The sequence below is a fragment of the Streptomyces caeni genome, assembly GCF_042678285.1.
GTDB classification, from domain to species: Bacteria; Actinomycetota; Actinomycetes; order Streptomycetales; family Streptomycetaceae; genus Streptomyces; species Streptomyces caeni.
In genome coordinates, this window is the sequence record NZ_JBHUDX010000022.1 from 67,711 (window position 1) to 125,048 (window position 57,338).

Below are 57,338 nucleotides of genomic sequence, written 5' to 3' on the forward strand. Positions count from 1 at the left end.
GGCAGCGGCACCCCGTCCACCCGCAGCAACCGTGACGGTCCGGCGCGCAGCAGCCACGGCGGCAGCAGGGACAGCGGGTCCAGATACGTCTCCCCGCTGCGCAGCCCCCAGTGCAGGCACGGTCCGCTGCAGTGGGCGCCCGTCGGCTCCAGCAGGCCCAGGACCTCGCCCGGCCCGACCTCCTCGCCCGGGCGCACCGAGGCGCGGACGGGCTCGTACGTCGTCCGCAGTGGTGGATCGCCCGTCCCCGCCAGGTCGACGACGACCACGCCCCGCCCCGCCACCCGGCCGGCGAAGGCCACCCGGCCCGCGGCGACCGCCCGCACCGGATCGCCGGGGGCCGCCGCGAGGTCCACGCCCCGGTGACCCGGGCCGTACGGGGTGGCCGGCGGCTCCCAGCCCCGTACGACCAGGGGGTGAACGCCCACCGGCCAGACGCGGGCGACGGCCGGCACCGCATTGCTGGGTGCCGGCACGGCGGCCGGGGGCGGCGGCCGGCCCGCGGGCGCGCCGGCCCGGGCCACCGGGGCCGGCACGACCGGGAGGACCAGCAGCAGCGCGGGCCATGTCCACGCACATCGTTTCGCTCGCATGCGAGAACCGTCCCGCATGTCGAGCGATCATGGCGGAATCTGTGGACAACTGCCGGGTTGTGGACAGCGGCGTCACCCGCCACCCCGCCGGTCCCGTACACTTCTTGTGGCGATCCGGGTCACCGGGTCGACTTCGCACGCCCCGACACCAGGCCCTCACGAGGCCGGTGTCAGCGCTCCTCGGTCCTTTGCGGCACGGCGCACGCGGGCGTCAGGCGCGAGTGCCATCCGGCACTCGCGGCACAACCGAGAAAACTCAAGGAGAACGGCCATGGCCGTCGTCACGATGCGGGAGCTGCTGGAGAGCGGCGTCCACTTCGGTCACCAGACCCGTCGCTGGAACCCGAAGATGAAGCGCTTCATCTTCACCGAGCGCAACGGCATCTACATCATCGACCTGCTCCAGTCGCTGTCGTACATCGACCGCGCCTACGAGTTCGTCAAGGAGACCGTCGCCCACGGCGGTACGGTCATGTTCGTCGGCACGAAGAAGCAGGCGCAGGAGGCCATCGCCGAGCAGGCCACCCGCGTCGGCATGCCGTACGTCAACCAGCGCTGGCTGGGCGGCATGCTCACCAACTTCTCGACCGTGTACAAGCGTCTGCAGCGGCTGAAGGAACTCGAGCAGATCGACTTCGAGGATGTCGCGTCCTCCGGTCTGACCAAGAAGGAGCTCCTGGTCCTCTCCCGTGAGAAGGCCAAGCTGGAGAAGACCCTCGGCGGTATCCGCGAGATGCAGAAGGTGCCGAGCGCCGTCTGGATCGTGGACACCAAGAAGGAGCACATCGCGGTCGGCGAGGCCCGGAAGCTGAACATCCCGGTCGTCGCCATCCTCGACACCAACTGCGACCCCGACGAGGTCGACTACAAGATCCCGGGCAACGACGACGCGATCCGCTCCGTCACCCTGCTCACCCGTGTGATCGCCGACGCCGTCGCCGAGGGCCTCATCGCCCGCTCCGGCGTCGCGGCCGAGGGCAAGGGCGAGAAGGCCGCGGGCGAGCCGCTCGCCGAGTGGGAGCGCGACCTGCTCGAGGGCGAGAAGAAGGCCGCCGAGGCCGAGACCGCAGCCCCGGCTGCCGCGGCTCCGGCCGCGGAGGCCCCGGCCGCGGAGGCCCCGGCCGCGGAGGCCCCGGCCGCCGAGGGCGAGCAGGGCTGACCCTCGGGCCGTTCGGCTGACGTGGGGGCGGGTGGCACCGACGGCGCCACCCGCCGTTCACCCGCAGCCCCTAGATCTTCGTAGCCCGTAGATCTTTGGCGGCCGTCCGCTCACCTCGCGGCGGCCGCCGACTTCGAGACTTCGAACTCCGAGAAGAGATTCACAGAATCATGGCGAACTACACCGCCGCCGACGTCAAGAAGCTCCGTGAGCTCACCGGCGCCGGCATGATGGACTGCAAGAAGGCGCTGGACGAGGCCGAGGGCAACGTCGACAAGGCCGTCGAGGCGCTCCGGATCAAAGGCCAGAAGGGCGTCGCCAAGCGCGAGGGCCGCTCCGCCGAGAACGGCGCCGTGGTCTCCATCATCGCCGACGACAACTCCTCCGGCGTCCTCGTCGAGCTGAAGTGCGAGACCGACTTCGTCGCCAAGGGCGAGAAGTTCCAGGCCGCGGCCCAGGCCATCGCCGAGCACGTCGCCAAGACCTCCCCGGCCGACCTGGAAGCCCTGCTCGCCTCCGAGATCGAGCCCGGCAAGACCGTCCAGGCGTTCGTCGACGAGGCCAACGCCAACCTCGGCGAGAAGATCGTCCTGGACCGCTTCGCGCAGTTCGCGGACGGCTATGTGACGGCGTACATGCACCGCACCATGCCCGACCTGCCGCCGCAGATCGGTGTCCTGGTCGAGTTCGACAAGCCGAACGCCGAGGTCGCCAAGGGCGTCGCCCAGCACATCGCCGCCTTCGCGCCGAAGTACCTCTCCAAGGAGGACGTGCCGGCCGAGGTCGTCGAGGCCGAGCGCCGTATCGCCGAGGAGACGACCCGCGCCGAGGGCAAGCCCGAGGCCGCCCTCCCGAAGATCGTCGAGGGCCGGCTCAACGGCTTCTTCAAGGACGCCACGCTGCTCGGCCAGCCGTACGCGCTCGACAACAAGAAGTCCGTCCAGAAGGTCCTGGACGAGGCGGGTGTCACCCTGAAGCGCTTCACGCGCATCAAGGTCGGCATCTGAGTCCGTACCGCGATCGACGCGCGACCCCGATAGGGTCGACAGCAGTCGTCCGTGCTGTTCGCGCAGGCCGTCCCGCACACCGGTGCGGCGGGCGACAGCAGATATGACGAGGAGGCCATTGCCGCGCATGGGATGCGAACCACGCCCCACCGGCAATGGCCTTCTTCGTATGTGCACCACGAGGAGATCTCCATGACCACCAAGGCCCAGAAGAGCGACGACGGCAAAGTACGCGGCCGGTTTCTGCTGAAGCTGTCCGGAGAGGCCTTCTCCGGTGGCGGGGGCCTGGGCGTCGACCCCGATGTGGTGCACGCCATCGCCCGTGAGATCGCGGCCGTGGTGCGCGACGGCGCCCAGATCGCGGTCGTCATCGGCGGTGGCAACTTCTTCCGCGGCGCCGAACTCCAGCAGCGTGGTATGGACCGGGCCCGCTCCGACTACATGGGCATGCTCGGCACGGTCATGAACTGCCTCGCCCTCCAGGACTTCCTGGAGAGGGAGGGCATCGACAGCCGGGTGCAGACCGCCATCACCATGGGCCAGGTCGCCGAGCCCTACATCCCGCTGCGGGCCGTGCGCCACATGGAGAAGGGCCGCGTGGTGATCTTCGGCGCCGGTATGGGCATGCCGTACTTCTCGACCGACACGACCGCCGCCCAGCGGGCGCTGGAGATCGACGCCGAGGCGCTGCTCATGGGCAAGAACGGCGTGGACGGGGTCTACGACTCCGATCCGAAGACCAACCCGGACGCGGTCAAGTTCGACTCCCTCGGCTACGGCGAGGTCATCACCCGTGACCTCAAGGTCGCCGATGCCACCGCGATCACCCTGTGCCGTGACAACAAGCTGCCGATCCTCGTCTTCGAACTGCTGGCGGAAGGCAATATCGCCCGCGCCGTCAGGGGTGAGAAGATCGGCACACTCGTGGGTGACCAAGGAGGCCGGGACTGACCGGGGCCGACCTGCCCGGGGTGAACTCCGCGAGGGGTGAACTCCGTCCGGGCGACGGGCCCTGACCGGAGGATGGACAATGTCCTGCCGGTCCGGAACCGTGCAGGAAGAAGACGCGACGCAGCCGGCCGCCGCCCACGGATGCCGGGCCTACTCAAGACACGCAGGAGCAAGTGGTGATCGAAGAGACCCTCCTCGAGGCCGAGGAGAAGATGGAGAAGGCCGTCGTGGTCGCCAAGGAGGACTTCGCCGCGATCCGCACCGGTCGTGCGCACCCGGCGATGTTCAACAAGATCGTGGCCGACTACTACGGAGCACCGACCCCGATCAACCAGCTGGCCTCGTTCTCGGTACCGGAGCCGCGCATGGCCGTGGTGACGCCGTTCGACAAGAGCGCGCTGCGCAACATCGAGCAGGCGATCCGCGACTCGGATCTGGGTGTCAACCCGAGCAACGACGGCAACATCATCCGCGTGGTGTTCCCCGAACTCACCGAGGAGCGCCGCCGTGAGTACATCAAGGTCGCCAAGGGCAAGGGCGAGGACGCCAAGGTCTCGATCCGCTCCGTCCGCCGCAAGGCCAAGGACGCCATCGACAAGCTGATCAAGGACGGAGAGGTCGGCGAGGACGAGGGCCGCCGTGCTGAGAAGGAACTCGACGACACCACCGCGAAGTACGTCGCCCAGGTGGACGAGCTCCTCAAGCACAAGGAAGCGGAGCTGCTCGAGGTCTGATGAACGACTCTTCCTGGGGGGCGCCGCCACAGGCCGGGTACTGGGCGCCCACCGACCAGGGGCCCGTACCGGGCGCCGGCCCGGCGGGCCCCGCGTACGATGCGCATGACGCGCAGCAGACGCGCCCCATGCCCATCGTGCCCGACGTAGCCGCACACGGCGGAGACCAGGATGACGACCGGGGGGCCGCTCGGCTGAGCGGCCCCTTGTTCCGCGACGAGACGCCGCAGGCGCCGCACCCCCGGGCGGCGTCGCAGAATCCGGAGCCCATGCCCGACGCCCCCAAGCCGGCGCCCGCACCGCAGAAGAAGAGCGCGGGCCGTGACCTGGGCGCCGCCATAGGAGTCGGCGTCGGGCTCGGCGTCGTGATCGTCGCGTCGTTGTTCATCGTCAAGGCCGTGTTCGTCGGCGTCATAGCGGTCGCCGTCGTGGTGGGCCTGTGGGAGCTGACGAAGCGGCTGGAGGAGCGCAAGGAGGTCAGGGCGCCGCTCGTGCCGCTGGTGGTCGGCGGTGCGGCGATGGTCGTCGCGGGCTATATGCGGGGGGCCGAGGGCGCCTGGACGGCGATGGCCCTCACCGCGCTCGCGGTCCTCGTCTGGCGTATGACGGAGCCGCCGGACGGCTATCTCAGGGATGTCACGGCCGGTGTCTTCGCGGCCTTCTATGTGCCGTTCCTTGCCACGTTCGTCGCCCTGCTGCTGACGGCGCAGGACGGGCCGCAGCGCGTCCTGACGTTCCTGCTGCTGACGGTCGTCAGCGACACGGGCGCGTATGCGGTCGGCTGGCGCTTCGGCACGCACAAGCTCGCCCCGCGGATCAGCCCCGGCAAGACCCGCGAGGGACTGATCGGGGCGGTCGCCTTCGCCATGGTGGCGGGGGCGCTGTGCATGCAGTTCCTGATCGACGGCGGCTCATGGTGGCAGGGTCTGGTCCTGGGCCTCGCGGTCGCGGCCAGCGCCACACTGGGCGACCTGGGCGAATCCATGATCAAGCGGGACCTGGGCATCAAGGACATGGGCACGCTGCTGCCGGGGCACGGCGGCATCATGGACCGGCTGGACTCGCTGCTGCCGACGGCCCCCGTGGTGTGGCTGCTGATGGTGCTCTTCGTCGGAACCGGCTGACCCGCCGGGCCGGCCGGTCCGGTCGGTTTGTCCTGCGCACGTCCGCCAGGCCCTCGGCACGCGAGCTGGAACGGACCGGGGACGGGGGGCGCCGGACGGCCACCATGGCCACGTCGTCGGTGAGCCGGGCGCCCACGTACTCGCGCAGGTCGTCGTGCACGGCGGCGAGCAGGGCGTCCGGCGCCAGGGCGGTCCAGCGCGTCAGCCTGTCCTCGAGCGGATAGAAGACGCCGTCCGGGCCACGGGCCTCGCTCACGCCGTCGGTGTAGAGCAGCAGGGTGGCGCCCGGAGGGAAGTCGACCGTGTCCAGCGGCACCTCCCCACGGATGAGGTCGCCGAGGCCCAGCGGTGGCACCGCCACCGTCGGATCCAGGACGGTGACGTTCCCCTCGTGGACGAGCAGGGGCGGCGGGTGTCCCAGGTTCGCCAGGCGGAGGGGGCCGGTGTCCGGCAGGTCCAGCACGACCGCAGTGACGAACGCCTCCTCCTCGAACGGGCCGTTCAGGGGCGGGCTCCCCCCGGCCGCCGCGGCGGACAGCTCCTGGATGTCCTGCCGGAAGGCTGCCTCCAGCTCGTGCACCAACTCCGGCACCGTGTTGCCCCGGCGGACCGACTGCCGGAAGGTGTTCAGCACACAGCTGACCATCTCCAGCGAGGCCAGCCCCTTGCCCTGCGCGTCGCCGAGCAGGATCCTCGCAGAGGTCCCGCCGCGGGCGAAGGCGTACAGATCCCCGCCGATGGCGGCCTCCTCGTCCGCCGCCAGGTACAGGGAGGCGACGTCGAAGCGGCCGACCCGGTGCGGCAGCGGATGCAGCAGTACCCGCTGGGTCACCTCGGCCACCCAGCGGGACCGGGCCAGCTGCCGCTCCTTGCGCAGCCGTGCGGCGCTGGCGGCCAGCGCCGCCGCACTGACCAGCACGATGGTGGCGATCTGCACCGGGACGAAGTACGACACCCCCAGCTGCTGGCCCACCACGTCGGCCATCCACACACACGGCAGCGTCACCGCGATCACGATCAGCACGCCGACAGGAGTGCAGAAGACGGCCGCGAGGGCGGGCGCCGCCACCATCAGGGAACCGAAACGGATGGCGGGTGGCGTCAGCACGTCCACGACCAGCAGGATCACCGGCAGGAGCGACACCAGCAGCCCGACGGTCACGGGGTGGCACCGGATACCGGCGCGCGACACCCGGCCGACGAGGTCCGGCACCCCGATCACCTCCACGTGCACGCCCTGGCGACCCCGGCTGCCCTGGCGTCGGCCCTGCCGTGCGGCTTTTACCACAATATGCCCGGTAGTGGGTCGGGAGCACCAGCGTGCGTGTCTGCGACACTGGGAGGACCATGCCCAAGCCCGGAGAACTGACCTTCACCGCGCCGCGCGGAGCCAAGAAGCCGCCGCGGCATCTCGCCGATCTCACGCCCGCCGAGCGCAAGGAGGCGGTCGCCGCGATCGGTGAGAAGCCCTTCCGCGCCAAGCAGCTCGCGCAGCACTACTTCGCGCGCTACGCGCACGACCCCGCGCAGTGGACCGACATCCCGGCCTCCTCCCGTGCCAGGCTCCAGGAGGCGCTGCTGCCGGAGCTGATGACGGTCGTACGGCATCTGTCCACCGACCGGGGCACGACCCGAAAGACGCTGTGGCGGCTGTTCGACGGCACGCTCGTCGAGTCCGTGCTGATGCGCTACCCCGACCGGGTCACCATGTGCATCAGCTCGCAGGCGGGCTGCGGCATGAACTGCCCCTTCTGCGCCACGGGGCAGGCCGGCCTCGACCGCAACCTGTCCACCGCCGAGATCGTGCACCAGATCGTGGACGGTATGCGGGCGCTGCGGGACGGCGAGATCCCGGGCGGTCCGGCGCGGCTGTCCAACATCGTCTTCATGGGCATGGGCGAGCCCCTCGCCAACTACCGGCGTGTCATCGGCGCCGTCCGCACCCTCACCGACCCTGCGCCGGACGGGCTCGGGCTCTCACAGCGCGGGATCACCGTGTCGACGGTCGGACTGGTGCCGGCCATCCACCGCTTCGCCGACGAGGGCCTCAAGTGCCGTCTCGCCATCTCCCTGCACGCCCCGGACGACGAGCTGCGCGACACCCTCGTCCCCGTCAACACGCGGTGGAAGGTGCGCGAGGTGCTGGACGCCGGGCTGGAGTACACCGCCAGGTCCGGGCGGCGGCTGTCCATCGAGTACGCGCTGATCCGGGACATCAACGACCAGGCGTGGCGCGGCGATCTGCTCGGCCGGCTGCTCAAGGGCAAGCCCGTGCACGTCAATCTGATCCCGCTGAACCCCACGCCCGGCTCCCGGTGGACCGCCTCGCGGCCCGCGGACGAGAAGGCGTTCGTCGAGGCGATCGCCGCCCATGGGGTGCCGGTGACCGTCCGGGACACCCGGGGCCAGGAGATCGACGGAGCGTGCGGGCAGCTGGCGGCCGGCGAGCGGTAGGGCGGTAGTCTGACCCCCGTAAGCACATCTTCATATTCCGACAGGGGAGCGCCACAGCGCTGAGAGTGCGGGAACGACCGCAGACCCTCTGAACCTCGCCCAGGTCATTCTGGGTAGGAAGTTCGGTCTCCATTCAGGCTGTTGCGCCCTGCCCGGGTTCCCTTCCGTGTTCCCGGGCGGGGCCGCGTCTCTTCCTGGTCACCTCCAGGAGGAATGTCAGTGAGCATCATCGGCAGGCAGTTCGCGGTTGTCGTCGTCGGGCTGGGCATGGTCACGCTGTCCGCGTGCGGCTCGTCCGGCACCGTCGGCGGCAGCGGCGGCGACTCCAAGACCGTGACCCTCGTCAGTCACGACTCGTGGGCCGCCTCCAAGAGCGTCATCTCGGCCTTCGAGAAGGAATCCGGCTACCGCGTCAGGGTCCTCAAGGACGGCGACGCCGGCCAGGCCGTCAACAAGGCGATCCTCACCAAGGACAACCCGCAGGGCGACGTCTTCTTCGGCGTCGACAACACCCTGCTGTCGCGGGCGCTCGACAACGGGCTGTTCCAGCCCTACCGGGCCAAGGGCCTCGACCGGGTCGGCACGCAGTACCAGCTCGACGGGGACAAGCACCGGGTCACGCCGGTCGACTTCGGCGACATCTGCGTCAACTACGACAAGAAGTACTTCGCCGACCACAGGCTGACCCCACCCGCCTCCTTCGACGACCTCACCAAGCCCGCGTACCGGAACCTGCTCGTCACCGAGAACGCCGCCACGTCCTCGCCCGGCCTCGGCTTCCTGCTCGGTACCGCCGCCCGGTACGGCGACCAGGGCTGGCCGGCGTACTGGAAGAAGCTCAAGGCCAACGGCGTGAAGGTGGTCAACGGCTGGGAGCAGGCGTACAACCAGGAGTTCTCGGGATCCGCCGGCGGCAGGAAGGCGGGCGGCGACCGGCCGCTCGTCGTCTCGTACGCCTCCTCCCCGCCCGCCGAGGTCGTCTACGCCCAGCCGCGCCCCAAGACGGCACCGACGGGAGTCGCCACCGGAACCTGCTTCCGGCAGATCGAGTTCGCGGGCCTGCTGAGCAACGCGCACAACACCAAGGGCGGCAAGGCGTTCATCGACTTCCTGATCGGCACGAGGTTCCAGCAGGACATGCCGCTCAACATGTTCGTGTACCCGGTGGTGCAGGGTGCCGCGGTGCCCGCCGAGTTCACCGCTTACGGGCCCGCGGCGAAGAACCCCGAGACCATGGCCCCGGCCGAGGTCGCCGCCCACCGCGACCAGTGGGTCAAGGCGTGGACGTCGCTCGTACTGAAGTAGCCCCGAAGCGGCGGGGGAGCGCGGCGCGGCTGGGGCTCACGGCCCTGCCCGTCGCGTTCTTCGCGGTCTTCTTCGCCTACCCCGTCGCCGCGATCGTCGCCCGCGGTCTGCGCGTCGACGGTGTGTGGCTCCCCGGCGCCGTCGTGGACGTCCTCGCGCAGCCGGGCATGCGGCACGTGCTGTGGTTCACCACCTGGCAGGCGCTCGCCTCGACCGTCCTCACGCTTCTCGTCGCGCTCCCCGGCGCCTACGTCTTCGCCCGCTTCCACTTCCCGGGCAAGGAGGTGCTGCGCGCCGCCGTCACCGTCCCGTTCGTGCTGCCGACCGTCGTCGTCGGCACGGCCTTCCTGGCGCTCGTCGGCCGCGGCGGACTCCTCGACGACCTGTGGGGAATCCGGCTCGACACGACCGTATGGGCCATTCTGCTCGCCCATGTCTTCTTCAACTACGCGGTCGTCGTCCGCACGGTCGGCGGGCTGTGGGCGCAGCTCGACCCGCGCCAGGAGGAGGCCGCCCGTGTCCTCGGCGCTTCCCGGTTCGCTGCCTGGCGGCAGGTGACCCTGCCCGCGCTGGGCCCCGCCGTGGCCGCCGCAGCGCTGATGGTGTTCCTGTTCACCTTCACCTCGTTCGGCGTGGTGCAGATCCTCGGCGGCCCCTCCTTCTCCACGCTCGAGGTCGAGATCTACCGCCAGACCTCGGAGATCTTCGACCTGTCCACGGCCGCCGTGCTCACGCTCGTCCAGTTCGCGGCGGTGGGCGCGGTCCTCGTCGTGCACGCGTGGACCGTGCGCCGCCGGGAGAGTGCGCTGCGGCTGGTCGACGCCTCCCGCACGGCGCGCAGGCCGCGCGGGGCGGGCCAGTGGACGCTGCTCGCCTCGGTCCTCGTCACCATGAGCGTGCTGCTGGTGCTGCCGCCGGCCGTCCTCGTCCTGCGCTCGCTCGACGCCCCCGGTCTCGGGTACTACCGGGCGCTGACCCGCACGGACGGCGGCACCTTCCTCGTCCCGCCCGTCGACGCGGTCGGCACCTCGCTGCGGTACGCCGTCGCCGCCACGCTCATCGCCGTGCTGATCGGGGGCCTGTCCGCCGCGGCCCTCGCCCGCAGGGACGCCGGGCGTCTGGTCCGCGGCCTCGACGCGCTGCTGATGCTGCCGCTCGGCGTGTCCGCCGTCACCGTCGGCTTCGGGTTCCTGATCGCCCTCGACCGGCCGCCACTGGACCTGCGCGGTTCATGGATCCTGGTACCGCTCGCGCAGGCGCTGGTGGGAGCCCCCTTCGTCGTACGCACCATGCTGCCGGTACTGCGGGCCGTGGACGAGCGGCTGCGGGAGGCGGCGGCCGTGCTCGGGGCGTCGCCGTGGCAGGTGTGGCGGGAGGTCGACCTGCCGATCGTGCGACGGGCGCTGCTGATCGCGGCGGGGTTCGCGTTCGCCGTGTCACTGGGCGAGTTCGGGGCGACCGTCTTCATCGCGCGGCCCGGCGCCCCGACCCTGCCGGTGGCGGTGGCGCGTCTGCTCGCCCGGCCGGGTGATCTCAACTACGGCCAGGCCATGGCCCTCTCGACGATCCTGATGGTGGTGTGCGCGATGGCGCTGCTGGTCCTGGAACGGCTGCGCACGGACCGGGCGGGGGAGTGGTGACGATGCTCAGTCTCGACAGGGCGAGCGTGCGCTTCGCGGGGCGCGCCGTCCTCGACGGGGTCGGCCTCGACGTCGCCGAGCACGAGGTGGTGTGTGTGCTCGGGCCGAGCGGCAGCGGCAAGTCGACGCTGCTGCGGACGGTGGCCGGACTGCAGCCCCTCGACGAGGGACGGGTGATCCTGGACGGCCGGTCCCTGGACGGGGTGCCCGCGCACCGGCGCGGTGTCGGGCTGATGTTCCAGGACCACCAGCTGTTCCCGCAGCGCGATGTGGGTGGCAACGTCGCCTTCGGGCTCCGTATGCACGGCATGGCGCGCGCCGAACGGGACGCGCGCGTCGGCGAGCTGCTGCGCCTGGTCGGGCTGCCGGGGGCCGCGCGCAGGGCCGTCGCCTCGCTCTCCGGCGGCGAACAGCAGCGCGTCGCGCTCGCCCGCGCCCTCGCGCCCCGGCCGCGGCTGCTCATGCTGGACGAGCCGCTGGGCCAGCTCGACCGGTCGCTGCGAGAACGCCTGGTCGTCGAACTGCGCGATCTGTTCGGGCGGCTGGGCACCACGGTGCTGGCCGTCACCCACGACCAGGGCGAGGCGTTCGCGCTCGCCGACCGGGTCGTCGTGATGCGCGACGGACGGATCGCCCAGTCCGGCACGCCCCTTGAGGTGTGGCAGCGGCCCGCGGACGAGTTCGTGGCGCGGTTCCTCGGCTTCGACAACGTGGTACCGGCGACTGTCTCCGGTCAGGCGGCGGACACGCCGTGGGGCAAGCTCCCGGTTCCGGAGGGCTCCCCGCAGGGGCCGGGCACGCTGCTGGTCAGGCCCGCCGGCGTACGACTGGTGGACGCCGCCGAGGGCCTGCGCTGCACCGTGGCCACACGCACCTTCCGCGGCACCCATGTCACCGTGCGCCTGCTGCCCCGTCAGGCGCCGGATCTGGAGGCGGCGTGCGCCCTGCGGGAGGCGCCCGAGGCCGGGGACGAGGTCGGGGTGGTGTTCGAGGCGGCCGAGATCGTCGTGCTCCCACCCGGCGGAACCGGGTGACCCGGCACAACGGCCCGCCCCGGTCAGGGGCGGGCCGTTGTGCTGCAGCGAACCGATGGGGCGTCAGTCGGCCTTCGCGGCGCCGCGACGGCGCATGCCGAAGAACACCGCGCCACCGCCGATGACGACCAGGCCGCCGGCGATTCCGGCGATCAGGGGCGTGCTGGAGCTCGCGCCGGTCTCGGCCAGGTTGGAGCTGCCGGCCGCGGGCGAGGGGGAGTTGTCCCCGGTGGTGGCGGGGGCCGTGCTGCCGGACGCCGACGGCGTCGCGGACGACGACGGAGTCTCCGACGGCTTCGGGGTCACCGTTGCCGACGGGGTGGTCTCGCTCTTGCACGCCTCGGACGGCGTGGTCAGGCCCGACTTGATGTCCTCGTCGACGATGTTGCCGGCCTTGATGTGGACGCGGTACTGCGCGTTCGGCGCCCAGTCCTCGGAGAACGTGACGGTGGCGCCCTCGCGGGTGCCGGTGACGGTCTGCTCGCCGACCTTCTTGGCGTCCGCGCCGTTCGACTCCAGGTAGACCGACACGGTCGCCTCCTTGCCGGAGGCGTCCTTGTCGGTGACGGTGATGACGCCCTTCCCGTTGCCGTCGCAGGACGCGGCGGCCGAGAAGTCACGGATGTTGCAGGCGAGGGCGTTGCCGGCGGCACCGAGGGCGAGCGCGGCGGTGGCGGAGGCGATGCCGAGAATGCGCACCGAACGTGCGGTGCGGGAAGATATGGTCACGATTGCCCTTCACGGGATGCGCAACTGCGGGGGGTGTCGGGACCGTTGCTGCAGCAACAACGCAACAGCGTCCCCAGGAGAATCACAGGTCTATAAGCGTCGGCTAAGTGCTGTCAACGCCGATGTCCGGCATGACGGTCGCCTTTGCCTTCTCATTAACCGTGCCCGCGTTTGAACGCTTTCCGGACGTGCCCTCAACCCCTCGCTGCCGCCGCGCCGTTCACCCGGGCGGGCTCAGCCCTGGACAGCCGCGGGATCCATCCACACGACCTCCCAGGTGTGGCCGTCCAGGTCGTCGAACGCGCGGCCGTACATATGGCCGTGGTCCGTCGCCTCCCGGCTGCTCGTGCCGCCCGCCGCGATCGCCTTGCCGACCAGTTCGTCGACCTTCTCACGGCTCTCGGCGCTCAGACAGACCAGCACCTCACTGGTTTTGGTGGCGTCCGCGATCTCCTTGGCCGTGAAGTCGGCGTAGTGCTGCCGGCTCAGCAGCATCGCGACGATCGTGTCGCTGATGACGACACAGGCGCAGTCGTCCGTGGTGAACTGCGGGTTGAGCGAGTAGCCCAGCTCCGTGAAGAACTTCTTCGAGGCGTCGACATCGGCGACCGGAAGGTTCACGAAGATCATCTGCTGGTACATGAGCGGTCTCTCCCAGGATGTGACGGGTCGTACGCGGATGCCGTACGCAGGGATGGACCGCGCGGCGCCGCGGAACTCATCGGCGGGCGCGAGAACTTCTTTCGGCCGCCGGATCCCCGGTCTCTCCGCGGGAGCGGTCAGCCCGCGATCGGCACGGCCGCCAGCTCGGCGACCACCCAGGTCAGGGGGGCGAACGCCGCGACGAGCACGCCCGCGCGCAGCAGCGCCGCGGTGCGCAGCACCGTCGTCGGCGCCCCGAGCCGTACCAGAGCCGCGACCGTGTCGGCGCGCGCCTGCCGCGCCTCGACGGCCGCCGTGGCCAGCGTGGCGAGCGCGCAGCCCGTCACGAGCACCGCGCCCAGCGTGGTGAGCGGCCCGAAGGACGGGCGCGCGCCGGCGTACACCGACATCGCGTAGGTCCCCGACGCCACGGCGCACACCACGCCGAGCGGCCGCCCGATCCGCCGCGCGTCCTCCTGCAGGCCGCGCCCGGCCAGCAGGCGCAGCGCACCGGGACGCACCGCCTGCAGCAGCCCGCCGCACAGATAGACGACCGCGGGCGCGGCCAGGGCCAGCCCCAGCGCGGTCAGCGCCCAGCCCGCCGACACCCCCACCTGTCCGCTCAGGAGCCCGCCGGACAGCCGGGGGGCCGGATTCGGACGGCTCGCGCGCGTCTGCACGGCGAGCCCGGCGGCCAGCGTGGCCACGCCCCAGGGCAGGCCGCCCGGAGCGGGCCGGGACACGGCCGTCGGATCCGGTACCCGTACCCCGTCCGGGCCGGTGGGCGCTGCGTCCGGGGTGCGGTCACCGTCGGGGGCGGGCCGCGCTTCGGCGCGCCGCCCGGCCGGGCGCGGCCGTCCGTGCCCGGGGCGCAGGACCAGGGCGACGGCCGCGGACGCCGCCATCGGCACCAGCGCGAGCAGCGTGAGCGCCGCGGGCAGCGGCAGCGGGCGGTCCGCGGCGAGGAAATCCGCTCGGGCACCGTCGAACGGCATGCCCCGCAGATCGCCCCGCAGATGCAGGAAGACCAGCAGCGCCAGCAGGGAGCCGAGCAGCGTCGACAGGGCCGTGGTCACCGCGGAGAAGACCATCAGCCGGGCCGGTCCGAGACCGATCGCCGCGAGGCCGGAGCGCGGACGGGTGCCCGGATCGGTACGGGCGACCGCGACCGCGAAGTACACCGTGGCGGCCAGGGGCGCGGCGCACCAGGCCAGTCGCAGCGCCGAGCCGCCCGGCGCCTCGGGGTGCCCCATCGCGTACCCGAGCGTGCACAGCAGCAGGAAGCCCGTGCCCGCCGAGGCCGCTGCGACCAGGAGCCGGCGGAGCTGGACGAGGGGGTGGGCCCCCCGGGCTAGGCGGAGAGCGAGCACGCGGCCCGGCCTTCCGCTTCGGCCACCGGGGGCAGGTGCACGGTGGTGACGCGCCGTCCGTCGAGCAGGGACACCGTGCGGTCGGCCAGGGCCGCCTCCTGCGCGTGGTGCGTGGCGAGGACGACCGTGATGCCGTGCGAGCGGGCCGCAGTGGTGAGGGTGCGCAGCACCTGTGCCCCCTCGCCCTGGTGCAGGGCGGCGGTGGGCTCGTCCGCGAAGAGCACGGTCGGGCAGGCGGCGAGCGCCCGCGCGACGGCGATCCGCTGGCGCTCGGCCTGGACGAGCCGGTGCGGGCGGGTGCGGGCGCGCTCGCCGATGTCGAGGCGCTCCAGCCACTCCATCGCGGCGGCCTTGGCCCGCCGGCGGCTCGTGCCGCGCAGCATCAGCGGAAGGGCGGCGTTCTCCCAGGCGTTCAGCCCGGGCACGAGCACGGGCGTCGTGTCGATCCAGCCGAAGCGGTCGCGCCGCAGTCGTTCGCGGGCCGACGGGCTCAAGGTGTGCACCGGTGTGCTGTTGAACCAGACCTCGCCCTCCTGGGCCGGGAGCAGCCCGGCGAGGCACTGCAGAAGAGTCGTCTTGCCGCTGCCACGGGGGCCCGTGACGGCCAGGATCTCACTCTCGCGCACCTCCAGAGAGACGCCGCAGAGAGCGGGTGAGCCGTTGTGCTGGAAGTGCAGGGCGCGTGCCCAGAGCACGTCGTTGTCCGGCGGGGCCACCATCGCGTACACCTCGGTTCGGTTCCGTCGGCCCGTGCGGTCCCCGTGCGGGGGAGCCGTTCGGGGCACGAAGGCAGGGCCGATCACTCACTGTCACGCTAGGCAGCGAGCGCCGTGAGCCCGGACAGCGAACGGCCCCGGACCGCCGTTTCTCACTCGAACGGTCGGCACGGGGCCGTTTCTGATCATCCGGAAGGCAGACCGGAACCGCCGGCGCCCGCCGTCCGGCGCCGCAGGGCCTGCCGGCTCAGAGCTTCGTCCACGCCTCCGTCAGCGTCGCGCGCAGGATCGACTCGATCTCGTCGAACGTCCGCTGGTCGGAGATCAGCGGCGGGGCGAGCTGGACGACCGGGTCGCCGCGGTCGTCGGCACGGCAGTACAGGCCGTTGTCGAACAGGGCCTTGGAGAGGAAGCCGTACAGGACGCGCTCGGTCTCCTCCTCGTTGAAGGTCTCCTTGGTCGCCTTGTCCTTGACCAGCTCGATGCCGTAGAAGAAGCCGTTGCCGCGGACGTCGCCGACGATCGGCAGGTCGTGCAGCTTCTGCAGGGTGGCGAAGAACGCGGACTCGTTGTCGAGCACGTGCTGGTTGAGGCCCTCGCGCTCGAAGATGTCGAGGTTCGCGAGACCCACCGCGGCGGACACCGGGTGGCCGCCGAAGGTGTAGCCGTGCAGGAAGGTGTTGTCGCCCTGGTAGAAGGGCTCTGCCAGGCGGTCGGAGACGATGCACGCGCCGATCGGGGAGTAGCCCGACGTCATGCCCTTGGCACAGGTGATCATGTCCGGGACGTAGTCGAACTTGTCGCAGGCGAACATCGTGCCCAGACGGCCGAAGGCGCAGATGACCTCGTCCGACACGAGCAGCACGTCGTGCCGGTCGCAGATCTCGCGCACCCGCTGGAAGTAGCCGGGCGGCGGCGGGAAGCAGCCGCCCGCGTTCTGCACCGGCTCCAGGAAGACCGCGGCCACGGTGTCCGGGCCCTCGAAGAGGATCTGCTGCTCGATCTGGTCGGCGGCCCAGCGGCCGAACGCCTCCGGGTCGTCGCCGAAGACCGGGGCGCGGTAGATGTTGGTGTTCGGGACCTTGTGGGCGCCCGGCACCAGGGGCTCGAAGGGGGCCTTCAGGGCCGGCAGGCCGGTGATGGACAGGGCGCCCTGCGGGGTGCCGTGGTAGGCGACCGCGCGGGATATGACCTTGTGCTTGGTGGGCTTGCCGACCAGCTTGAAGTACTGCTTGGCGAGCTTCCAGGCGGTCTCGACCGCCTCACCGCCGCCGGTGGTGAAGAAGACCTTGTTCAGATCGCCCGGCGCATAGCCGGCGAGGCGCTCCGCCAGCTCGACGGCCTTGGGGTGGGCGTAGGACCACACGGGGAAGAACGCCAGCTCCTGCGCCTGCTTCAACGCCGTCTCGGCCAGCTCGGTGCGGCCGTGGCCCACCTGGGTCACGAACAGACCGGACAGACCGTCGATGTAGCGCTTGCCCTTGTCGTCGTAGATGGAGACGCCCTCGCCCCGGACGATGGTGGGAACGGGCGCGTTCTCGTACGAGGACATGCGGGTGAAGTGCATCCACAGGTGGTCGTACGCGGTCTTGCTGAGGTCGTTGGTACTCACGGCTATCGGGTTCCCCACATGTAGGTCTGCTTCTTGAGCTTGAGATAGACGAAGCTCTCGGTGGAGCGCACTCCGGGGAGGGCCCGGATGCCTTTGCTGATGACGTCCAGCAGGTGGTCGTCGTCCTCGCAGACGATCTCCACCATCAGGTCGAACGAGCCTGCGGTCATCACCACGTACTCGCATTCGGACATGGCGGCCAGCGCGTCGGCGACCGGCTCCACCTCGCCCTCGACGTTGATGCCGACCATCGCCTGCCGGCGGAAGCCCACGGTGAGCGGGTCGGTGACGGCGACGATCTGCATCACGCCCTGGTCGAGCAGTTTCTGGACGCGCTGGCGCACGGCCGCCTCGGAGAGGCCGACCGCCTTGCCGATCGCGGCGTACGGCCGGCGGCCGTCCTCCTGGAGCTGCTCGACGATGGCGAGGGAGACGGCGTCCAACTGGGGGGTGCCGCCGTTCCTGGACTCGCGGGAGTCCTTCTGGTCTGCACTTCGACTGGCCACGACCTCACTGTGCACGACGTCTCGGCAGTTTCGCAAGGCTCGATCGATGAAATTCGTTGTATCTGTACGCGAACCCTGCGGATTTCGCAGCTTCAATGCGAGCGGGGGTGTTGAAAACGTGGGGCCACACACTAGGGTGGGTGTCTCAGCGATTGGACACCCGAAACTGAGCTTGGAGGGCCCGCAGTGAGCACCGAGCTGCGTCGTCTGCGCAACTACATCGACGGCGACTTCCGTGACGCCGCCGACGGACGGACCACCGAGGTGGTCAACCCCGCGACCGGCGAGGCGTACGCGACCGCGCCGCTGTCCGGGCAGGCGGACGTCGACGCCGCGATGGCGGCCGCCGCTGCGGCCTTTCCGGCCTGGCGGAACACCACGCCCGCCGAGCGCCAGAAGGCCCTCCTCAAGATCGCCGACGCGTTCGAGGACCGGGCCGAGGAGCTGATCGCGGCCGAGGTCGAGAACACGGGCAAGCCGGCCGGGCTGACCCGGTCGGAGGAGATCCCGCCGATGGTCGACCAGATCCGTTTCTTCGCGGGCGCGGCCCGCATGCTCGAGGGCCGTTCGGCCGGCGAGTACATGGAGGGGATGACCTCCATGATCCGCCGCGAGCCCGTGGGCGTCTGCGCCCAGGTGGCGCCGTGGAACTACCCGATGATGATGGCGGTGTGGAAGTTCGCCCCGGCGATCGCGGCGGGCAACACGGTCGTCCTGAAGCCGTCGGACACCACGCCGGCGTCCACGGTCCTGATCGCCGACATCATCGGCTCGATCCTGCCCAAGGGCGTCTTCAACGTCATCTGCGGTGACCGCGAGACGGGCCGCATGATGGTCGAGCACCCGACCCCGGCGATGGCCTCCATCACCGGCTCGGTCCGGGCCGGCATGCAGGTCGCCGAGTCCGCCTCCAAGGACGTCAAGCGCGTCCACCTGGAGCTGGGCGGCAAGGCGCCGGTCGTCGTCTTCGAGGACACCGACATCGCCAAGGCCGTCGAGGACATCTCGGTGGCCGGCTTCTTCAACGCGGGCCAGGACTGCACGGCCGCCTGCCGGGTCCTGGTCCACGAGTCCATCCACGACGAGTTCGTGGCCGCGCTCGCCAAGGCCGCCACCGAGACGAAGACCGGTCTGCCGGACGACGAGGACGTGCTGTACGGGCCGCTCAACAACCCGAACCAGCTGGCGCAGGTCTCCGGCTTCATCGAGCGCCTGCCCGCGCACGCCAAGGTCGAGGCCGGTGGCCACCGGGTCGGCGACAAGGGCTACTTCTACGCGCCGACCGTCGTCTCGGGCCTCAGGCAGGACGACGAGATCATCCAGAACGAGGTCTTCGGGCCGGTCATCACCGTCCAGCCCTTCACGGACGAGGCACAGGCCATCGAGTACGCGAACGGAGTCGAGTACGCCCTCGCCTCCTCGGTGTGGACGAAGGACCACGCGCGCGCCATGCGCCTGTCCAAGGCCCTCGACTTCGGCTGCGTGTGGATCAACACGCACATCCCGCTGGTGGCGGAGATGCCGCACGGCGGGTTCAAGCAGTCCGGCTACGGCAAGGACCTGTCGGCGTACGGCTTCGAGGACTACACGCGGGTCAAGCACGTGATGACGTCGCTGGACGCGTAGGCGCCAGTCCGTCACGAACGCGGCCCCGGGCGGGAGTTCCCGTCCGGGGCCGAGCTGTTCGGTCGCGCGGGGCGGACCCCTTCGCCGTGAGCGTGACAGCGGGACGTCCGGCCGACAGGGCGTCGGGCTCTTGCGGACCGGCTCGACGCGCTGTCGGTTGTCCGTGCACAGACACGCGCGGCATGCATGCCGGCATGCCCCGGACTCCGAAGACGCCCACCCCTTTCGTCGTTCCCTGCTGCGCGTCCTCGGCTCGGCAGCGGTACCGGGCGTGCTCGCCGGCTGTGGCGTGCCCGCCGCTTACGTGGCACCCGGCGACCGGGCCGGCACCGATCCGTCGGCCCACGACAAGCGGTTGACCTGGGCCAGCTGTCCTCTGTACATCGGCACGGGCGACGAGAACCCGAATCGCCGTCCGACCCTGGAAGCGTTCGAGAAGCGCACCGGCATCGAGGTCGACCACATCGAGGAGATCAACGACAACGACGAGTTCTTCGGCAAGAGCAGCCCGGCTCTGCTGAACCATCAGCGGCCCGGCCTCGATCTGGTCGTCGTCAGTGACTGGATGTGCGCGCGCTTCGTCCGCCTGGGCTGGGTACAGAGGATGGACCGTCCCGGCAGCCGAACGTGACGGGGTACCTCGATCCGCTGCTGCGCTCGCCCGCCTTCGACCGGCGCCGACGCCTCCCCGCCCGTCCTGGCCTACGCCCGCCGCAGGCGCGGCGGCCGGAACAGCGCTCCCTGTGCCTACCGGGAGGGGATCGCCGAGAACATCGACCTGCCCGACGGCTCGTTCGACCCCTCCGTCACCAGCCTGATGCTGCATCACCTGCCCGAGGCCGCACGGCCCGCGGCGCTGCGCGAGATGTGCCGCGTCCTGCGGCCGGGCGGACGGCTCCTGGTCGTCGAGTTCCGGCCGCCGGCGAGCGGGCTCGGCCGGCGCCTGGTGCACGGGGGAGTGGGCCACGCCATGGCCCACAACCGGGTCGACCTGCTGGACGGGCTCGTCCGCGACGCGGGCTTCGAGGTGCGGGGCGGCGGTGACGTGAGGCCCTGGCTGTGACCTATGTGCAGGCTGTGCGCTCCGCGGAGCAGGGTGCCGCGAAGCACGGCTGACATCGCGGAGCGTGACCGATCGCATACGATGCGTGTGTGACGGGTGCGCGGATGGGGGCACGGAACCCCGGGCGACCGGGCCGTACCGGCCTGCTCCTGGGCCTCGTCGTGCTGATCACCGCCCATCTCGCGGGCGCCGTCCATTCCTCCTCCTTCACCGGGCTGCCCATGACCGCCGTCGTCGCCGGCTGTTCTGGGGCCGGCGGGGACACCGATCACGGGCTCACATCGGTGCCAGGGCACGACCACAAGGCCGACGGGCACATCGATCACGCGGCGGACCGGCCCCGGGACGCAGTCCACGGCGCGGTCGCGGGATCCGGCGACGAGCCTCCTGCCGCGCCGTCGCCGACCGCGGGGCCCGGGGAGGCGTACGCCGCCCGGGCCCGCCCGCCCGACACCCTCCTCCCCGTGCCGCACGGCTCCGGGACCTTCGCGCTCCACTGCGTCTGGCGTCAGTAGGCGCCGCCCGCACGCTCCGGCCCCGCCCGTACCGGGTGGCCGGGGCGTGCGGGCGTGCCCGCCGACCCACGACGACCGCACCCGCCCGTACCGGACGTGGTGCGAAGGAGACGTACCCCCATGCACCTCTCCCTGCTCGAACCTCTGGGGAGGCACGCCCCGCTCCCCGTGATCGCCCGCCGTCCCGCCCAGCTCGTCGGCAACACCCCGATCCTGTGGATCGACGAACCCTTCGCCCCGCCTGGCCGTGGCTTCCACGCCAAGCTGGAAGGCGCCAACCCCGGCGGCATCAAGGACCGCCCCGGCCTGCACATGGTCGCCGAGGCACGGCAGCGCGGCGACCTCGCGCCGGGCGCGCCCGTCGTGGAGTCCTCCAGCGGCACCCTCGGACTCGGGCTCGCCCTGGCCGGGCTGACATACGGTCACCCGGTCACCGTCGTCACCGACCCCGGCATGGAGCCCTCCGTGGTGCGCCTGCTCACCGCCCTCGGTGCTCGCGTCGACCAGGTCGCGGCCCCGCATCCGGAGGGCGGCTGGCAGGAGGCCCGCCGCGCACGTGTGGCCGAGTGGCTCAGCCGCACTCCGGGCGCGTACTGCCCGGATCAGTACCACAACCCCGACAACGCGGCCGCCTACCGGCCCCTCGCCGCCGAACTCGTCGCCCAGCTCGGACGCGTCGACGTCCTGGTGGCGGCCGTCGGCACCGGCGGCCACTCGGCCGGTGTCGCGGCCGGACTGCGTGAGTCGCTCCCCGGGCTGAGGCTCATCGGGGTGGACGCGGTCGGCTCGGCCATCTTCGGGCAGCCCGCCGGGCCCCGGCTGATGCGTGGGCTCGGCTCCAGCATCCACCCCGGGAACGTGGACTACGCCGCCTTCGCCGAGGTCCACTGGGTGGCTCCGGCCGAGGCGGTGTGGGCGTGCCGCCGGCTGGCCCGGCATCATTACGCGTCCGGCGGCTGGAGCGTCGGAGCGGTCGCGCTCGTGGCCGGGTGGGCCGCCCGTACCATGCCTGCCGGCACCCGGATCGTCGCGGTCTTCCCCGACGGCCCGCACCGCTACCTGGAGACCGTCTACAACGACGCCTGGTGCCGCGAGCACGGGTTCCTCGGCCGTGTACCGGCGGAGGAACCCGACGAGATCGCCGAGCCCGACGCTCGCGTGGTCACCTCCTGGACCCGGTGCGGCCGGGTCCGTGATCCGCTGGGCCGCGACCTGGCGGAGGCGGGCGCCCGATGAGGGGCCTGCGGGCCCAGGTGGCCTCCTTCGACCGGCCGGTACGGCTGTTGATGGCCAACCAGTTCGCCATCAACCTCGGCTTCTACATGCTCATGCCCTACCTGGCCGACCACCTCGCCCACGGCCTCGGCCTCGCGGCCTGGACGGTCGGCCTGGTCGTCGGCGTGCGCAACCTCTCCCAGCAGGGCATGTTCCTCATCGGCGGTACCCTCGCCGACCGCTACGGCTGCAAGCCGATGATCCTCACCGGCTGCGCGATGCGCACCGTCGCCTTCGGGCTGCTCGCGGTCGCCGGCTCCCTGCCCGCCCTGATCCTCGCCTCGGCGCTGACGGGTCTGGCAGGGGCGCTGTTCAACCCGGCCGTCCGCGCCTACCTCGCCGCCGCGGCAGGCGAGGAGCGCCGCGTCGAAGCCTTCGCCGCCTTCAACGTCTTCTACCAGGCCGGGATCCTCGTCGGGCCACTGACCGGACTCGCCCTGCTGGCCTGGGACTTCAGCGCGGTGTGCGCCGCCGCGGCACTCGTCTTCGCGGCCCTGGCCCTGCTCCAGGCCCGCGCCCTGCCCGCGACTGCCGCGGTGAACCGGAGCGCCGGGTCCGCCTGGCGCGCGGTCGCCGGCGACTGGCGCACGATCGCCGCCGACCGGCCCTTCCTGCTGTTCGCCGCCGCGATGACCGGCTCCTACGTCCTCGCCTTCCAGGTCTACCTCGCCCTGCCGCTGAGAAGCCGCGAACTCTTCGGCGCACAGACGGGGCCGGTCACCGGCGCGGTCTTCGCCGCCTCCGCGCTCGCCGCGCTGTCGGGCCAGCTGAAGCTGACCGCATGGGCGAAGCGGACCCTGGGCGGTCCGCAGGCCATCGCGTACGGCCTCGTGGTGATGGGAGCGGCGTTCCTGCCGCTGATGCCCCGCCCGTACCCCGGCGTCCCCGGCCGAGCCGTGAGCGTCCTCGCGCTCCTGCTGTGCGCATCCCTGCTGGCCTGGGGCGGGGCGCTGCTCTACCCGTTCGAGATGGACACCGTCGTACGTTTTTCCGGCGACCGGCTCGTCGCGACGTACTACGGCGCCTACAACACGGCCTGCGGCATCGCGGTCTCACTGGGGAACCTCGCCGTCGGCGCCCTGTTCGGCACCGGGATCCGATGGCTGCCGTGGGCGGCACTGGCCGCCATCGGTGGGGCCTGCGCGGGGGTCGTCGCGGGACTGCACCGCGCGGGCCACCTGGCGCCCGGGACGGTTCCGGCGCCGGGGTGAGAGGGGTGGCCCGGTCCGGCGGAGGCGCCGCGGACTCCGCCGGGCGTGGCCGGTTGCCGTCAGACCTTGCCGAGCAGCTTTTCCGTCCCGGTGATCTCGGCGGCCCGCGCGGCGGATCAGGGCACGTGAAACGGTCAAGCTGGAACTCCTGCGGTGGGAAAGGGAAAAGGGTCCGGCGTGCGTCGGCGCCGGGCCGGGTCGTGACCCGGTGCCGTGGCGGCCTCCAGATCCGCAGGAGTTGGAGTTCGGACGGAGACGGAGACGGTGGCGCGCCTCCGCCGTCCGGGTTCGCGGCCGGGCGCGGGCACCGGGCGTCGGCGTGCGCGGGACGGGCCGTCGGACCGGGCGTGAGCGCGGGCGTCTTCGGGCCCCCGCCGGCGGAGGCCGCCGCGCAGGTGGTGTCCGCATGCTGGACATGGGCTCGGTCGCAGCGCCCGTCGGCGCAGTCGCCGTCCACGGCCGCCGCCGCGGCCGCCGCCACGGCCGGCGCGGGCCGGGCACGACGGTGGTGCGGGGTGACGCCTCCGGGGACCACAGGGCGTGCATGCCCAGGAGCACCGCCAGCAGGCCCAGCACGAACGGCGCCGCCCACCGCGGCACGGGCGGTCGCGGTGGCTGGTGCTGCTCGTGGCTCTGCATCGGGGTCACCCCGGGCGGCAAGGGGAGGCCCGGTGCCGGTGCCCCTGACGCCTACGGCCGGGGCCGGGACCGTGTTCGGTCTGACCGGGCGGCGGAGGCGTCCGGGCGATCCGGTGCCTCAGCCGTCGCCGTGCCCCCGTGGCGCGGGTGCCGTGCCGCCGGGGCGGTCCGCTCGTCGCGCCCCGCGGCCCGGTCCGCGGCGGACTCGACCGTAGGCCGTACGTCCGCGGCGTCGGCCTCCGGCAGCGGCGCGGGGTGCCAGCGGCGCAGCCGGGAGGCGTTGGCGACGACCGAGAGGGAGGACAGCGCCATGGCCGCGGCGGCGATGATCGGGCTGAGGCGGATGCCCCACACGGGGTAGAGGGCGCCGGCGGCGACGGGAATGCCGACGGCGTTGTAGACGAGGGCGAAGAACAGGTTCTGCTTGATGTTGCGCAGGGTGGCGCGCGACAGCCGGATCGCGGTGACGACGCCGGACAGCGAGCCGGAGATCAGGGTGATGTCGGCGGCCTCGATGGCGACGTCGGTGCCGGTGCCGATGGCCAGGCCCACATCGGCCCGGGCCAGCGCGGGTGCGTCGTTGATGCCGTCGCCGACCATGCCCACGGTACGGCCCTCGCCCTGCAGGCGGCGGATCTCGTCGGCCTTGTGCTCCGGCAGCACCTCGGCGAGCACGCGCGGGATGCCGACCTGCCGCGCGATGGCGGCGGCGGTACGGGCGTTGTCCCCGGTGAGGATCACCGTCCGGACGCCGAGCCGGTGCAGGGCGGCCACGGCCCGGGCGGAGTCGTCCTTGACGGTGTCGGCCACGGCAAGCACTCCGGCCGGCTGTCCGTCGACGGCGACCAGGACGGGCGTCCTGCCCTGTGCCGAGAAGGCATCGGCGGCCGCGGTGAGCTCCGCGGCGGCGATCCCGGCGTCCGCGAGCAGCCGGGCGGTGCCCACCAGCAGTGCCCTGCCGTCCACGGTGGCCCGGACTCCCTTGCCGGTGACCGAGTCGAAGCCGGAGACCGCGGGCACCGTGAGGCCGCGGTCGCGGGCCCCGTCGGTGATCGCGGCGGCGAGGGGGTGTTCGCTGTCGGCCTCGGCGCCGGCCACCAGGCGCAGCAACTCCTCCTCCGTGAAGCCCTCCACGCCCTCCACGGCGTGCACATCGGTCAGCACCGGCTTTCCCACCGTGACGGTGCCCGTCTTGTCGAGCACGACCGTGTCCAGCCTGTGGGCGGTCTCCAGGGCCTCGGCCGAGCGGATCAGGATGCCCGCACGGGCTCCCTTGCCGGTGCCGACCATCACCGACAGCGGGGTGGCGAGTCCCAGCGCGCACGGGCAGGCGATGATCAGGACGGAGACCGCGGAGACCAGCGCCAGGGTGAGCGCGGGTGCCGGGCCGACGGCGTACCAGAGGGCGAAGGCCGCGATCGCCACCGCGATGACCACGGGCACGAAGAAGGCGGAGACGGCGTCGGCCAGCCGCTGGATCGGTGCCCTGGACGCCTGGGCCTGCCGCACCAGCCGGATGATCTGCGCCAGCATGGTGTCGGCGCCGACCTTGGCCGCCCGCACCCTGAGGCTTCCGGTGCCGTTCACCGTCGCGCCGATGACGGTGTCCCCGGCGCGCTTGGTGACCGGCATCGGCTCGCCGGTGACCATCGACTCGTCCACCGCCGAGGTGCCGGACAGCACGTCCGCGTCGACCGGGACCTTCTCACCGGGCCGTACGACGATCTCGTCGCCCGCCACGACCTCGTCCACGGGGATGTCGGTCTCGGACCCGTCCCGTACGACCCGGGCGCTACGGGCCTGGAGCCCCAGCAGGGCCCGGATGGCCTCGCCGGTGCCGGCCTTGGCACGGGCTTCGAGCAGTCGGCCGAGCAGGATCAGGGTGAGGATCACCCCGACCGCCTCGAAGTAGACCTCGCGCAGGCCCGCCGGCAGCAGCCCCGGCGCCAGGGTGACCAGCACGCTGTAGCCGTACGCCGCCGAGGTGCCCAGCGTGATCAGGGAGTTCATGTCGGCGCCGCGGTGGCGCAGGGTCAGCCAGCCGATGCTGTGGATCGGCCATCCCGTGTAGAACATCACAGGGGTGATCAAGGCCAGCTGCAGCCAGTGGCCGAGCAGCCAGCCGGGCACCCAGTCCGCACCGAAGAGTTCGTGCGCCATCACGGCGAACAGCACCGGGAGCGTCAGCACCGCGCCGACGGTGACCCGTCGGCCCAGGTCCGCGATCTCCGCGCGGCGCTCGGCGGCCTCCGCCGCCTCGGCGTCGGCGGCCGTCGTGCCCTCCTGGAGCCCGTCCGCCGGCACGGCGGCCGTCCCGCCGGGGCCCGTGCCGGGAGCGGGCGGGCCGCCCCCCAGGTCCTCCGCCGGGTCGACGACGAGCGTGCCGTGGATCATGTTCATCCCGCAGACGAACCCGAACGAGCCCGCCCGCTCGGGGCGCAGGCGCACGGTGGTGCGGCGGAAGGCGGGCAGCCCGGCGCTGATGCGCAGGTCGGGGAAGACGACCCGGTTGGTGCACTCGCCGGACTCCTGCCGGTCGAAGACGAGCTCCACCGGAATGCCCTGCCGCACCCGGATCACGTCGGGACGGTAGCCGCCGCGCACGGTCACCTCCGCCCGCTGCACCCCGCCCTCCAGGCGTGCGCCGCGGGCGCGGCGCGGGCCGAAGAAGAACCAGCCCAGGGCGCCTGTCAGCACGGCGGCCAGGGTCACCACGACGATCTCGGCGGTGTCCACGGCGGACCTCCCCTCCGTCCGCCCCCCTTTCAAGCTCCTCCCGTTCGCCTCCCACGGCAAGAAAAGATTTTTGAACGTGTTCAATTCAAGGCGTACGCTCCTCGCATGAGCGACAGAGCCGCCCTGCTGAGGGGCATTCGTGTCTGGCTGGTTGTCTTCGTCGTCTGTCTGGTGCTCAGCGGCGCCACGGCCTTCCCCCTGGTGCACGAACTGCGCTGGGCCGAGGATCTGCTCACCTCGCTGTCGGTGCCGCAGCACCTCCCCGCCCTCATGGACTGGATCGAGCGGGTGCGCCGCGGACTCGACGCCACCGACGCCGAGCAGCCCTTCGTCCTCTACGGAACGGACTGGCTGGCGTTCGCGCACCTCGTGATCGCGGTGGCCTTCTACGGGCCGTACCGCGATCCCGTCCGCAACATCTGGGTGGTGGAGTTCGCGATGATCGCGTGCGCGGGCGTCATCCCGCTCGCCCTGATCTGCGGGCCGATCCGCGGAATCCCCTTCTGGTGGTCGCTGATCGACATGTCGTTCGGGGTCTTCGGCGTGATCCCGCTGTACGTGGTGCGCAGGAAGATCAAGCGGCTGGAGGGGCTGACGGCGTCGGCGCCGCCGGCCGCCCGGGCCGCGGCCGTGAGCGGTTGACCGGCCCGGGCCGCGGCCGTCAGTGGCCGACCGGCCCAGGCCGCCGTGGGTGGCGCCGCCTCAGCCGCCGCGTACCGCGCGCAGCGCGTCGATGCGGTTCGTCGTGATCGAGTCCACGCCCATGGCGAGGAGGCGGCGCATGGAGCGCCTGGTGTCGGGCGTCCAGGCGGACACCAGGTAGCCGTCGCGATGCGCCCGGGCCGTCAGCTCCTCGCTGAGGAGGCCGAAACGGTAGTTGAGCCAGCGCGGGCGCACCGCATCGAGCAGGGCGGGCCGCGGCGGGGCGAGGGATGCCCAGGTCAGGGCGATCTCCGCCGACGGAGCGGCGGCCCGGACCGCCAGCATGGTCTGAGCCCCCGCGCAGTAGTACACCCGCTCCTGCGCCCCGCAGGCCCGGACGACGCCCACGATCCGGCGGGCGGCACGGACCGAGGGCGTGCCGGGCAGGTCGATCATGACCCTGCTGCCGTCGGTCGCCGCCAGGGCGTCCGCCAGCGTCGGCACCCGGCCCGCCGTGAGCCCCTCCACCTCGGCGGAGGAGAGCGCGGTGAGCCGCCGGTCCTGTTCCCACAGCCGCTTCAGCGTCTCGTCGTGCAGGAGTACGGGGACGCCGTCACTGGTGAGCCGTACATCGACCTCGACCGCGTCCGCGCCCCGGCGGAGCGCGGAACGCAGCGAGTCGATCGTGTTCTCGCGGTGGCGGTAGGGGTCGCCGCGATGGGCCACGGCGGTCACGGTTCGCATGGGCTCATTGTGGCGGCGGGGCGCCGCGCGGCGGCTCGCGGGGCGGCGGACGGAAGGACGGGGGTCAGGGGGTGAGCCGGACCGCGGTGTAGGCGTCGATCTCCGCCGTCAGTCTCTCCTTGCCCGCGGCGTCGAGGAAGGACGCCTCGACCGCGTTCTTGGCCAGGTCCGCCAGACCCCGCTCGTCGAGGTCGAGCAGCCGGGCGGCCACCGCGTACTCGTTGTTGAGGTCGGTGCCGAACATCGGCGGGTCGTCGGAGTTGACGGTGACGAGGACGCCCGCGCGCACGAACTCCTTGATGGGGTGCTCGCCGAGGGTGCGGACGGCTCTGGTCGCGATGTTGGAGGTCGGGCAGACCTCCAGGGGGATGCGGTGCTCCGCCAGGTGCGCGAGCAGGTTCGGGTCCTGGGCGGCGCTGGTGCCGTGCCCGATGCGCTCGGCACGCAGCTCGCCGAGGGCGTCCCAGACCGTTTCGGGCCCGGTCGTCTCGCCCGCGTGCGGCACGGACCGGAGCCCGGCGGCCCTGGCCCGGTCGAAGTACGGCTTGAACTGCGGCCGGGGAACGCCGATCTCGGGTCCGCCGAGCCCGAAGGAGACGAGCCCCTCGGGGCGCAGCCGGTCGTCGGTGGCGAGCCGGGCGGTCTCCTCGGCGGATTCGAGGCCGGCCTCGCCCGGTATGTCGAAGCACCAGCGCAGGACGGTGCCGAACTCGGCCTCCGCCGCCTTGCGGGCGTCCTCGATGGCGTCCATGAACGCGCGTTCGTCGATGCCGCGGCGGGTGGAGGAGAAGGGGGTGATCGTCAGCTCGGCGTAGCGGACCTGCTGCCGGGCCATGTCGCGGGCGACCTCGTACGTCAGCAGCCGTACGTCCTCGGGCGTCCGGATGAGGTCGACGACCGACAGGTACACCTCGATGAAGTGGGCGAAGTCCGTGAAGGTGAAGTAGTCGGCGAGGGCCTCGGGATCGGTGGGCACCTTGGAGTCGGGGTGGCGGGCGGCCAGTTCCGAGACGATGCGGGGGGAGGCGGAGCCGACATGGTGCACATGGAGTTCGGCCTTGGGCAGCCCGGCGATGAAGGCGTGGAGATCGCGCGCGCCGGCGGTGTCGCGGTGGTCGGTCAAGGGTTCCTCCCCGGGAACGGCGCCCCCGCACCGGACTCGGCGGGACGCGGGTGATCGGCTGATCGGTGACTCGGGGATCATCGTAGAGCGCGGTCATGCCGGACAGGCGCGGACCGTAGCATGACGGGACGTACGACAGACGTACGACGGAGGGGGCCCAACACATGTCCGACGACGCGCAGGCGCAGCAGGGAGCGCCGGAGAACGCCGCCCCGGGCCCGTGGGCTTCCCCGGGTGACGGGACGGGCCCGGCACCGTCCGAGGTCTCCCTCGACAAGCCCGCCGCCGGTCCGCGTCCCGCGCCGGACCCGTGGGCGCCGCCCGCAGGCCAGGCGCCCGGTCCGGGCACTGCCGGTACGGGCGGGCCGGTCTCCGCCGCTCCCCGGCACACCGTGGTCTCCGGCGGCGGCCCGCCGTCCGCGCACGACCAGCCCACGGTCGTCTCCCCGCCCGGCTCCGAGCCCACCGGCGCCCCGGCGGGGGCCTGGAACGCCCCGGCCGCCCCGCCGGGCCCCGCCTCCTCCGTGCCGGGCGACCCCGCGGGCGCGTTCCCGTCGTTCGGCGGGCCCGCGCCCGGCGCCCTTGCCGACCCCTTCGCCCCGCCGGCCGCCGGTGAGCCCGTGCCGCCGCCGCCCATCGGCCCCGAAGGCCCCGGCCGCACGCCGTACGCCTATCCCGCGTACCCCGGCTATCCGGGGTACGGCCCCGAGGGCGGCGTCGTCGGCTACGGCTGGTCGGGGACGCCCCTCATGCCGAGCAACGGCATGGGCACCGCCTCGCTCGTCCTCGGGATCGTCTCCGCCGCCGTGTTCTGCCTGTGGCCGGTGGCCATCGTCGCGGGCGTGCTCGCCGTGATCTTCGGCATCATCGGCCGCCGCAAGGCGCGCCGCGGCGAGGCGACGAACGGGGGCATGGCCCTGGGTGGCCTCATCTGCGGAGCGGTCGGCGCCGTCCTGGCCGTCGCGCTCCTCGTCCTCATCCTGATCGCCCCGAACGGTGATGACGATCCCTGGCTCGACACGGGGGACGGCTACTCGACGTCGCTGACGGCCCACCGGCTCGGCTAGGGGGTGTTTCGGAAGTCCCGCACAGCACCCACGGCGCCCGGCACGCTCCCCCAGGCTCTTCGAGCAGGGGGCACCCCCACTCGCCGCACCGGCCGAAACCCCGAGTACGTCCAGTACGAGGGCCTTCGTCCGGCACGCCGAGAGCACGCACCGGACACCGCGGGCACCGCACAGGACTTTCGAAACACCCCCTAGGGTGCCGCCAGCCGCTCCCGCGCCGCCATCAGCGCGAACCCCAGCAGATTCGGTCCCCGCCACCGCTGTGGGTCCGCCGCCCGCTCGTCGTCCGCCGCGAGACCGATGCCCCACACCCGGTCCACCGGGCTCGCCTCGACGAGCACACGGTCGCCCGTGCCCAGGAGGAAGGCGCGCAGACCGGGATGCGCGGCGAACTTGTGGACGCTGCCCTCGACGACGATCCCGAAGCGCTCGCGCTCCCACACGGCCTCGTCGAAGCCGCGCACCAGCCGTCCCGCCTTCTTGGCGAGTGCCGGGTTCGGCGCCGTGACGGCCCTGCGCTCGGCCTCCGCGTCGCGGAAGAGCCGTGCCTTCGACGCCATCATCCAGTGCTCGGCCGTCGCGTACTCCACGCCGTCCACCATGAAGGGCGACGGCCACCACTGGCTCAGACAGCTCGCCCCGATCCGCCCGTCCGGCCGTGGACGGTGCCCCCAGAAGTGCAGGTACTTGACTCTGGCCCCCGCCTGGAGCTCCCCGACCAGGGTCTCCCAAGAATCGGTCTTCCTCATGCCGGTGAGTGTGGCACGCGCCACTGACACCACGTCTGGGCTTTTCGGGTGTGACTCGACACCCCGGTCGACAGATTCCGTCGCGTAACCAAAAGGCAACAACGGAATCCCTTGTTGGTGTCCTTCTATTCTGTCAGGATCGGCACTCAAATCGAGCTGGAGCTACGCCAGCCCCCGTGGTGGACGCGGGTCGGCGGCGAGGGAGAGCAACATGGACATCCCGGGCAACACCGGCGAGGCCGATATCCGCCTGCGAACACAGGAGGAGCTGCGCGAACGCTTCGCAGACGGCGCGCAGTACATCGCGGGCAGTCCCGTCAGGGGCACGTCGGGCCGCACCCACGCGGTGGTCGACCCCTCCACCGGCGCCGAGGTGTTCACATACGACCTGGCCGGCGCCGAGGACGTCGACCGCGCCGTGGCGGCCGCCCGCGCGGCGTTCCCCGACTGGTCCGCCGCCACCCCGGGCGAGCGCTCCGACGCGCTGCACCGCTTCGCCGCCGTCCTCGCCGGGCACGCCGAGGACCTCGCCCGCCTGGAGTCCCTCCAGTGCGGCAAGCCGCTCAAGCTCACGCGGGAGTTCGACGTGCCGGGCACGATCGACAACACCGCCTTCTTCGCGGGTGCCGCCCGGCACCTGCAGGGGCAGGCCGCCGGTGAGTACTCCGGCGACCACACCTCGTACGTGCGCCGCGAACCCATCGGCGTCGTCGGCTCCGTCGCGCCCTGGAACTACCCCCTGCAGATGGCGGCCTGGAAGATCCTCCCGGCGATCGCCGCGGGCAACACGATCGTCCTCAAGCCCGCCGAGCTCACCCCGCTGACCTCGCTGCTGTTCGCCCGGGCCGCCACCGAGGCGGGCATCCCGGACGGCGTGATCAACGTCGTCACCGGCGCCGGCAAGGAGGCGGGCGAGCGCCTGGTGGGCCATCCCGATGTGGCCATGACCTCGTTCACCGGCTCCACCGCCGTCGGCAAGCGCGTCGCCGAGATCGCCACCGCGACCGTCAAGCGGCTCCATCTGGAGCTCGGCGGCAAGGCGCCCTTCGTCGTCTTCGACGACGCCGACCTGGACGCCGCCGTCAACGGGGCGGTCGCGGGCGCGCTCATCAACACCGGTCAGGACTGCACGGCGGCGACGCGCGCGTATGTGCAGCGCCCCCTCTACGAGGAGTTCGTGGCGAGGACCGCCGCCCTCATGGAGACCGTCCGGCTCGGCGACCCGTTCGCCGCCGGCACCGACCTGGGCCCGCTGATCTCGCACGTCCAGCGCGACCGCGTGGCCGGGTTCGTCGACCGGGCGCGTGCCTACGCGCGCGTGGTGACCGGCGGCGAGGCTCCCGGGGGGGATCTCAAGGACGGGGCGTACTATCGGCCCACCCTCGTGGCCGACGCGCCCCAGGACAGCGAGATCGTCCAGTCCGAGATCTTCGGGCCGGTGCTCGTCGTGCTGCCCTTCGACGGCGACGACGACGGTATCCGGCTCGCCAACGACACCCCCTACGGCCTCGCCGCGTCCGCCTGGAGCCGTGACGTCTACCGGGCGGGGCGCGCGACCCGCGAGATCAGGGCGGGCTGCGTATGGATCAACGACCACATCCCGATCATCAGTGAGATGCCCCACGGCGGATTCCAGCAGTCCGGCTTCGGCAAGGACATGTCCGCATACTCGTTCGAGGAGTACACGCAGATCAAGCACGTCATGTTCGACAACACGGCGGTGGCCAGGAAGGACTGGCACCGCACGATCTTCGGGGACCGATAGCAGCCAGGCCGCCTGACCCGCGGCCGTACCTCCCGAAAGGGCACCACACGCATGGAGCAGTACGAGTCCGACCGCCTGACCCCGGCCCAAGCGGCCGCCGTGCGGCGCAGCCTCCGCAACGGCAGGGCCTCCCTCGCCCGCCGTTCCCTGCTGCGCGCCTCCGCGGGCGGCGTGCTCGCGACGGGCGGCCTCGGGGCGCTGAGCGCCTGCGGGATCCCCGGGGCAGGCAAGGCACAGGACAGCACGTCCGCCCAGGACGATTCGGCGAAGGAGAAGGTCGTCAACTTCTCCAACTGGCCCGAGTACATCGACGTCGACGACAGCGGCAAACACCGCCCGACGCTCGAGACCTTCACCAAGCGGACGGGTATCCGGGTCAAGTACACCGAGGACATCAACGACAACGACGAGTTCTTCGGCAAGATCAAGCCGCAGCTCGCCGCGGGCCAGGACACCGGGCGGGACCTCATCGTCCTCACCGACTGGCTGGCCGCCCGGGTGATCCGCCTGGGATGGGCCCAGAAACTGGACCCCGCCAACCTCCCGCACGCCTACGCCAACCTGTCGCCCCAGTTCCGCAGCCCCGACTGGGACCCGGCCCGCGCCTACTCCTATCCCTGGCAGGGCATCTCCACCGTCATCGCCTTCAACAAGAAGGCGCTCGACGGCATCGAGGTCAAGTCGATCTCCGACCTGCTCGACAATCCCAAGCTCAAGGGCCGGGTCGGCTTCCTGTCGGAGATGCGCGACAGCGTCGGCATGACCCTGCTCGACATGGGCAAGGACCCGGCGAAGTTCACCGCCGACGACTACGACGCGGTGATCGCCCGCCTGCAGAAGGCCGTCGACAAGGGCCAGATCCGCCGCTTCACCGGCAACGACTACACCTCCGACCTCACCAAGGGCGACCTGGCCGCCTGCGTGGCCTGGGGCGGTGACATCGTCCAGCTCAAGGCGGACAGCCCGGACGTCGACTTCATCATCCCCGACAGCGGCTACATGACGTCGACCGACAACCTGCTGATACCGAACAAGGCGCGCCACAAGGCCAACGCCGAGCGGCTCATCGACTTCTACTACGAGCCGGACCAGGCAGCCGCACTCGCCGCCTACATCAACTACGTCAGCCCCGTCGACGGGGTGAAGCCCTACCTCGAGAAGATCGATCCGGATGCGGCGAAGAACCCGCTGATCCTTCCCGACAAGGCCATGGCCGCCAAGTCCCACGCCTTCCGCGCGCTGACGCAGAAGGAAGAGACGGCCTTCGAAGAAAAGTTCGCAAAGCTGACGGGGGCGTGACGCGAGAATGACGACAGACACCAGCGGCGATGTCCGCCTCCTGGGGATCGGCAAGACCTACGGCTCCTTCACCGCCGTGCACCCGCTCGACCTGACCGTGCCGCAGGGCTCCTTCTTCGCCCTGCTCGGTGCCTCCGGCTGCGGCAAGACCACCACCCTGCGTATGATCGCCGGCCTGGAGGAACCGTCCTGCGGCAGCGTCCGCCTCGGCGGCCAGGACGTGACCCGCCTGCCCCCCTACAAACGGCCGGTGAACACGGTCTTCCAGTCGTACGCCCTCTTCCCGCACCTCGACATCTTCGAGAACGTCGCCTTCGGCCTGCGCCGTCGCGGCATCAAGTCGGTGAAGAAGCAGGTCGAGGAGATGCTCGACCTGGTACAGCTCGGCGAGCAGGCGCGCAAGAGACCGCACCAGCTCTCCGGCGGCCAGCAGCAGCGCGTCGCGGTGGCCCGCGCGCTGATCAACCACCCCAAGGTGCTCCTCCTCGACGAGCCGCTCGGCGCCCTCGACCTCAAGCTGCGCCGGCAGATGCAGCTGGAGCTCAAGCGCATCCAGACCGAGGTCGGCATCACGTTCATCCATGTCACGCACGACCAGGAGGAGGCCATGACGATGGCCGACACGGTCGCCGTGATGAACGCGGGCCGCGTCGAGCAGCTCGGCTCGCCCACCGACCTCTACGAGAACCCGCAGTCCACGTTCGTCGCCAACTTCCTCGGCACCTCCAACCTCATCGAGGCCGAGGTCGACACCAGGAGCGGCGGCGACATCGTCCTCAAGGCCGGCGCCGGCAAGCTCGTGCTCCCCGAGGCGCGCTGCTCCGCGTCGACGGCGGCCGGCGGCAGGGTGCTGGTCGGCGTCCGCCCGGAGAAGATATCCCTCACCCACGCCGACGACGCGGGCGAGATCCCCGGGGGGCGCAACCGCATCACCGGCAGGATCGCCGACTCCAGTTACATCGGCGTCTCGACGCAGTACGTCATCGACAGCCCGGTCTGCCCCGAGTTCGAGGTCTACGCCCAGAACATCGACCGCGACCCGCGTCTGGTGCCCGGCGCCGAGGTGGTCCTGCACTGGAATCCGGCCCACACCTTCGGCCTGGACGCGGCGCAGGACATCGACGCCGGCGTGGAGACCGTCGAGGAAGAGGCGGCCTGATGCCGACGCTCACCGAGGCTCCGCCGCCTCTCGCCCCCGCCGGCGCGGAGCGGAAGCCACCGCGCAGGCGGGGTCGCATGACCCCGTACTGGCTGCTGCTGCCCGGCATCCTGTGGCTGCTGGTCTTCTTCGCGCTGCCGATGGTCTACCAGGCGTCCACGTCGGTGCAGACCGGATCCCTGGAGCAGGGCTACAAGGTCACCTGGCACTTCGCGACGTACTGGGACGCGCTGTCCGGGTACTGGCCGCAGTTCGTGCGCTCCGTCCTGTACGCGGCCGCCGCGACACTCCTGTGCCTGGTTCTCGGATATCCGCTCGCGTACCTCATCGCGTTCCGCGCGGGCCGCTGGCGCAACCTCATCATGATCCTGGTGATCGCGCCGTTCTTCACCAGCTTCCTGATCCGCACGCTCGCCTGGAAGACGATCCTCGCGGACGGTGGCCCGGTCGTCGGCGCCCTCAACACGCTGCACGTCCTGGACGTCACCAGCTGGCTCGGCTGGACGGCCGGCGACCGGGTCCTGGCCACACCGCTCGCGGTGGTCACCGGTCTGACGTACAACTTCCTGCCGTTCATGATCCTGCCGCTGTACACGTCGCTGGAGCGCATCGACGGACGCCTCCATGAGGCGGCGGGCGACCTGTACGCCAAGCCCTTCACGACCTTCCGCAAGGTCACCTTCCCGCTGTCGATGCCAGGAGTGGTCTCCGGCACGCTGCTGACCTTCATCCCGGCCGCGGGCGACTACGTGAACGCGGACCTGCTCGGCTCCACCGACACCCGCATGGTCGGCAACGTCATCCAGACACAATTCCTGCGGATCCTCGACTACCCGACGGCCGCGGCACTCTCGTTCATCCTGATGGCCGCGATCCTCATGATGGTCACCGTCTACATCCGCAGGTCCGGCACGGAGGATCTGGTTTAAATGGCCTTCGTCAACTGGCTCAAGCGCCACCTCGTCGTCCTCGCGGGACTGCTGACGCTCGGATATCTCCTGCTGCCGAACGTCATCGTCACGGTGTTCTCCTTCAATGAGCCGAAGGGCCGCTTCAACTACGAGTGGCAGCGGTTCTCGCTGAGCGCCTGGAAAGACCCGTGCGGCGTCACCGACATGTGCGGCTCCCTGTCGATCAGCCTCCAGATCGCCGTGTGGGCGACGATCGGTGCCACGGTCCTCGGCACGATGATCGCCTTCGCGCTGGTCCGCTACCGCTTCCGCGCTCGCGGCGCGGTCAGCTCGCTGATCTTCCTGCCCATGGCGATGCCCGAGGTCGTCATGGCGGCCTCGCTGCTCACCCTGTTCCTCAACATGGGTGCCCAGCTCGGCTTCTGGACGATCCTGATCGCCCACATCATGTTCTGCCTCAGCTTCGTCGTGACCGCCGTCAAGGCACGCGTCATGTCGATGGACCCGAGGCTGGAGCAGGCGGCGCAGGACCTGTACGCCGGTCCGGTCCAGACGTTCATCCGGGTCACCCTGCCGATCGCGGCACCGGGCATCGCCGCGGGCGCGCTGCTCGCGTTCGCGCTGTCCTTCGACGATTTCATCATCACCAACTTCAACGCGGGCTCGACCGTCACCTTCCCCATGTTCGTGTGGGGCTCGGCCCAGCGCGGCACGCCCGTCCAGATCAATGTCATCGGCACGACGATGTTCATCGTCGCCGTGCTGCTGGTCCTGGCCTCGATGGCCCTCGGCAATCGCCGCAACCGCCAGAAGGCGTAACGCACCGTAGGGAGTTGACATCATGGCCCCAAGCGCCATGACCCGTTGGACGACATCTCTTTCCGAAGCCCGGCCGGTCCCGTACTGGCTGGACGACCCCGCCAGGCCCCGCCCCGAGCCCGCTCTCACCGGCGCCGAGACCTGCGACCTGCTGGTCGTCGGCGGCGGCTACAGCGGACTGTGGACCGCGCTCATCGCCAAGGAACGCGATCCGCAGCGGGACGTGGTGCTGGTGGAGGGCCGGGAGGCGGGCTGGGCCGCCTCCGGCCGCAACGGCGGCTTCTGCGCCGCCTCCCTCACCCACGGCCTGGCCAACGGGCTCACCCGCTGGCCGGGCGAGATCCACACACTGCAGGAGCTGGGCGCCCGCAACCTAGACGAGATCGAGAGGGCGGTCGCCCGCCACTCGCTCGACTGCGACTTCGAGCGCACCGGCGAGATCGACGTCGCCACCGAGCCGTACCAGGCGCGGGAGCTGCGCGAATGGCACAGGGAGACGGAGCGCCGGGGTCTCGCCGAGGGCACCGAGTTCCTGGACGCGGAAGCGGTCAGGGAGCAGGTCGACTCGCCGACCTTCCTCGCCGGTCTGCACGACCGCCGGGGTGTGGCCATGCTCAACCCGGCCAAGCTCGCCTGGGGGCTCAAGCGGGCCTGCCTCCGGCTCGGCGTCCGGGTCTACGAGCACACGCCCGCCCTCACCCTGAAGCCGTACGGCGCCGGCATGGCCGTACGCACCCCCTACGGCTCGGTCCGCGCCAGGCGGGTCGCGCTCGGCACGAACATCTTCCCCAACCTGGTCCGGCGCGTGCGCCCGTACACCGTCCCGGTCTACGACTACGCGCTGATGACCGAGCCGCTGACGGCCGGCCAACTGGCATCGATCGGCTGGAAGAACCGCCAGGGCCTCGGGGACTCGGCGAACCAGTTCCACTACTTCCGGCTGTCGGCCGACAACCGCATCCTGTGGGGCGGTTACGACGCGATCTACCCTTACGGCGGCCGGGTGCGCGCCGAGTACGACGACCGCCCGCAGACGTACGCCAAGCTCGCCGGGCACTTCTTCACATGCTTCCCGCAGCTGGAGGGCCTGCGCTTCACCCATGCCTGGGGCGGCGCGATCGACACGTGCTCGCGCTTCTCGGCGTTCTTCGGGACGGCACATCAGGGGAAGGTGGCGTACGCGGCCGGTTACACGGGCCTGGGCGTCGGCGCCACCCGCTTCGGCGCGGAGGTGATGCTGGACCTGCTGGCGGGGGAGCGCACCGAGCGGACCGAGCTGGAGATGGTCCGAAGGAAGCCGCTGCCGTTCCCGCCGGAGCCCTTCGCCTGGACGGGCATCGCGCTGACCAGGTGGTCGCTGGCCCGGGCCGACGCGCACAACGGGCGGCGCAACCTCTGGCTGCGGACGATGGACAGGCTGGGGCTGGGCTTCGACAGCTGACGCCGGGCGCCGGGCACACCCGCGGGCAGTGACGCGACGGCGACGTGCCCGGTCAACCGGGACCGGCCGGGGAGCCGGGAGCCTCCGAAGGCGTGCGGCGCCCGCTTCGGCCGAGGAGCACCGCGAGCCCGGTCAGCAGCATCGCGCACAGGCACCAGCTGGCCAGCACGTCCAGGAGCCAGTGGAAGCCCTGGCGGACCAGGCCGATGCCGACGCCGAGGTTCAGCACCACACACACGACGAGGAGTTCACGGCGGGCGTAGGGCGAGCGCAGCCAGGGCCACAGGACCAGGGCCGCGGAGCCGTACGCTACCGCCGCCGTCGCCGTGTGCCCCGAGGGGTAGAAGCCCGTGCCGGAGCCGGGGCCCGAGGCCATGGGGCCCGAGCGGGCGATCAGCTCCTTGAACGGGACGACCAGTACCGGGACGGCCGCCATGCAGACCGCCGCGGCGAGGGACGGCAGCCACCACCGGTCCGCACCGAAGCGCCGCGCCTGCGAGGCGGCGTAGACCAGGACGAGGGCCAGGACCGGCACGGCGACCGGGACGCTTCCCAGGTCGGCGAGGAGTCCGGAGAGCCGGCCCGGACCGATCACGGCCTCGCTCAGCCGCTCGTCCACACGCGCGAGCGGTCCGTGGGCCGAGACCTGCCAGGTGATCAGGAGCAGGAGGAGGGCCGCGCCGGCCACGACGCGGGCGGGCCGTGCGGGAACGGGGCAGGTTCCGGCCCGCACGGCCGGCGCACTCTGGATGTCCGGGTCGGGGAAACTCGACACGCCGCCCAGCTTGGCAGGAAAGTGGCCGGGAGACCGGATCGACGACGCCGGGCCGGTCATGTCCTTGGCGCGCGAGGGCCCTGGAAGGCCGTCCGGGAAGCACGTCGGCCGCCCCGGAACAGGGGGGCGGTTCCGAGGCGGCCATCCGGATCGGTGTGCCGCCCGCCCCGGGGGGTTTGGGGCGTGCGGCCGTCCGATCGGTGAGGAGATCCGGAGCCGGAAGCTCCGGGTGTGTGCGCGAGGGCACGACCGGGTCGAGGCTGGGGATGCCGCGGCCAGGTGTCGCCCACAGTCCCCTGTGGGCGGGGTGTATCTCTCATCTGCCTAGAACCTACGGCAGGAAAAACCGCTCCGACAGCCGGAAACGGGTCCCGCCATCCACCTCGCACACCTTCTTCACACCCTCTGACGCCCGCCGCCCCGGGCCGGAATCCCGGTGAAGGACGGGGCCGGGACGGGAGGGGCGCCACACGCGCGGGCTACGGGGCCCAGCTGCGGGTTTCCCGTGGCGGACGGAGGCTGCCGGCCGGCTCAGATGCGAGCGAACGCCTGCTCGATGATGTCGAGGCCCTCGTTCAGCAGTTCCTGGCCGATCACCAGCGGCGGCAGGAAACGCAGCACGTTGCCGTAGGTGCCACAGGTCAGGACCAGCAGCCCCTCCTGGTGGCACGCCTTGGCGAGCGCGGCGGTCGCCTCGGGGTTCGGCTCCTTGGTGGCGCGGTCCTTGACCAGCTCGATCGCGATCATCGCACCGCGGCCGCGGACGTCACCGATGACCTCGAACTTCTCGGCCATCGCCGTCAGGCGGGCCTTCATGGTCTCCTCGATCTCCTTCGCCCGGGCGTTGAGGTCGAGTTCCTTCATCGTCTCGATCGCCCCCAGCGCGCCCGCGCAGGCGACCGGGTTGCCTCCGTAGGTGCCGCCCAGGCCGCCCGCGTGCGCCGCGTCCATGATCTCGGCACGGCCGGTGACGGCGGCGAGCGGCAGACCGCCGGCTATGCCCTTGGCGGTGGTGATCAGGTCCGGGACGATGCCCTCGTCCTCGCAGGCGAACCACTGGCCGGTGCGGCAGAAGCCGGACTGTATCTCGTCGGCGACGAAGACGATCCCGTTGTCGGTGGCGAACTTCCGCAGCGCGGGCAGGAAGCCCCTCGCCGGCTCGATGAAGCCGCCCTCGCCGAGCACGGGCTCGATGATGATCGCGGCCACGTTGTCCGGGCCGACCTGCTTGGTGATCTGGTCGACGGCCATGGCGGCGGCCTCGGGGCCGCAGTTGTCCGGCCCGGTCGGCCAGCGGTAGGCGTACGCCATCGGCATCCGGTACACCTCGGGCGCGAACGGGCCGAAGCCGTGCTTGTACGGCATGTTCTTGGCGGTGAGCGCCATCGTCAGGTTCGTCCGGCCGTGGTAGCCGTGGTCGAAGACGACGACCGCCTGGCGCCCGGTGTAGGCGCGGGCGATCTTGACGGCGTTCTCGACCGCCTCCGCACCCGAGTTGAACAGCGCCGACTTCTTGGCGTGGTCACCCGGAGTGAGCTCGGCCAGTGCCTCGGCGACGGCCACATAGCCCTCGTACGGCGTGACCATGAAACAGGTGTGCGTGAAGTCCTGCAGCTGGGCCGAGGCCCGTCGTACGACGGCCTCGGCGGAGGCGCCCACGGACGTCACCGCGATGCCGGAGCCGAAGTCGATCAGACGGTTGCCGTCGACGTCCTCGATGATCCCGCCGCCCGCGCGCGCGGTGAACACGGGCAGCACGGAGCCAACGCCCTGCGCGACCACGGCGGTGCGGCGGGCCTGCAGCTCCTGCGACTTCGGGCCGGGGATGGCGGTGACGACGCGGCGCTCCTGGGGAAGTGCGGTCATGGGGGCTCCCTGATGATCGTGCGGACCGAGAGGTCCCGGCCCCGGTGTTCCGGGGGACCGGCCGTCGCGGTGGAGTGGCCGGCCCGGCGGGCCGGGTGTTCCGGCAAACCGGGTGTTCCGGCGGGCCGGGTGTTCCGGGCGGGGTGCTTTTCGGACGCTTGCCTTCTTTTCTCGCAGGCTAGAGCGGGTCGTGGAGGGTGGGCATGCTCCATGTGGGCGCCTTGGGCGCACCCGCTTGTCCGTCGTGGACATAGCGGAGCGGGCCGCGTCGGCGCGGGCCCGGCCGCGTATGCGGTGAACTCCCCTTGCAGGGGCGTTAGATTGACTCGCAGTGGTGGACGGAACGGCTGGTCAGGGGGCAGCGGCGATGGACAGCGACGGGACGCAGGACGCGCGGGTCACACGGGCGGATCCCCTGCCGCGTCCGGCCGGGCCGCCCCGGATCCCGCCCCGGCCCGCGAACGCCCCCGGGGCGCCCCCGCTGCCGGACGGCTCGGCCTTCCTTGCCTGGCTGCGGGCACCGCGCCCGCCGGCGGGACCCGGCGTGTGGCGCTTCGGGCACCGGCCGCGGCCGGAGCAGGAGCCCGAGCGGACGCCGACGCGCCAGCTGCTCAGCGGGGCGCTGATCTCGTTCCTGGTGGGCTGGCTGATCTGGTCGCTGCTGTGGAACGGCTACCTCGGCGGCTGGTGGGTGCTGCCCCTGGAGCTGTTCACCCCCGACTCGTGGCTGCACGACAACGACCGCGTCCAGAACGCCTTCCTCTGGTACGGCTACTACACGGTCATCGTCCTCGCCATCATGACCGCCGTCGGCAGGCTCGGCCGCTGGGGCGAGGTCTGGCGGCGCTTCGGACCGCCCGCCTGGCGCCCCGCCGCCCCGGTGAGCGAGCGGCCCCCGGCTCCCGAGGACGACCCCGCCCAGTGGAACCAGCTGCGCGCCGCGGGTGCGCACGACGCCGCCGACCGGCTCGCCGCCGAGGCCCGGGCCGGGCTCATGCGCGACGTCGACCACGCCCGGATCGCCCGCGCCTGGCAGGGCGTCCTCAACGGCCGGCACGGCCTCGCCGACTTCACCGGCGCGGTGCTCCAGGACGGCGCCACCGCCTGCCTGCACCCCTCGGGGAAGCGCGACCTGCCCGCCCGGCTGGCCCGGCACGACCTGATCACCGGGCAGGTACGGCTCGGCATCACCGTCGACGACCCCCGCAATCCCTACGCCTACCGCGGCACCGGCCTCGGCGTCGGTCCCGACCTGCTCGGCACCTCCCTGGTCGCCGTGGGGCCCGCGGGTTCCGGCAAGACCAGCACCGTGGTGTGGCCGCTGGCCGAGTCCCTGTGCCTGCAAGCGCTCGCCGGGCGGGCCGCCGTGGTCGTCGTCGGCGCGGCCGGCGCCGGTCTCGGTCCGGCGGACGGCTACGACGTCGTCGTGCGCGTCGGGCACCCCGAGTCGGTGTACGACCTGGACCTGTACGGCGGGACCAGCGACCCGGACGAGGCCGCGGCCGTGCTCGCCGAGGCGCTCGTGGGTGATCTCGCCGACCCGCACCCCGGCGGGGACAGCCGCCGCTCCACCACCGTGCTCGCTCAGCTCCTCGGGCCCTACCGGGCCGTCCACGGCCGCTTCCCGTCCGTCCCGGAGCTGCGTCAGCTCCTCGACGGCGCGCCCGGACCGCTCGCCGCGCTGCGCAAGGCCCTGGAGGACTCGGGGCAGGACTCACTGCTGCGTGAACTCGACGCGCGGGCAAGGCAGTCGGGGCACCCCGGCGACCTGGGCGGCGTCCTCGCCGACCGGGTCGCGTTGCTCGACCGGCCCGCCTTCGCCCACTTCTTCGACACCTCCGGGCACTCCCGGCCGTTCTCGCTGCGCGCCCTCGACCACCCCGTGCGGGTCCGGATCGACCTGCCCGAGCGCGGCCACGCCGATGCCTCGCGCATCCTCGCGCGGCTGGTGCTCGCCCAGTTCACGGCCAGTGTCGCGACCCGCGAGGACCGGTCGCTGTTCGCCTGTCTGCTGCTCGACGACGCGACGGGCGTGGTGACCCCCGAGGCCGTCCGGGCCATCCAGCGGCTGCGCTCCGTGAACGCCGGAGCCGTCCTCACCCTGCGCACCCTCGACGACGTGCCGAGGCCGCTGCGCGGGCCCCTCCTCGGCGCCACCGGGTGCCGGATGGCGCTGTCCGGGCTCACCCCCTGGGACGGGCAGGACTTCGCCGAGGTGTGGGGCAAGGAGTGGACCGAGACGCGGGACGTCACCGACCGGCAGATCATCGCGGAGACCCCGGCGGGCAAGGCCCTGCACATGCTGCGCCGGGTGATCACCGGGCGCGCGCCGACCGCGCGCGCCGTGACCGTCCGCCAGGTCGAGCGTGAGCGGTGGTCCGCCTCCGAGCTGGCGCACGCGGTGCCGCCGGGGCACGCGGTGCTCTCGCTGACCGGTGTGAGGGGCGAGCACGCGCCGCCGCTGCTGGTGAATCTGCGCGGCTGAGGGGCGCTGAGCGGGACGTCCGGTCATCAGAGCACGAGGCGACCGTACGGTGAGGCAGAATCGACAGTGGTCGTTCATACGCGGCGGCCAAAGGATCACAAGGACCACCCTGTCCGTGCAGACCTGAAGGCCCCATGCCTCCCACGCTCGCCTCGCTCGTCCACCACTCGGCGCTCAAGCTGACCGTGCGCGCGGGCGAGGACCGCCTGGACGTCCCCGTCCGCTGGGCGCACGTCAGCGAGCTCGCCGACCCGGTGCCCTACATGGAGGGCGGCGAACTGCTGCTGATCACCGCGCTGAAACTGGACGCCGAGGACCCGGCGGCCATGCGGCGCTATGTGAAGCGGCTGGTGGGCGCCGGCGTGGTCGGCCTCGGGTTCGCCGTCGGCGTCAACTACGAGGAGACCCCGAAGGCGCTCGTGGACGCGGCGGAGGAGGAGGGGCTGCCCCTGCTGGAGGTGCCCCGGCGCACGCCGTTCATCGCCATCAGCAAGGCCGTTTCCGCCGCCATCGCCGCCGACCAGTACCGGGCCGTGACCGCGGGCTTCGCCGCGCAGCGCGAGCTGACCAGGCAGGCGCTGAACGACGGGCCCGAGGGGCTGCTCGCCGCGCTCGCCGCACAGGTCGACGGCTGGGCGGCGCTGTACGACGCGTCCGGCGCCGTCGTCGCGGCGGCGCCCGAGTGGGCGGGGCGGCGCGCCGGGCGCCTCACCCCCGATGTGGAACGGCTGCGGGAGCGGACCGCGCCGGCGAGCCGCGTGGTCGGCGGGCCGAGCGGTGAGGACCGGGTCGAACTGCACTCCCTGGGCACCGGGCGGCGCCCGCGCGCCGCGCTCGCCGTGGGGACGGCGGCGGCGCCGGGCACCGCCGAGAGGTACGCGGTCCACTCCGCCGTCGCCCTGCTGACGCTCACCACCGAGCGGTCACGGTCCCTGCACGCCGCCGAGCAGCGGATCGGGGCGGCCGTGCTGCGCATGCTGCTCGCCGGGGAGCCGGACCACGCGCGGGCGGTGGCCGGTGACCTGTACGGCGATCTGCTCGACGCGCCCTTCCGGCTGATCCTCGCCGAGTCGGCGTCCGCCTCCGCGGCCCGGGCGCACGCCGAGGGGCACGCGCGCGTGGCGCCCGCTTTGCCGGCAGCCGCGCAGCTCCTCGCCGAGGACACGGACGGCGATCCGCTGGAGGGGCTCGCCGAGGCCGTGGAGTCCGCCGCCGCGCGCGCCGGCGAGGCCGTCCTCGTCGTGCCCGAGGGGGAGCGGCTGGCGGTGCTCGCCGTGGACGGGGGCGCGGCCCTCGCCGCGTGCCAGGAGTACGCGTTCGCGGTGCAGGCGGCGCGGGCCACGACCCGGGAGCAGTCGGCCGACGACGAGGACGAGCTGGTCGTCGGGTTGTCGGCGCCGGCCGGGCCGATCGCCGCGGCCGCGGCGTACAAGCAGGCGGAACAGGCGCTGTCGGTGGCCCGGCGGCGCGGCCGGTCGCTGGTCGAGCACGAGGAACTGGCGGCCGGCTCGGTTCTGCCGCTGCTGGCGGACGACGCGGTGCGCGCCTTCGCGGACGGCCTGCTGCGGGCGCTGCGCGAGCACGATGCGACGGGGCGGGGGGACCTGGTGGCCTCGCTGCGGGCCTGGCTGTCGAGGCACGGCCAGTGGGACGCCGCGGCCGCCGACCTCGGTGTGCACCGGCACACCCTGCGCTACCGGATGCGCCGGGTCGAGGAGATCCTGGGGCGCTCGCTCGACGATCCGGACGTCCGGATGGAGCTGTGGCTGGCGCTCAAGGCCACGGCCGCGGCGGGCGAGTGACGGAAGGAAGGCCCGGGCACCGTCCCGTCACCGGGCATCACATCGGCTGTACAACCCGTCCTGCTCCCGCAGCGCACTGCTACTCCCCGGACAAACGACCCGTCGCCGTCCCGGCCCTACCGTGGACCACGAACTTCAGGAACACCCAACGTGAAGGGCCGGGACCCGACCATGACCTCCACCCACGCCTTCTGGCTCGCCGGCCGCCAGGCCACCGGCGAGACCACCTTCGACGTCACGTCCCCGTGGGACGGCCGGCTCGTCGGCACGGTCGGCGTGCCGACCGAGGCCCAGGTCGAGGAGGCCGTGGCCGCCGCGTACGCCGTGCGGGACGAGTTCGCCGCCACCCCGGCCCATGTCCGCGCCGCCGCCCTCGACCATGTCTCGAAGCGGCTCGCCGAGCGCAGCGAGGAGATCGCGCGGCTCATCTCCGCCGAGAACGGCAAGCCCCTCAAGTGGGCCCGCGGCGAGGTCGGCCGCGCCGTCTCGGTGTTCCGGCTGGCGGCCGAGGAGGCCCGCCGCTTCAACGGCGGCGAGGCACAGCGCCTGGACACCGACCCCGGCGGCCAGGGCCGCCTGGCGCTGACCCGCCGCTTCCCGAAGGGCGTCGTCCTCGGTATCGCGCCGTTCAACTTCCCGCTGAACCTGTGTGCCCACAAGGTCGCGCCTGCCATCGCGGCCGGCGCCCCGATCATCCTGAAGCCGGCGCCCGCCACACCGCTGTCCGGTCTGGTCATCGGCGACCTGCTGGCCGAGACCGAGCTGCCCGCCGGCTCCTGGTCGATCCTTCCGGTCCCCAACGACCGCATGCCCGAACTCGTCCAGGACCCGCGTCTGCCGGTCATCTCCTTCACCGGCTCCGACAAGGTCGGCTACGCGATCATGGAGTCGGTGCCGCACAAGCACTGCACCCTGGAGCTGGGGGGCAACGGCGCGGCCGTCGTGCTCGCCGACTACGCGAGCGACGAGGACCTTGACTGGGCGGCGAACCGCATCGCCACCTTCTCCAACTACCAGGGCGGGCAGTCCTGCATCTCCGTGCAGCGCGTGATCGCCGACGCCTCCCTCTACGACCGGCTGTTGCCGCGCATCGTCGCCGCCGTCGAGGCGCAGGTCACCGGTGACCCCTCGGACGCCGCGACGGACGTCGGCCCGCTGGTCAGCGAGGACGCAGCGCGGCGCGTGGAGTCGTGGGTCGACGAGGCCGTGCGCGCCGGCGCCACGCTGCTGACCGGCGGCAAGCGGGACGGGGCGTCGTACGCGCCGACCGTCCTCACCGACGTCCCGGCCGACGTGACCGTCTCCTGCGAGGAGGTCTTCGGCCCCGTCCTCACCGTGCAGAAGGTGAACGGCGAGGCCGAGGCGTTCGCCGCCGTCAACGACTCCAAGTACGGCCTCCAGGCGGGCGTGTTCACGCACGACCTCCAGGTGGCGTTCCGCGCGCACCGTGCCCTGGAGGTGGGCGGCGTCGTCATCGGCGACGTGCCGTCCTACCGCGCCGACCAGATGCCGTACGGCGGCGCCAAGCGGTCCGGTGTCGGGCGCGAGGGGGTGCGGTTCGCGATGGAGGACTACACGTACGAGCGGGTGCTCGTCCTGACGGGCCTCGCCCTCTGAACCCCTCGGTCGCCCGAGTGCCGGAGCCCCCCGCTCGGCGGGCTCCGGCACTCGCCGTGCGCGGTGCGCCGGTGCGGACGGTCGGCGAGGCCGGCCCGTACGCCACCCCCGACCTCGCCGGCCCGGTCGTCAGCGGCGGCTGAACCACGCGCCCGTACGAGAGTCGACGGCTCAGGAGGCGGACGGCACCGGGCCCGTGCTCCCCCGGACCGTCAGCTCGGGCGGGATCAGCACCACCTCGTCGGTACCGCGCCCGTCCAGCTTGGCGACCACCAGCTCGACGGCGCGCCGCCCCATCTCCTGCGCGGGGATGGCCACGGAGGTCAGCCGCACCGACGCCTGTGTGGCGACCTGGTCCGGGCAGACGGCGATCACGGAGACATCCTCGGGGACGGCGCGGCCCTGCTGGCGCAGCAGGGCGAGCAGGGGCTCGACCGCGGACTCGTTCTGCACGACGAACCCGGTGGTGCCCGGCCGCTCGTCGAGGATCCGGGCCAGGGTGACGGCCATCGCGTCGTACCCGCCCTCGCAGGGGCGGTGCAGGGCCCGCAGGCCCAGGTCCCGCGCACGGGACCTCAGGCCGTCGAGCGTGCGCTCCGCGAATCCCGTGTGCCGTTCGTAGACGGCGGGTGCCTCGCCGATGACAGCGATGTCGCGGTGACCCAGCATCGCCAGATGCTCGACACACAGCGCTCCCGCGGCCCCGAAGTCGAGGTCGACGCAGGTCAGCCCGGAGGTGCTGGCGGGCAGTCCGATGAGCACCGACGGCCGGTCCTCCCCCACTCCCGGCTTCGCTCCGGTGGGGCCACCCGCATCGCGCAGCAGGGGCAGCCGCTCGTCGTCGAGTTCGACGTCCATCAGGATCATCGCGTCGGCGAGCCCGCTGGCCGTGACCCGGCGCACCGCGTCGGGCCCCTCCTCGCCGGTGAGCAGCAGGACGTCGTACCCGTGGGTGCGCGCGGTGGTCGCCACGGCGATGGCGATCTCCATCATCACCGGGACGTACATGTCGGTGCGCAGCGGGACCATCAGCGCGATGATGTTCGACTTGCTGCTGGCCAGGGCGCGGGCCCCGGCGTTCGGGTGGTAGCCGAGCTCCCGGATGCTGCGTTCGACCCGCTGCCGGGTGGCCGCGGAGATGGACCGCTTGCCGCTGAGGACATAGCTCACCGTGCTCGCCGATACTCCGGCGTGCTGAGCGACCTCGGCGAGGGTGACCATCCGGCTCTCCAAGCGTAGTGAAGCGCTTCGATAGCGCGTCGACCATCCGTACGGGCGCGTGAGGGTGGCTCGACAGTAGCGCGGCCGGGGATGACTGTCCAGAGAATGTCGAAGCGCTTCGACGATGCTCGGGAGGCGAAGGCTCCCTCGCGCGAGGGGCCGACTTGACAGCGGGGCGCACCCGGGGGATGCGAACCGTGGGCGTTTCCCGGCCCGGTGGCTGCGCGAGGACTGGTGACCTCGCCCGGAATCGGGTACGAACGATCGAGTAGCACCGGTCAGTAACGTACGTCCGCAAGGTCGCCGTACGGCACCCTTGATCGTTGTACGGCAGCTTGATCGGTGTACGTCCCACAAGACCCCGATTCGCGGCGAGGTGAGCCTCATGTCCGCCCCAACAGCACCGACCCCCAAGCCCACCGTCACCGAGCGTGAGGCCCGTCAGGTCGCCGAGGCCGCGCGCGAGCAGGACTGGCGCAAACCCAGCTTCGCCAAGGAGCTGTTCCTAGGGCGCTTCCGGCTCGATCTGATCCACCCCCACCCGCTGCCCGCCGACGAGGACGTACAGCGCGGCGAGGAGTTCCTCGCCAAGCTGCGCGACTTCACCGAGACGCAGATCGACTCCGCCCGCATCGAGCGCGAGGCGCGGATCCCGGACGAGACGATCAACGGGCTCAAGGAGCTCGGCGCCTTCGGCATGAAGATCGACACCAAATACGGCGGTCTCGGCCTCACCCAGGTGTACTACAACAAGGCGCTGGCCCTGGTCGGCTCCGCGAGCCCGGCGATCGGTGCGCTGCTGTCCGCGCATCAGTCGATCGGCGTACCGCAGCCGCTGAAGATCTTCGGCACCCAGGACCAGAAGGACACGTTCCTGCCGCGCTGCGCCCGCACCGACATCTCGGCGTTCCTGCTGACCGAGCCGGACGTGGGCTCTGACCCGGCCCGGCTGGCCACCACGGCCGTACCGGACGGGGACCACTACGTCCTCGACGGGGTGAAGCTGTGGACGACCAACGGCGTGGTCGCCGACCTGCTCGTCGTCATGGCGCGCGTGCCGAGGTCCGAGGGCCACAAGGGCGGCATCACGGCCTTCGTGGTGGAGGCGGCCTCGGAGGGCATCACCGTCGAGAACCGCAACGCCTTCATGGGCCTGCGCGGCCTGGAGAACGGCGTCACCCGCTTCCACCACGTCCGCGTCCCGGCCGCCAACCGCATCGGCCCGGAGGGGGCGGGCCTGAAGATCGCGCTGACCACGCTGAACACCGGCCGGCTCTCGCTGCCCGCGATGTGCGTGGGTGCGGGCAAGTGGTGTCTGAAGATCGCCCGCGAGTGGACGGGAGCCCGTGAGCAGTGGGGCAAGCCGGTCGCGCTGCACGAGGCGGTCGGCTCGAAGATCTCCTTCATCGCGGCGACCACCTTCGCCCTGGAGGCCGTGGTCGACCTGTGCTCGCAGATGGCCGACGAGGACCGCAACGACATCCGCATCGAGGCCGCCCTCGCCAAGCTGTACGGCTCCGAGATGGCCTGGCTGATGGCCGACGAACTGGTCCAGATCCGCGGCGGCCGCGGCTTCGAGACGGCTGAGTCTCTCAGGGCCCGCGGCGAGCGGGGGGTGCCGGCCGAGCAGATGCTGCGCGACCTGCGCATCAACCGCATCTTCGAGGGCTCCACGGAGATCATGCACCTGCTGATCGCGCGGGAGGCGGTGGACGCCCATCTGTCCGTGGCCGGCGACCTGATCGACCCCGAGAAGTCCCTGGCCGACAAGGCGAAGGCGGGCGCGAACGCCGGCGTCTTCTACGTCAAGTGGCTGCCGAAGCTGGTCGTCGGACAGGGCCGGATCCCCGGCGCGTACGGCGCGTTCCACCAGCAGATCGACCTCTCCACGCATCTGCGGTACGTCGAGCGCAGCGCGCGCAAGCTCGCCCGCTCGACCTTCTACGGCATGTCCCGCTGGCAGGGCCGCATGGAGACCAAGCAGGGCTTTTTGGGCCGGATCGTGGACATCGGCGCCGAGTTGTTCGCGATGAGCGCGGCGTGCGTCCGCGCCGAGCACCTGCGCGGGAGCGGGGAGCACGGGCGCGAGGCGTACCGGCTCGCCGACGCCTTCTGCCGGCAGTCCCGGATCCGTGTCGAAGAACTGTTCGGGCGGCTGTGGGCCAACACCGACGACCTGGACCGCAGGGTGGTCAAGGACGTGCTGTCCGGCACCTACGAGTGGCTGGAGCAGGGCGTCCACGACCCGTCCGGAGACGGACCGTGGATCGCGGACGCGACGCCGGGTCCGGCCCGGCGGGAGAACGTCCACCGTCCCATCCGCTGACACCCACAGCCCCCTGCCCCTCGCCGCGCGAGGGGCAGGGGGGACTGCACGCGCCCCGGCGGCGATCGTCGAGGACCCGCTGTCGCAGGTCTTCGTCGCGCTGTACGACATCGCTCCCACGGACGGCCCGTGGCGGATCCACCGATCGAGGCAGATGCGTCAGGCAACCGAGCAGACGGCGGAGTCGGAGTTCGGAGTTCGGAGCCGGCCGAGGCAGGGGCCGGCGCGGTGGCCGGCGCGGTGCCGGATGACCGGCCGACCGTGATGCCGGTGGACCGGGCCCGCTGCGAGGGCCTGTCCACGGCCCTCACCGACCTCACCGGACCGGATTGCCGCCGGGGCCGCTACCCTCTGCGCCGTGAACAGCTCATACCGGGGGACGAGGCCGTGGCCTCTGATCGGGCGCGCCGGGGAACTCGGTCTTTTCCGGCAGGTGCTGAGACGGGGCGTCCAGCACGCGTTCCTGGTGCACGGCCCGGCGGGTGTCGGAAAGACACGCCTCGCCGAGGAGTGTCTGGCGGAGGCCGGAAAGGCGGGCCTGACGACCGCTCGCGCCGTCGCCACCTCACTCGCCGCGTCCATCCCGCTCGGAGCCCTGGCCCACCTGCTGGCGACCGATCCCGGGCAGCCGGCTGCCCCGGTGCCTCCGGAGTCCTCGCACCCCCCGCCGCCCGAGCGGCCGGAGCCGACCGGTCACGGCGACGTGCTGTCACTGTTCGCCCGGGCCCGCCAGGCCGTCGCGGCGAAGGCGGGAAACGGCAGGCTGGTCCTGCTGGTCGACGACCTGCCGCTGCTCGACCCGCTGTCGTTGCTGCTGCTCGGGCAGTTGCTGGATGCCGGGGCACTGTTCCTGGTGGCCACCGTCCGGGACGGCGAGCCCGTACCCGACGCGATGTACGGGCTGTGGTCGGGCGACCGCGGGGTCCGCGTCGACCTCGGCCCGTTGGACCGGGCGCACACCGATGAACTCGTACAGTCGCTCTTCGACCTGCCCGTAGGTGTCGCCGCCTGCGCGGAGTTGTGGACCGCCACCCACGGAAACCTCCTTTACCTGCGTGAACTGCTCTTGAGTTCCGTTCAGGAAGGCACGCTCGGCGAAGTGGGAGGAGTACTGCAGTTCAGCAGGCCACCACGCCCCGGGCGGCGGTTGCTGGACCTGGTCACCGCCCGGATCCGGGGCGTCGATCCGGCCGGCCGTGCGATGCTCGACCTGCTCGCGCTGTGCCAGCCCCTGGGCGTGGACGAGTTGTGCCCTGCCGACCGGGAGGCCGGGGACGGCGGGGGACACGGAGCCGGCGCGGACCATCTCGATGCGCTGGAGCGGCTGGAAGAAGCAGGGCTGGTCCAGGTGCGCACCGCCGGACGGCGCCACGAGGCGGTCCTGACCCACCCGCTGCACGCTCAGGTGCTGCGGGCGGAGCTGCCGGTGCTGCGCCGCCGCAAACTGCTGCTCGGCCAGATAGCCCGCGTCGAGTCGCGCGGCGCCCGCCGGGCGGACGACGCGTTGAGGGTCGCCCAGTGGCGGCTGGACGCCACCGGGACCGCCGATCCCGCGCTGCTGATGCGTGCCGCGCGTCTGGCCCGCTACGCCCATGACCACCCCCGGGTCGAACGGCTTGCGCGCGGGGTGCTCGCCGACCGCGACAGCGCCGAGGCCGGGCTGCTGCTCGGGGAGGCGCTGCTGTCCCGCGGCGCGGTCGCCGAGGCGGAGGAGGCGCTGGCCCGGGCCGCTGAGCTGCCCTGCGGCGACACGGTGCGTCTCGCGCTGGTACTTGCGCGGGGAAGCAACCTCTTCTGGGGCCTCCTGCGCCCGGACCTGGCGCTCGCGTTGGCCGACGAGGCCCGGTCGTCGCTCGCTGCGGAGCACCACGGGGAGCTGGCCGCTCTGGCCGCGATGGTGCTCACCTTCACTGACCAGCCCCAGCAGGCTCTGGCGCTGTTGGACACGGTGCCGCGCGGCGCCGGGCAGCGCCCCACTCCGCTGCGTGCCCTGGGCGAGTCGGCGGCTCTCGCCGTCGCGGGCCGGACCGCCGAGGCGCTGACCCTGGTCGACGAGGCCGAAGCGGATGCGCGGGCGGACGCTCCGTTGCCGGCGGACCTGTTCGACTTTCTGCATCCGAGCACCCGGCTGATGGGCCGTGCCATCGTGCTGCACGAGTCAGGACGGCTGCCCGAGGCCAGCGCCCTCATGAGGCGGGCGCTGCGCGCGGCCGTGGACGACGGTGTGCCGCACGCCCTGTCCACATTCGCCTGGTATGTGGGTCGGTGCGTCCTGCTGGAGGGAAGACCGCGCACGGCGGCCCGCTGGGCTCGGGATGCGGTGTCCATCAGCCGGGCGCGCGGTTTCGAGGCACCGCTGAAGCTGGGGCTGGGCTGTCTCGCGCTGGCACTCTCACATCTGGGTGATGGTGCGGGGGCGCGGGCGGCCGCGGCGGAGATGGACACCCTCCACCCGCCGGTGGACGCCCAGGGCCTGGTGCCGCTCGCCCGGGCTTGGGCGGCGGCCGCGGAGAACGATCCCGCCACGGCTCGTTCGGTACTCTCCGCCGCTGCCGAGGACGTACGGGGCAAAGGCCAGCTGACCGTGTCCGCGGCACTGTGGCACGACGTCGCCCGGCTGGGGAACCCGGCGGCGGCCGCCGACCCGCTGGCACGGCTCTCCCGCGAGTGCGACAGCGCGCTGGTGTCGGCGCGGGCCGCTCATGCCCGCGCCGCGGCCGATCGTGCCCCGGCTCCGCTGGCCGAGTCGGCGGAACGTTTCGCTCAATTGGGCGCCACGCTGCTGGCCGCAGAGGCCGCGGCCGCGGCGGCCGACGCCTGGCGTGCGGCAGGCGACCAGCGGGCCGCCGCCGCGCTGGCCGCGCGATCGGCCGAACTCGCCGCCCGGTGCGAGGGAGCGGTGACCCCGGCGCTGACCGTCAGCACCGGGGTCGTACCGCTGACCGCGCGCGAGCGGGAAATCTGTCTGCTGGCCGTGGACGGGCTGTCCAGCAAGGACATAGCCGACCGGCTCACGCTGTCCGTCCGCACCGTCAACAATCATCTCCAGAATGCCTACGGCAAGCTCGGGGTGGGGGGCCGGACGGAACTGGCCGCGGCACTGGAACGCACGGCCCGCACCGGGCCCTCCCGGTCGGCGTAGCCGCCGGGACGGGAACATGGACGGTCGCCCGGGCCCCTGGGCGCGCCCGCCGGGCCCCCTGCCCGGACCGGCCCGCACCTTTCCGCGGAGCCGCGGAGCGGAGCTCACCCGTCGGCGCTGCCGAGCACCGCGGAGCGCATCGGGTCCAGCCGGTCGACCACCTGCGCGGCGACGGTGGGCGCGACGCCCAAGTCACGCAGGACCGCGGCCAGATGGTTGCACAGGGCCTCGAAGTCCGCGTCCGAAAGGGCCAGGCTGGCGTGGACCGCGCCCAGGTCCCCGCCGGTGTACAGATCCGGACCGCCGAGGAGGGCGGTCAGGAACGCCCCCTGATGGGCGGCCAGCCGGTCGGGGTCCGTCCCCCGGAATCGGTCCGTGAGGCCGGGGTCGTCCAGCATCCTGCGGTAGAGGAGGTCCGCCGCCGCCCGAATCCCGGCGAAGCCGCCGACCGCCGCGTACAGGCCGTCGTCCGCGGGCGGACGCCCCGCCGCCCCCTGGCACGGGTCCTCCGGTATCGGCTCGTCCATGTCCCCTCCCCGCCGCTTCCCCGGCTCAGCCGAGCTCGGACTTGGCCTTGGCGTGGGCCGCCTGCACGACCTTGTCGAAGGTGGCTCGGTCCGCCTTGGGCCCGGTCACGGAGAGGGACCCCATCCAGCCGCCGTCCCGGAAGACGATCACGAAGTTGCTCGTGGTGGTGCCGTACTTCTTCGAGCGGCCGACGATCTCGTACCCCCTGGCCTCGTCACCGACGTCCGGCAGGTCGAGGTTCTTGAGATGGTATTCGGTGACATAGCCGTCCACGGTGGTGGTGTACGAGGAGCAGTCCGCCGGCGGACCGCCTGCCATGATCTTGTCGGCGGCACCGGAATCGGGGGCGACCAGCACCTCGGCGACGGTCACATCGGGGATGTCGGCCAGGGAGACGAGCGCCGCGGGGGCACTCCCCGCAGTGTCGGCGTCGATGCCCTGGGTGAGGCGAAGACACTGCGGCTTGTCGGTCTTCACCTCGACACCGGCGGTGTCTGCCGACCCGGTCGGCGCCAGGGAGGACATGGCGCCGGCCCTGGGGCCGTAGACCACCTTCGCCTCCCCGAACTCGGTGAGCAGGGCCTTCTGTAGTCCGTTCGCCGAGAACCCGGCTCCCACGCCCTTCGCCGAACCGTCGGCCCGCGCTCCGGCCGACGTCGTGGGCAGGCCGCCGGCCCTTCCCCCTGAACCGCCGCTATGGCTCCTGCAACCCGTCATCGCGATCAGCGTGCAGACGGCACCGGTGATCGCCAAGGCCCCCCGCACGGCAGCGGACTTGTTCATGGTGCATTCCCTCCCCGGGAGTTCGGTCCCGCACCGGATGTCCCGGCGCGTGCCCCAGTCCACTGCCGAGAGGCGTCCGGCACCTGGGTAGGGGTTGCTCAATTCCCTGGACGGATTGCTCAGCAGGCGGCCGTGGAGTGCTCAGCAGCCGCTCGGTGGGGGCGCCGCCGCTCGCGGGCACGTCCTCGTGGTCGGCGCCGCCCCGGGCCGAGCGGCGCCCCCACCGGCATGCCGGGCGGCGGGCTCAAGGCCCGGGTCGAGCACCTCTACGCGATCGCCGACGGCGAGGCCATATCCGAGGACGGCGAGCCCGAAGTCGTCTACTGCCCGGATGAGTTCGGGCCGCTCAACCTCCAGCCCCGGCGGAACAAGCACACCACCGATATTCGCTTGCGTACCGTCGTCACGCGGGTCAACGTCGACTGACAGCCGACGAAGGCAGAGAAGATGACCACGCAGACCCACCAAGTCGATCACGAACTCATCCAGGCCGCGGCGCACGTGGCTCACACCCGCTGCCGGGGGGACAACCACACCATGGCAGCCGCGGCCCGAGCCCGGGACGGCCGGATCGTCACTGCGGTAAACGCCTACCACTTCACGGGAGGCCCCTGCGCCGAGCTGGTCCTCGTCGGCGCCGCAGCCGCCCAGGGAGCCTACGAGCTGGACACGATCGTCGCCGTGGGCGACCGCGACCGGGGGGTTGTTCCCCCCTGCGGCCGGTGCCGTCAGGTCCTTCTCGACTACTTCCCCGCCCTCAAGGTCATCGTCGGCGAAGGCGACCGCATCCGAACCGTCCTCATCACCGACCTGCTGCCCGAAAGCTACGTCTGGGCCGATCACCAGCTCGACGCTGAGTGAGCCGCACCGCTCAGCACGGGGTGACACCGTCAGCCAACAAGGGGGCGAACGTTGTCCGATGCGGCACTGGCCCTTCGGCGGGACCGCCGAGGAACCGTTGCTCCTGATCTGCGCCCACTCGGCGTCGAGGCTCTTGCCGGAGCGGTCGTCCTTGCCGGGGCGGTCGAACCGGACATGGCCGACGGTCACCCCGCCGTCGGCCTGCGCCGCAGTGGCCGGGAACGCCGTGGCGGCCGGGGCCACGGCACCGGCGAGCGCGGGCAGGGCGATGCGTCCGCGCATGGAGATCCCCCAGGATGCCGCCCGGCAGCCGGCCGTCCGCCGGTCGGTGCCGAAGTGCCATCACGTGATCTTCACTCGGTCTCCGCAAAGGGTGATCGCTGTACGTCCGGCGGTGAAGGATGACACGGCACACCCCCGCGCCCCTGTCCTTCCGGCGGCGCGGTGCGGCCACAATGGAGGGATGAGCGACAGTCCAGCCCCTCTTGCCGACCCCCATCTCGTCTTCGACCCCGTGGACGGAGTGCGGGACGTCGTGATCCTCGGCTCCACCGGCTCGATCGGCACCCAGGCCATCGACCTCGTGCTGCGCAACCCCGACCGGTTCAAGGTCACCGGGCTCTCCGCCAACGGCGGCCGGGTCGGACTGCTCGCCGAGCAGGCACACCGCCTGCGCGTGCGCACGGTCGCGGTCGCCCGCGAGGACGTCGTACCGGCCCTGCGCGAGGCACTCACGGCGTGCTACGGCCCCGGAGAACCCCTTCCCGAGATACTCGCCGGACCCGACGCGGCCCGCCGGCTCGCCGCCTCCGACTGCCACACCGTGCTGAACGGCATCACCGGTTCCATCGGCCTCGCGCCCACCCTCGCCGCCCTGGAGGCGGGCCGCACGCTCGCGCTCGCCAACAAGGAGTCGCTCATCGTCGGCGGCCCGCTGGTGAAGGAGCTGGCCAAGCCCGGCCAGATCATCCCCGTCGACTCCGAGCACGCCGCCCTCTTCCAGGCGCTCGCCTCCGGAACCCGCGCCGACGTGCGCAAACTCGTCGTCACCGCCTCCGGAGGCCCGTTCCGCGGCCGGACCAGGGCGGAACTCGCGGACGTCACCCCGAAGGAGGCCCTCGCCCACCCCACCTGGGCCATGGGGCCGGTCATCACGATCAACTCCGCGACCCTGGTCAACAAGGGCCTGGAAGTGATCGAGGCGCACCTGCTGTACGACATTCCCTTCGATCGCATTGAGGTTGTCGTGCATCCGCAGTCGTATGTCCATTCGATGGTGGAGTTCACGGACGGATCGACCCTGGCGCAGGCGACGCCCCCCGATATGCGGGGACCGATCGCCATCGGTCTCGGCTGGCCCGAGCGGGTGCCCGACGCGGCGCCCGCGTTCGACTGGAGCACGGCGTCGACCTGGGAGTTCTTCCCGCTCGACGACGAGGCGTTCCCGTCGGTCGGACTCGCCCGGCACGTGGGGCGGCTCGCGGGCACGGCACCGGCGGTGTTCAATGCCGCCAACGAGGAGTGCGTCGACGCGTTCCTGAACGGCGCCCTGCCGTTCACCGGCATCATGGA

47 protein-coding genes and 4 pseudogenes (1 of these 51 running past the window's edge) are annotated in these 57,338 nt (G+C 72.1%); 32 read left to right on the top strand and 19 right to left on the bottom strand.

From position 1 onward, the window contains the following. On the bottom strand, nt 1–593 hold a 593-nt coding region (locus ACFSL4_RS09230; protein ID WP_381080454.1), incomplete at its 3' end, for a M23 family metallopeptidase. 271 nt (nt 594–864) lie between these two features. Between ACFSL4_RS09230 and rpsB the strand changes: the two genes are divergently transcribed. The 5 genes from rpsB (at nt 865) to ACFSL4_RS09255 (ending at nt 5,568) form a co-directional block, all read left to right on the top strand. Further along, the gene (gene rpsB / locus ACFSL4_RS09235) at nt 865–1,752 is read left to right on the top strand and encodes a 30S ribosomal protein S2 (RefSeq protein ID WP_381080456.1); all 888 of its coding nucleotides are present in this window, start codon (nt 865–867) and stop codon (nt 1,750–1,752) included. Between the two features lie 170 nt (nt 1,753–1,922). After that, nucleotides 1,923–2,759: a translation elongation factor Ts gene (gene tsf / locus ACFSL4_RS09240; RefSeq protein WP_381080457.1), complete on the top strand. Its 837-nt coding sequence runs from the start codon at nt 1,923–1,925 to the stop codon at nt 2,757–2,759. Nucleotides 2,760–2,951: 192 nt separating this feature from the next. After that, nucleotides 2,952–3,710, top strand: a complete 759-nt coding sequence (gene pyrH, locus ACFSL4_RS09245; RefSeq protein ID WP_381080459.1) for a UMP kinase — start codon at nt 2,952–2,954, stop codon at nt 3,708–3,710. Between the two features lie 176 nt (nt 3,711–3,886). Then, a complete protein-coding gene (gene frr / locus ACFSL4_RS09250) occupies nt 3,887–4,444 on the top strand; it encodes a ribosome recycling factor (protein ID WP_014675285.1) in 558 nt (185 codons plus the stop codon). Further along, nucleotides 4,444–5,568 carry a phosphatidate cytidylyltransferase gene (locus ACFSL4_RS09255; RefSeq protein ID WP_381080461.1) on the top strand — a complete coding sequence of 375 codons (1,125 nt, stop codon included), beginning with the start codon at nt 4,444–4,446 and terminating at the stop codon, nt 5,566–5,568. The genes frr and ACFSL4_RS09255 overlap by 1 nt, the downstream gene beginning before the upstream one ends. On the opposite strand, the gene ACFSL4_RS09260 is transcribed toward ACFSL4_RS09255, so the two are convergent. Continuing rightward, a complete protein-coding gene (locus ACFSL4_RS09260; protein WP_381080463.1) occupies nt 5,489–6,781 on the bottom strand; it encodes a PP2C family protein-serine/threonine phosphatase in 1,293 nt (430 codons plus the stop codon). The genes ACFSL4_RS09255 and ACFSL4_RS09260 overlap by 80 nt on opposite strands. Nucleotides 6,782–6,915: 134 nt before the next feature. Between ACFSL4_RS09260 and rlmN the strand changes: the two genes are divergently transcribed. From rlmN to ACFSL4_RS09280, 4 genes are all read left to right on the top strand, one after another. Next, nucleotides 6,916–8,022 (top strand): dual-specificity RNA methyltransferase RlmN, encoded by a 1,107-nt coding sequence (gene rlmN / locus ACFSL4_RS09265; RefSeq protein WP_381080465.1) that lies wholly within the window; start codon nt 6,916–6,918, stop codon nt 8,020–8,022. Between the two features lie 213 nt (nt 8,023–8,235). Then, a complete protein-coding gene (locus ACFSL4_RS09270; protein ID WP_381080467.1) occupies nt 8,236–9,327 on the top strand; it encodes a thiamine ABC transporter substrate-binding protein in 1,092 nt (363 codons plus the stop codon). After that, nucleotides 9,303–10,967, top strand: a complete 1,665-nt coding sequence (locus ACFSL4_RS09275) for an ABC transporter permease (RefSeq protein ID WP_381080469.1) — start codon at nt 9,303–9,305, stop codon at nt 10,965–10,967. The genes ACFSL4_RS09270 and ACFSL4_RS09275 overlap by 25 nt, the downstream gene beginning before the upstream one ends. A 2-nt stretch (nt 10,968–10,969) precedes the next feature. After that, nucleotides 10,970–12,001: an ABC transporter ATP-binding protein gene (locus ACFSL4_RS09280; protein WP_381080471.1), complete on the top strand. Its 1,032-nt coding sequence runs from the start codon at nt 10,970–10,972 to the stop codon at nt 11,999–12,001. A 63-nt stretch (nt 12,002–12,064) separates the two neighbouring features. On the opposite strand, the gene ACFSL4_RS09285 is transcribed toward ACFSL4_RS09280, so the two are convergent. The 6 genes from ACFSL4_RS09285 to ACFSL4_RS09310 all read right to left on the bottom strand — a co-directional run bounded on the left by ACFSL4_RS09285 (nt 12,065) and on the right by ACFSL4_RS09310 (nt 17,591). After that, a complete protein-coding gene (locus ACFSL4_RS09285; protein ID WP_381080473.1) occupies nt 12,065–12,730 on the bottom strand; it encodes an LAETG motif-containing sortase-dependent surface protein in 666 nt (221 codons plus the stop codon). Nucleotides 12,731–12,964: 234 nt separating this feature from the next. Continuing rightward, complete coding sequence (locus ACFSL4_RS09290; RefSeq protein WP_381080475.1) at nt 12,965–13,372, bottom strand: VOC family protein; 408 nt, start codon at nt 13,370–13,372, stop codon at nt 12,965–12,967. 137 nt (nt 13,373–13,509) lie between these two features. Then, complete coding sequence (locus tag ACFSL4_RS09295; RefSeq protein ID WP_381080477.1) at nt 13,510–14,742, bottom strand: hypothetical protein; 1,233 nt, start codon at nt 14,740–14,742, stop codon at nt 13,510–13,512. Then, on the bottom strand, nt 14,724–15,461 hold the full coding sequence (locus tag ACFSL4_RS09300) for an ABC transporter ATP-binding protein (RefSeq protein ID WP_381080479.1): 738 nt from the start codon (nt 15,459–15,461) through the stop codon (nt 14,724–14,726). The genes ACFSL4_RS09295 and ACFSL4_RS09300 overlap by 19 nt, the downstream gene beginning before the upstream one ends. A gap of 244 nt (nt 15,462–15,705) precedes the next feature. Beyond that, complete coding sequence (locus tag ACFSL4_RS09305) at nt 15,706–17,088, bottom strand: aspartate aminotransferase family protein (RefSeq protein WP_381080481.1); 1,383 nt, start codon at nt 17,086–17,088, stop codon at nt 15,706–15,708. Beyond that, nucleotides 17,073–17,591 carry an Lrp/AsnC family transcriptional regulator gene (locus tag ACFSL4_RS09310; protein ID WP_381080483.1) on the bottom strand — a complete coding sequence of 173 codons (519 nt, stop codon included), beginning with the start codon at nt 17,589–17,591 and terminating at the stop codon, nt 17,073–17,075. Before ACFSL4_RS09310 ends, ACFSL4_RS09305 begins: the two co-directional genes overlap by 16 nt. 171 nt (nt 17,592–17,762) lie before the next feature. Here ACFSL4_RS09310 and ACFSL4_RS09315 point away from each other — a divergent pair, with 171 nt between their 5' ends. From ACFSL4_RS09315 to ACFSL4_RS09340, 6 genes are all read left to right on the top strand, one after another. Beyond that, the gene (locus tag ACFSL4_RS09315) at nt 17,763–19,202 is read left to right on the top strand and encodes a gamma-aminobutyraldehyde dehydrogenase (protein ID WP_381080485.1); all 1,440 of its coding nucleotides are present in this window, start codon (nt 17,763–17,765) and stop codon (nt 19,200–19,202) included. A gap of 271 nt (nt 19,203–19,473) precedes the next feature. After that, nucleotides 19,474–19,833: a hypothetical protein gene (locus tag ACFSL4_RS09320; RefSeq protein ID WP_381080487.1), complete on the top strand. Its 360-nt coding sequence runs from the start codon at nt 19,474–19,476 to the stop codon at nt 19,831–19,833. Between the two features lie 66 nt (nt 19,834–19,899). After that, nucleotides 19,900–20,265, top strand: coding sequence for a class I SAM-dependent methyltransferase (locus tag ACFSL4_RS09325; protein WP_381080569.1), 366 nt, complete (start codon nt 19,900–19,902; stop codon nt 20,263–20,265). An 89-nt stretch (nt 20,266–20,354) separates the two neighbouring features. Continuing rightward, nucleotides 20,355–20,780, top strand: a complete 426-nt coding sequence (locus ACFSL4_RS09330) for a hypothetical protein (protein WP_381080489.1) — start codon at nt 20,355–20,357, stop codon at nt 20,778–20,780. A gap of 120 nt (nt 20,781–20,900) precedes the next feature. Next, the gene (locus tag ACFSL4_RS09335; RefSeq protein ID WP_381080491.1) at nt 20,901–22,016 is read left to right on the top strand and encodes a PLP-dependent cysteine synthase family protein; all 1,116 of its coding nucleotides are present in this window, start codon (nt 20,901–20,903) and stop codon (nt 22,014–22,016) included. Further along, nucleotides 22,013–23,266, top strand: coding sequence for an MFS transporter (locus ACFSL4_RS09340; protein WP_381080493.1), 1,254 nt, complete (start codon nt 22,013–22,015; stop codon nt 23,264–23,266). The genes ACFSL4_RS09335 and ACFSL4_RS09340 overlap by 4 nt, the downstream gene beginning before the upstream one ends. 238 nt (nt 23,267–23,504) lie before the next feature. Here the strand turns inward: ACFSL4_RS09340 and ACFSL4_RS09345 are convergent. Together ACFSL4_RS09345 and ACFSL4_RS09350 are read right to left on the bottom strand one after the other, a co-directional pair. Beyond that, nucleotides 23,505–23,858: pseudogene (locus ACFSL4_RS09345) on the bottom strand (DUF6153 family protein); the annotation flags it as partial. A 98-nt stretch (nt 23,859–23,956) separates the two neighbouring features. Continuing rightward, nucleotides 23,957–26,641 carry a heavy metal translocating P-type ATPase gene (locus tag ACFSL4_RS09350; protein ID WP_381080495.1) on the bottom strand — a complete coding sequence of 895 codons (2,685 nt, stop codon included), beginning with the start codon at nt 26,639–26,641 and terminating at the stop codon, nt 23,957–23,959. A gap of 105 nt (nt 26,642–26,746) precedes the next feature. On the opposite strand from ACFSL4_RS09350, the gene ACFSL4_RS09355 reads away from it, so the two are divergent. Beyond that, nucleotides 26,747–27,283, top strand: a complete 537-nt coding sequence (locus ACFSL4_RS09355) for a hypothetical protein (protein WP_381080497.1) — start codon at nt 26,747–26,749, stop codon at nt 27,281–27,283. A 60-nt stretch (nt 27,284–27,343) separates the two neighbouring features. Here the strand turns inward: ACFSL4_RS09355 and ACFSL4_RS09360 are convergent, their stop codons facing one another. Further along, nucleotides 27,344–28,027: a glycerophosphodiester phosphodiesterase gene (locus tag ACFSL4_RS09360; protein ID WP_381080499.1), complete on the bottom strand. Its 684-nt coding sequence runs from the start codon at nt 28,025–28,027 to the stop codon at nt 27,344–27,346. A gap of 64 nt (nt 28,028–28,091) precedes the next feature. Beyond that, nucleotides 28,092–29,247 (bottom strand): annotated as a pseudogene (locus ACFSL4_RS09365) (adenosine deaminase). 67 nt (nt 29,248–29,314) lie between these two features. On the opposite strand from ACFSL4_RS09365, the gene ACFSL4_RS09370 reads away from it, so the two are divergent. Next, nucleotides 29,315–30,217 carry a DUF4190 domain-containing protein gene (locus ACFSL4_RS09370; protein WP_381080501.1) on the top strand — a complete coding sequence of 301 codons (903 nt, stop codon included), beginning with the start codon at nt 29,315–29,317 and terminating at the stop codon, nt 30,215–30,217. Between the two features lie 191 nt (nt 30,218–30,408). On the opposite strand, the gene ACFSL4_RS09375 is transcribed toward ACFSL4_RS09370, so the two are convergent. Then, nucleotides 30,409–30,966, bottom strand: a complete 558-nt coding sequence (locus ACFSL4_RS09375; protein ID WP_381080503.1) for an NADAR family protein — start codon at nt 30,964–30,966, stop codon at nt 30,409–30,411. A 211-nt stretch (nt 30,967–31,177) separates the two neighbouring features. On the opposite strand from ACFSL4_RS09375, the gene ACFSL4_RS09380 reads away from it, so the two are divergent. From ACFSL4_RS09380 to ACFSL4_RS09405, 6 genes are read left to right on the top strand one after another with little or no spacing between them, the layout of a single operon-like run. Further along, complete coding sequence (locus ACFSL4_RS09380; RefSeq protein WP_381080505.1) at nt 31,178–32,731, top strand: gamma-aminobutyraldehyde dehydrogenase; 1,554 nt, start codon at nt 31,178–31,180, stop codon at nt 32,729–32,731. A 51-nt stretch (nt 32,732–32,782) separates the two neighbouring features. Further along, a complete protein-coding gene (locus ACFSL4_RS09385) occupies nt 32,783–34,030 on the top strand; it encodes an ABC transporter substrate-binding protein (RefSeq protein ID WP_381080507.1) in 1,248 nt (415 codons plus the stop codon). Between the two features lie 7 nt (nt 34,031–34,037). After that, the gene (locus ACFSL4_RS09390) at nt 34,038–35,189 is read left to right on the top strand and encodes an ABC transporter ATP-binding protein (protein ID WP_381080509.1); all 1,152 of its coding nucleotides are present in this window, start codon (nt 34,038–34,040) and stop codon (nt 35,187–35,189) included. After that, nucleotides 35,189–36,118, top strand: coding sequence for an ABC transporter permease (locus tag ACFSL4_RS09395; protein ID WP_381080511.1), 930 nt, complete (start codon nt 35,189–35,191; stop codon nt 36,116–36,118). The genes ACFSL4_RS09390 and ACFSL4_RS09395 overlap by 1 nt, the downstream gene beginning before the upstream one ends. Then, nucleotides 36,119–36,919, top strand: coding sequence for an ABC transporter permease (locus ACFSL4_RS09400; RefSeq protein WP_381080513.1), 801 nt, complete (start codon nt 36,119–36,121; stop codon nt 36,917–36,919). A gap of 22 nt (nt 36,920–36,941) precedes the next feature. Further along, a complete protein-coding gene (locus ACFSL4_RS09405) occupies nt 36,942–38,360 on the top strand; it encodes an NAD(P)/FAD-dependent oxidoreductase (RefSeq protein ID WP_381080515.1) in 1,419 nt (472 codons plus the stop codon). Between the two features lie 52 nt (nt 38,361–38,412). Here the strand turns inward: ACFSL4_RS09405 and ACFSL4_RS09410 are convergent, their stop codons facing one another. From ACFSL4_RS09410 to gabT, 3 genes and pseudogenes are all read right to left on the bottom strand, one after another. After that, entirely contained in the window at nt 38,413–39,135 is a 723-nt protein-coding gene (locus ACFSL4_RS09410) for a phosphatase PAP2 family protein (RefSeq protein ID WP_381080571.1), read from the bottom strand. Nucleotides 39,136–39,240: 105 nt separating this feature from the next. Then, nucleotides 39,241–39,455, bottom strand: a pseudogene (locus ACFSL4_RS09415) (phosphatase PAP2 family protein); the annotation flags it as partial. A 211-nt stretch (nt 39,456–39,666) separates the two neighbouring features. After that, on the bottom strand, nt 39,667–41,001 hold the full coding sequence (gene gabT, locus ACFSL4_RS09420) for a 4-aminobutyrate--2-oxoglutarate transaminase (RefSeq protein WP_381080517.1): 1,335 nt from the start codon (nt 40,999–41,001) through the stop codon (nt 39,667–39,669). 367 nt (nt 41,002–41,368) lie between these two features. Between gabT and ACFSL4_RS09425 the strand changes: the two genes are divergently transcribed. The 4 genes from ACFSL4_RS09425 to ACFSL4_RS09440 all read left to right on the top strand — a co-directional run bounded on the left by ACFSL4_RS09425 (nt 41,369) and on the right by ACFSL4_RS09440 (nt 47,048). Further along, nucleotides 41,369–43,486 carry a type IV secretory system conjugative DNA transfer family protein gene (locus tag ACFSL4_RS09425; protein WP_381080519.1) on the top strand — a complete coding sequence of 706 codons (2,118 nt, stop codon included), beginning with the start codon at nt 41,369–41,371 and terminating at the stop codon, nt 43,484–43,486. Nucleotides 43,487–43,620: 134 nt separating this feature from the next. Further along, on the top strand, nt 43,621–45,288 hold the full coding sequence (locus ACFSL4_RS09430) for a PucR family transcriptional regulator (protein WP_381080521.1): 1,668 nt from the start codon (nt 43,621–43,623) through the stop codon (nt 45,286–45,288). Nucleotides 45,289–45,459: 171 nt separating this feature from the next. Then, nucleotides 45,460–46,905, top strand: coding sequence for an aldehyde dehydrogenase family protein (locus tag ACFSL4_RS09435; protein WP_381080523.1), 1,446 nt, complete (start codon nt 45,460–45,462; stop codon nt 46,903–46,905). Nucleotides 46,906–46,922: 17 nt separating this feature from the next. Further along, nucleotides 46,923–47,048 (top strand): hypothetical protein, encoded by a 126-nt coding sequence (locus tag ACFSL4_RS09440; RefSeq protein WP_381080525.1) that lies wholly within the window; start codon nt 46,923–46,925, stop codon nt 47,046–47,048. 28 nt (nt 47,049–47,076) lie between these two features. Here ACFSL4_RS09440 and ACFSL4_RS09445 read toward each other — a convergent pair whose 3' ends face one another. Further along, nucleotides 47,077–48,126 (bottom strand): LacI family DNA-binding transcriptional regulator, encoded by a 1,050-nt coding sequence (locus ACFSL4_RS09445; RefSeq protein ID WP_381080527.1) that lies wholly within the window; start codon nt 48,124–48,126, stop codon nt 47,077–47,079. Between the two features lie 385 nt (nt 48,127–48,511). Between ACFSL4_RS09445 and ACFSL4_RS09450 the strand changes: the two genes are divergently transcribed. Both ACFSL4_RS09450 and ACFSL4_RS09455 read left to right on the top strand, forming a co-directional pair. Next, a complete protein-coding gene (locus ACFSL4_RS09450; protein ID WP_381080529.1) occupies nt 48,512–50,452 on the top strand; it encodes an acyl-CoA dehydrogenase family protein in 1,941 nt (646 codons plus the stop codon). A 358-nt stretch (nt 50,453–50,810) separates the two neighbouring features. Then, the gene (locus ACFSL4_RS09455) at nt 50,811–53,594 is read left to right on the top strand and encodes a helix-turn-helix transcriptional regulator (RefSeq protein ID WP_381080531.1); all 2,784 of its coding nucleotides are present in this window, start codon (nt 50,811–50,813) and stop codon (nt 53,592–53,594) included. A 104-nt stretch (nt 53,595–53,698) separates the two neighbouring features. Here the strand turns inward: ACFSL4_RS09455 and ACFSL4_RS09460 are convergent, their stop codons facing one another. Further along, nucleotides 53,699–54,121, bottom strand: a complete 423-nt coding sequence (locus ACFSL4_RS09460) for a group I truncated hemoglobin (protein ID WP_381080533.1) — start codon at nt 54,119–54,121, stop codon at nt 53,699–53,701. 25 nt (nt 54,122–54,146) lie between these two features. Then, nucleotides 54,147–54,905 carry a hypothetical protein gene (locus ACFSL4_RS09465; RefSeq protein ID WP_381080535.1) on the bottom strand — a complete coding sequence of 253 codons (759 nt, stop codon included), beginning with the start codon at nt 54,903–54,905 and terminating at the stop codon, nt 54,147–54,149. A 246-nt stretch (nt 54,906–55,151) separates the two neighbouring features. Here ACFSL4_RS09465 and ACFSL4_RS09470 point away from each other — a divergent pair. From ACFSL4_RS09470 to dxr, 3 genes and pseudogenes are all read left to right on the top strand, one after another. Continuing rightward, nucleotides 55,152–55,265 (top strand): annotated as a pseudogene (locus tag ACFSL4_RS09470) (IS630 family transposase); the annotation flags it as partial. A gap of 87 nt (nt 55,266–55,352) precedes the next feature. Further along, nucleotides 55,353–55,766 carry a cytidine deaminase family protein gene (locus ACFSL4_RS09475; protein WP_381080537.1) on the top strand — a complete coding sequence of 138 codons (414 nt, stop codon included), beginning with the start codon at nt 55,353–55,355 and terminating at the stop codon, nt 55,764–55,766. A gap of 463 nt (nt 55,767–56,229) precedes the next feature. Then, on the top strand, nt 56,230–57,338 hold the 5' portion of the coding sequence (gene dxr / locus ACFSL4_RS09480; protein WP_381080539.1) for a 1-deoxy-D-xylulose-5-phosphate reductoisomerase. Its footprint extends 148 nt past the window's final position; the window shows 1,109 of its 1,257 coding nt (coding positions 1–1,109); its start codon is at nt 56,230–56,232; the stop codon falls past the right edge of the window.

Bases quoted from the DNA above. Each gene is read 5' to 3' on its own strand.
- tsf (WP_381080457.1), top strand. From the start codon at position 1,923: ATGGCGAACTACACCGCCGCCGACGTCAAGAAGCTCCGTGAGCTCACC.
- ACFSL4_RS09390 (WP_381080509.1), top strand. From the start codon at position 34,038: ATGACGACAGACACCAGCGGCGATGTCCGCCTCCTGGGGATCGGCAAG.
- ACFSL4_RS09425 (WP_381080519.1), top strand. From the start codon at position 41,369: ATGGACAGCGACGGGACGCAGGACGCGCGGGTCACACGGGCGGATCCC.
- ACFSL4_RS09395 (WP_381080511.1), top strand. From the start codon at position 35,189: ATGCCGACGCTCACCGAGGCTCCGCCGCCTCTCGCCCCCGCCGGCGCG.
- ACFSL4_RS09465 (WP_381080535.1), bottom strand. From the start codon at position 54,905: ATGAACAAGTCCGCTGCCGTGCGGGGGGCCTTGGCGATCACCGGTGCC.
- ACFSL4_RS09370 (WP_381080501.1), top strand. From the start codon at position 29,315: ATGTCCGACGACGCGCAGGCGCAGCAGGGAGCGCCGGAGAACGCCGCC.
- ACFSL4_RS09430 (WP_381080521.1), top strand. From the start codon at position 43,621: ATGCCTCCCACGCTCGCCTCGCTCGTCCACCACTCGGCGCTCAAGCTG.
- ACFSL4_RS09435 (WP_381080523.1), top strand. From the start codon at position 45,460: ATGACCTCCACCCACGCCTTCTGGCTCGCCGGCCGCCAGGCCACCGGC.
- ACFSL4_RS09375 (WP_381080503.1), bottom strand. From the start codon at position 30,966: ATGAGGAAGACCGATTCTTGGGAGACCCTGGTCGGGGAGCTCCAGGCG.
- ACFSL4_RS09355 (WP_381080497.1), top strand. From the start codon at position 26,747: ATGAGCGACAGAGCCGCCCTGCTGAGGGGCATTCGTGTCTGGCTGGTT.
- ACFSL4_RS09475 (WP_381080537.1), top strand. From the start codon at position 55,353: ATGACCACGCAGACCCACCAAGTCGATCACGAACTCATCCAGGCCGCG.
- ACFSL4_RS09280 (WP_381080471.1), top strand. From the start codon at position 10,970: ATGCTCAGTCTCGACAGGGCGAGCGTGCGCTTCGCGGGGCGCGCCGTC.
- ACFSL4_RS09405 (WP_381080515.1), top strand. From the start codon at position 36,942: ATGGCCCCAAGCGCCATGACCCGTTGGACGACATCTCTTTCCGAAGCC.
- ACFSL4_RS09340 (WP_381080493.1), top strand. From the start codon at position 22,013: ATGAGGGGCCTGCGGGCCCAGGTGGCCTCCTTCGACCGGCCGGTACGG.
- gabT (WP_381080517.1), bottom strand. From the start codon at position 41,001: ATGACCGCACTTCCCCAGGAGCGCCGCGTCGTCACCGCCATCCCCGGC.
- ACFSL4_RS09290 (WP_381080475.1), bottom strand. From the start codon at position 13,372: ATGTACCAGCAGATGATCTTCGTGAACCTTCCGGTCGCCGATGTCGAC.
- pyrH (WP_381080459.1), top strand. From the start codon at position 2,952: ATGACCACCAAGGCCCAGAAGAGCGACGACGGCAAAGTACGCGGCCGG.
- rlmN (WP_381080465.1), top strand. From the start codon at position 6,916: ATGCCCAAGCCCGGAGAACTGACCTTCACCGCGCCGCGCGGAGCCAAG.
- ACFSL4_RS09360 (WP_381080499.1), bottom strand. From the start codon at position 28,027: ATGCGAACCGTGACCGCCGTGGCCCATCGCGGCGACCCCTACCGCCAC.
- ACFSL4_RS09270 (WP_381080467.1), top strand. From the start codon at position 8,236: ATGTCAGTGAGCATCATCGGCAGGCAGTTCGCGGTTGTCGTCGTCGGG.
- ACFSL4_RS09445 (WP_381080527.1), bottom strand. From the start codon at position 48,126: ATGGTCACCCTCGCCGAGGTCGCTCAGCACGCCGGAGTATCGGCGAGC.
- ACFSL4_RS09400 (WP_381080513.1), top strand. From the start codon at position 36,119: ATGGCCTTCGTCAACTGGCTCAAGCGCCACCTCGTCGTCCTCGCGGGA.
- ACFSL4_RS09450 (WP_381080529.1), top strand. From the start codon at position 48,512: ATGTCCGCCCCAACAGCACCGACCCCCAAGCCCACCGTCACCGAGCGT.
- ACFSL4_RS09385 (WP_381080507.1), top strand. From the start codon at position 32,783: ATGGAGCAGTACGAGTCCGACCGCCTGACCCCGGCCCAAGCGGCCGCC.
- rpsB (WP_381080456.1), top strand. From the start codon at position 865: ATGGCCGTCGTCACGATGCGGGAGCTGCTGGAGAGCGGCGTCCACTTC.
- ACFSL4_RS09300 (WP_381080479.1), bottom strand. From the start codon at position 15,461: ATGGTGGCCCCGCCGGACAACGACGTGCTCTGGGCACGCGCCCTGCAC.
- ACFSL4_RS09380 (WP_381080505.1), top strand. From the start codon at position 31,178: ATGGACATCCCGGGCAACACCGGCGAGGCCGATATCCGCCTGCGAACA.
- ACFSL4_RS09460 (WP_381080533.1), bottom strand. From the start codon at position 54,121: ATGGACGAGCCGATACCGGAGGACCCGTGCCAGGGGGCGGCGGGGCGT.
- ACFSL4_RS09255 (WP_381080461.1), top strand. From the start codon at position 4,444: ATGAACGACTCTTCCTGGGGGGCGCCGCCACAGGCCGGGTACTGGGCG.
- ACFSL4_RS09335 (WP_381080491.1), top strand. From the start codon at position 20,901: ATGCACCTCTCCCTGCTCGAACCTCTGGGGAGGCACGCCCCGCTCCCC.